The sequence below is a fragment of the Dyella silvae genome (genome assembly GCF_026421305.1).
GTDB lineage: Bacteria > Pseudomonadota > Gammaproteobacteria > Xanthomonadales > Rhodanobacteraceae > Dyella > Dyella silvae.
Genome location: NZ_JAPJBQ010000004.1, coordinates 285,350 through 343,020, shown reverse-complemented (window position 1 = coordinate 343,020; position 57,671 = coordinate 285,350). Strand labels below are relative to the sequence as shown.

The following is a 57,671-nucleotide window of genomic DNA, read 5'->3' as shown; positions in this document are numbered from 1 at the left end:
CCCCTGCCTGGGCGTGTTGCCGTATGGCGTGCCACCGCATGCGGCGGTGTCGCATCTGGATCTTTCGGCCATCCTGGACTGATTTTCACGCGGCATGTGCTTGCATACGCCCATTCATCACGCAGGGAGCCGAGGTCATGCCTTTTCGTAGCCACTACTACCTGTCCATTGACGACCTGAGTCAGGCGAAGGGGCCCGTGCCGGCGCTGAGCTACGACGGCGCCGGGCCGGACGATCTGGCTGCTGCAGTGCAAGAAGCGATGCGTACGCCGACGCTGTTCGAGCGCTGGCGGGCGATGCAGGCGGACCCGGATGACGTCGACCCGTCGCAGGCGGTGATTGATCCGGCGGCAACGGTGAGCGCGCGCGTGGATGATCTGCGCATCGACGTGGATCTCATTACCGACTTGCCCATGAGCATCGTGCGCCACCGCCTGAACTTGCTGATCGGGCCGTGCTGGCAGCTGCGCGACATGCGCAAGGCCTAGCAGAGTCACAGATCATCAGGACTTCCGACCCTTGGCACCCGCGCCGGGGTGTGGTTAGGCTCGGGGTTTGCACTACCGCCCCATAGGGAACCCTGATGCTTCGTCTCCGCACGCTTGTGATTGCCACATCTATCGCGCTCGCCGCCTGCTCGCAGCAGTCGAACGAGCAAGCCCAGCAGCCCGCGCCCGCCAGCACGGCGCCCGCCAAGGCCGGCACCGCCGCCGCACCCGCCGCCGCCGAGGTCAGCGCCGTGAATCCGTTCTTCGAACCCAGCACCCTGCCGTTCCAGGCGCCGCCGTTCGACAAAATCAAGGATGGCGATTACCAGCCGGCCTTCGCGGAAGGCATGAAGCAGCATCTGGCGGAGATCGAAAAGATCGCCGAGAACCCGGAGCCGCCGACCTTCGAGAACACCATCGTTCCGATGGAGAAGTCCGGCCAGTTGCTGAGCCGTGCCATGCACGCGTTTGACGCGGTCAGCGGTGCCAACACCAACGACACCCTGCAGAAGGTGCAGGAAGAAGAAGCGCCGAAGTTCGCCGAGCACCAGGACGCTATCGTGATGAACGATAAGTTGTTCAAGCGCATCGAGACGATCTACAGCCAGCGCGACTCGCTCAAGCTCGATCCGGAATCCAGGCGCCTGGTCGAAGTCACCTACCAGAACTTCGTGCGTGGCGGCGCCAAGCTGTCCGATGCCGACAAGACCAAGCTCAAGGATCTCAACAAAGAAGAGTCGAGCCTGAGCACGCAGTTCACCAACAAGCTGCTCGCCGCCACCAAGGACGGCGCGCTGGTGGTCGACGACAAGGCCAAGCTCGACGGTATGTCCGAAGGCGATGTCGCCGCTGCCGCCGAAGCCGGCAAGGGCCGCAAGCTCGACGGCAAGTGGGTGCTGCCGCTGCAGAACACCACGCAGCAGCCGGCCCTGCAGACCCTCAATGACCGCCCGACCCGCGAGGCGCTGTTCAAGGCATCGTGGAATCGCGCCGAGAAGGGCGATGCCAATGACACCCGCGAACTGATCTCGCGCATCGCCCAGATTCGCGCTGAGCAGGCCAAGCTGCTGGGCTTCTCCAGCTACGCGGCGTGGAAGCTGGAAGACCAGATGGCCAAGACGCCCGAAGCTGCACTGGGCTTCATGGACAAACTCGCTCCGGCCGCCACCGCGCGCGCCGAGCGCGAGGCCAAGGACATCCAGGACGTCATCGACCAGCAGAAGGGTGGCTTCAAGGTCGAGGCCTGGGACTGGAATCACTACGCCGAGCAGGTGCGCAAGGCCAAGTACGATCTCGACGAGTCGCAGATCAAGCCGTACTTCGAGCTGGACAATGTGCTGCAGAACGGCGTGTTTTACGCCGCCAATCAGCTCTACGGTCTGACCTTCAAGGAGCGCAAGGACATTCCGGTGTGGCAGCCGGACGTGCGCGTATTCGAAGTGTTCGACAAGGACGGCAGCTCGCTGGCGCTGTTCTACTGCGACTACTTCAAGCGCGACAACAAGAACGGCGGCGCCTGGATGAGCAACCTGGTTGACCAGTCCAAGCTCATGGGCACCAAGCCGGTGATCTTCAACGTCGCCAACTTCACCAAGCCGGCACCGGGCCAGGCGGCGCTGCTGTCGTTCGACGATGTGATCACCATGTTCCACGAGTTCGGTCACGGCCTGCACGGCATCTTCGCCAACACCCAGTATCCGAGCCTGTCGGGTGCCGCCACGGCGCGCGACTTCGTGGAGTTCCCGTCGCAGTTCAACGAGCACTGGGCCACCGATCCGAAGATCTTCGCCAACTACGCGAAGAACTATCAGACAGGCGAGCCGATGCCGCAGGCGCTGGTCGACAAGATCAAGAAGGCCAAGACCTTCAACAAGGGCTACGACATGACCGAGCTGGTCTCGGCCGCCCTGCTCGACATGAGCTGGCACAGCCTGGGTGCCGATGTGCCCAAGCAGGATCCGGACAAGTTCGAAGCGGACGCGCTGGCCAAGGCCAAGATCAACCTCAGCTATGTGCCGCCGCGCTATCGCTCCAGCTACTTCCAGCACATTTGGGGCAACGGCTACGCCGCCGGTTACTACGCCTACCTGTGGACGGAAATGCTGGCCGACGACGCGTTCCAGGGCTTTGTCGACAAGGGTGGCATGACCCGCGAGAACGGCGATCGTTTCCGCGCGATGATTCTCTCGCAGGGCAACACCGTCGAGCTGAGCAAGCTCTACAAGGACTGGCGCGGCAAGGATCCGAGCATCGAGCCGATGCTGCTCAATCGTGGTCTGAAAGAAGCGCCGCAGAAGAAGTAATACTTCTTTCGCCGCACAAAAAAAGGGCCGGCTATGCCGGCCCTTTTCTTTTGGTCATGCCGGCACAAAGAAAAACGGGCTCCGTATCGCTACGGAGCCCGATAGGTACGGACAAGGTCCGGTCGAATCGCTCAGTAGGCGAATTCGCGGAACACCGGATCGACGCTGCCGTTCCATGGCCCGTTGAACAGTTCGAGCTTGCGTTCGGCGGGCGTCAGGTTGGCGTCGACGATTTCGATCAGCGGTTCCAGGAAGATGCTTTCGTCGGCACCACCGCGGTTGAGGCGTGCGCGGCGCTTGAGGCCATGTGCGGCAATCTTGAGCGCTTCCGCGGAGAGTTCGCGCACGGTGTGCTGGCGGAACGGCAGCTTCAGGGCCTGCTTTGGCACACCATCGCGTAGCGCGTGCCGTTCGGCGCGGCTGAAGTCCTTGACCAGATCCCAGGCGGCACTGAGTGCTTCGTCGTCATACAGCAGGCCGACCCAGAACGCTGGCAGCGCGCACAGGCGATTCCACGGGCCGCCATCGGCGCCGCGCATTTCCAGATATTGCTTCAGGCGCACTTCCGGGAACGCGGTGGTGAGATGGTCGGCCCAGTCCTTCATGGTGGCGCGCACGCCGGGAAGGGCAGGCAGCTCGCCGGCCATGAAGCGCTTGAAGTCCTGTCCGGACAAATCGATGTAGTTGCCGTTCTGGTAGCTGAAGTACATCGGCACGTCGAGCATGTAGTCGACGTAGCGCTCGTAACCGAAACCGTCTTCGAACACGAAGTCGAGCATGCCGGTGCGGTTGGGGTCGGTGTCTTCCCATACATGGGAGCGATACGACAGGTAGCCGTTTGGACGTCCGTCAGTAAACGGCGAGTCGGCGAACAGGGCGGTGGCAATCGGCTGCAGTGCGAGGCTGGTGCGGAACTTGCGCACCATGTCCGCCTCGCTTTCGAAATCCAGGTTCACCTGCACGGTGCAGGTGCGCGTCATCATGTCCAGGCCGAGGTTGCCGACCTTGGGCATGTACTCGCGCATGATTTTGTAGCGGCCCTTGGGCATCCAGGGCATCTCGTCGCGGCGCCACTTCGGCTGAAAGCCCATGCCGAGAAAGCCCATGCCGAGACCCTCGGCAATGGAACGCACTTCGGACAGGTGCGAATTAACCTCAAGACAGGTCTGGTGGATGGTTTCCAGCGGCGCGCCGGAAAGCTCCAGCTGGCCGGCGGGTTCCAGGGTGATGGAGGCCTTGTCGCGTGACAGCGCGACCGGGGCGTCACCTTCGCGGGCGACCTCCCAGCCGTAGCGCGAAGCCAGTGTTTCCAGCAGGACACGGATGCCGCGCTCGCCCTCGAAGGTAGGCGGACGCAGGGTGTCGGTGAGGAAGCCGAACTTTTCATGCTCGGTGCCGATGCGCCAGGCATCGCGCGGTTTTTCCCCCGCAGCCAGGTAATCAGTCAGTTGCTGGCGGCTACCAATCGGCGTGCTCTTGACGGCACTGGGTATGGACACAGGGGACTCCTTGCAAAGGGTGCCTCCACTCTGGGGGCGACGCATCCTAATTCAAAGTGCCGATTATCCGAACTTTTGAATTTGGGCGCCCCCAAGAGTTCCACAGGGGCGCCGCCTTGCTCTGTTTACCTGCAGCGGCGTGTTGCGTCAGCGAAGACGGATCAGCCGTCCGGCGGGTGCGGCGCAGCGGTGCGAGACATTACCCCTGCGAGGCCGCGGGGAAATCGATGCGCATGCGGACGCCCCGCCCGGAGGAGCCGTCGAGGATGCTGAGCTGTGCACCGTGCACGCGCGCCACTTCATCGACGATGGCCAGGCCAAGACCGCAGCCGTCGGCATGGCTGCCAGCGCCCCGGTAGAAGCGCTCGCGGACCTTGGTGCGTTCCTCCGGCGGAATGCCGCAGCCGCTGTCGTCCACTTCGAGAAAGGCGTGTCCGTCCACCACGCCGCAGCGAACGGTGACGTTGCCGCCGGGCGGCGTGTGGCGAATGGCGTTGTCGATCAGGTTGATCAACAGCTCGTGCAGCAGCCAGTACACGCCACTGACATGGGTCGGCTGCGTATCCGCTCCCAGGTCGATGCCCCGTGCGAGGGCGCGGTCCAGCAGGCCATCGATCACTTCACCGACCAGGTGAGCCAGCTCCACGGTAGTGAAATGACTGGCACGGTGGGCTGAGGGTTCGGCGCGGGCCAGCGTGAGCAGCTGATTGGCGGTGTGCGCCAGCCGGTCCACGCCGCCTTGCAGCAGGCTGATGCGTTCCTGCAGCGGCGTGCCGACGGTTTCGCGGGTGAGCACTTCCAGTTGGGCCTTGAGGCCGGTCAATGGCGTGCGCAACTGGTGCGCGGCGTTGGCCATGAAGTGTTGCTGCGAAAGCACGGAATCGCGCACGCGTCCAAGCACGGTGTTGAGCGACGCGACCACCGGTCGCACTTCGGCCGGGACCTGCTCGATGGGTAGCGGCGACAGGGAAAGCGGTGGGCGCCCCGCGATCTGCTTGCTCAAACGTTGCAGTGGGCGCAGCGCAATGCGTATGCCGATCAGGGCGATAAGCAGCACCGCTGCCATCTGCACCGTGTCATTGATCAGAAAGGCCACGTCGAGGCGATGCACCGCACGGTCACGGCGCAAGGGGTTTTCCGCCACGCTCACAATGAGCGGTGTGCCGGACTCGCTGGTGCGGTAGCTGGCCAACCGGAAGGGCTGGTTGCGGAACTGGATATTGGTGTAGCTGAAACCATCCGAAGAACGATTTTCGGGCGCCAGAGGCAGCTCAGGCGTACCCGCGATGGTCTGGCCGTCCGGCGTGCTGACGCGATAGAAGAAACGCTCGTCGGCCATGGCGCGCAGCGGCAATGGCGGGTACTGCGGCAGCCCCACCTGCGGCTGCCCATTCGAGCCGGGGCGGATGCGCGCGACGATCGCCAGCGCCGAACGCGACAACGAATGGTCGAACGCGCTGTGGATCGGGCTGACGATGACATGGTGATCCACCGCGACACCGGCCACCAGCAACAGCAGCAGCGGCACGAGCAGGTAGCCAAGCAACCGCCCGTGAACGCTCGACGTGCGTTTGCGCTCAGGCATCTTCGAGGCGGTAGCCAAGGCCGCGGATGCCGCGCACCGTGGCTGAGCCGCCCAGCTTGCTGCGCAGGCGCGAGACGTGCACCTCAATGGCATTGCCCGAGATGTCTTCGCTCCAGCCGGTGATGGCCTGGGTCAGGCGTTCCTTGCTCACCACGCGACCGCTGTGATGGGCCAGGCACTCGAGAATGGACCATTCGCGGCGGGTGAGCTCCAGCACCTCACCCTCAGCATTGAGCGCACGGCGTCCGGCCAGGTCGATGCGCAGTCCGCCGATGATGATCTCGTTGGCTGCCGCCGCGGTGGCGCGGCGGATCAGCGCACGGCAGCGTGCGGCAAGCTCGGGCAGCGCGAAGGGTTTGACCAGGTAGTCATCCGCGCCGAGGTCCAGCGCATTGATGCGATCGTCCAGCCCGTCGCGGGCGGTCACGATCAGCAACGGCAGTGCGCTGCCGCTGCGGCGCAGGCGGCGCACCAGCGAGAGTCCGTCTTCGCCGGGCAGGCCAAGGTCGACAATGGCGAGATCGTAGTGCGTGTCCGACAGGCGGGCCGACACCGACTCGGCGTCGGCGACTGCATCGACCACATAGCCAGACCCGACCAGGCCACGGCTGATGGCATCGGACACCAGGGAATCGTCTTCGACGAGCAGGATACGCATAAGGCAGGACACTAGAACGGTCCCGACATGCTAGCAGGCTGTTCTGTAGTCAACCTAACGAGTCGTTTACTTACGCCGGGTTACCAAAATGTCACTTGACGGCTGGCGTTGCTCGTTAACTGGGTATCTCAGACAAAAAAAGCGCCCGTAAAGGGCGCTTTTTGAAATGACGGCACTGTGCGCGGTCAGTAACGCGGCACCGAGGTATCGATCTCACTGGCCCATGCGTCCATGCCACCCTCGACGTTGTAGACCTTGGTGAAGCCGTGCGCGGCAAAGCGCTCGGCCACGCCGCGGCTGGACACGCCGTGGTGACAGATGAAGGCGATCGGCGTGTCCTTGGGCAGGTTGGCCAGCGTTTCGTAGCCTTCCTCTTCCAGCACACGGGCCTGCGGCAGCGGCGCGGCCTGGGCGCGGCCTTGGGCCGGACGGACATCCACCAGGGTGAGGTCGCCGGCAGCCAGACGGGCCTTCAGCTCCTGCACGGTGAGCGAGCCGATCTCCTGCGCACCCGGGAACTTCAGGCTCAGGCCTTCGCCCTGCACGGTGGAAACCCAGTCGATCACGATGCCCTTGGCGCGCTGGGCGCTGCCCGGGTCGAAATGCACTTCGATGCCGTTGGAGGTGACCACGATGTCGTGGTCGCTGCCCGGCGCCAGCTGGAAGCCGGCGCTGTGGTCCGGGCCGATTTCCAGGTGCAGGGCCAGGCCCTGGGCGTTCGCGGTGCCCTGGCGGATGGCTTCGGCCGCCTTGTCGGTGATGGTGATCTCAGGCGGGGTGCGATCCGGCGCGCTCGCGCCGAACAGCTGATGCAGCTCACCGCTGGCGTACATCTGGCGAATGATGTCGGCGCCGCCCACCAGCTCGCCCTGTACGTAGAGCTGCGGAATGGTCGGCCAGTCGCCGTAAGCCTTGATGCCCTCGCGGATTTCCGGATCTTCCAGCACGTTTACCGTGTGGTATTCCGGCAGCAGCTCATTGAGCGTGTTGGTGGCGGCGGCGGAGAAGCCGCACATGGGCTGCTGACGCGTGCCCTTCATGAACAGCACCACGCGGTGGTTCTGCAGCAGGGATTCGATACGTTCGCGGGTGGCGCTGTCGAGGGACATGGGGCGGGAGACTCCGGCAAAGAAGGCAAATTGTAGCCCTTTGCATATGCCGCCGCTTTGAGGGGAAACAAGGGGGGAGGGCGAGGAGTGAGTTAAGAGGAGTGAGAAGTGAGAGTGCGGAGCCTTGCTTCTCTCTCACTTCTCACTCCTCTTAACTCGCTCCTGCTCTCAGGCCCGCTCTCAAGCTGCCGGGCGCAGTTCCGTCAGGTCCAGCTTGGCACGGGTCAGCGGTGCCAGCGCCAGCGCGGCGGCAGGCGAGGGCAGCACCAGTTCGCGGCTGGCGCGGCCCAGCGGGGCGTATTGCTCGCTCCAGTGGATCAGTTCCATCGCGCCGGTGTGGTCTTCCACCAGTACGGTGCAGTGTTCCACCCAGTCGCCGTCGTTGAGGTACAGCACGCCATCCATATCGCGCACGTGGCCGAAATGGATGTGGCCGCAGATATGGCCGTCGAAGCCACGCTCGCGCGCATCGCTGGCCACGCGTTCCTCATAGGCGCGGATATAGGCCAGCGCCTTGCCGATGTGCGACTTCACGATGATCGACAACGGCAGGTAGGGCAGTTCAAGGCGGCGGCGCATCGCGTGGACCCGGCGGTTGGTCCAGCAAATAAAGCGATGCATCACTTCCCCCAGGTGCACCATCCATGTGCGCCCAATCTGCTCCGGATCAAATTCGTCGCCGTGGCTAACGCGATAGCGGCGCCCATCGGCGCCCTCGTGCACCGCATCCAATTCGATTTTCACACCGCCAAAGATCTGGCCGGCGAGGCCGCGCACCGGGGCGTCGTGATTGCCGGGGATATAGGTCACTTCAACGCCGCGCCGGGCGAGGTCGAGCACTTCGGCAATCACCGCACCGTGATCGGCGTGCCACCACGTGCGGCGCGCGAGTGCTTCCATGTCGATGATGTCACCGACCAGGTACAGCTTTTCGCAACGCAGTTTGCGCAGGAAGTCGAGCAGGTAGCTGGCCTTGCAGTCGGGCGTGCCCAGATGCACGTCAGAGATGAAGGCGCTGCGGCAGTGGAAGGTCGCCATGGCAGTCTCTCCCGGTGGTTACCGGGATGCCAGAATGCCCATCTCACGTCACCGCAGGATGGCGGGAAGGTTGCAAAGTGGTTTCCGCGCCGCCGTAAATCGCCGCTTTTGCGGGAGGGCTGTCAGCCCGGCAGCATCGCCATCGCCGTCGGCACCGCCGCCTCCGCCCACAGCGTGTACTGCGCGGCCGACGGATGCAGGCCGTCATCGGCAAGCAACTGAGGGTGCTGACGCGAGATGCCGGTGATATCCACGAAGCGCCCGCCGCTGTGTTCGGTCTGCTCGCGGGCGATGGTGTTATAGACGTCCAGTTCGTCGCCAATGCGGTGCACGTCGCGGCCGCTGCCATGCGCGAACGGGGTAACCCCCCAGTCGGGAATCGACAGCACCAGCACGCGTTCCGCCCGCCCGCCCGCGAGTGCGATGGCGCGATCGAGCATCCGGCGGAACTCGCCGCGATAGTCATCGGCGCTGCGCCCACGGTACTGGTTGTTCACGCCAATGAGCAGGCTTACCAAATCGTACGGCGGCGTAAACGTAGCGGTGTCCATCGCGGCAGACAGCTCATCGGTCGTCCAGCCGGTGGTGGCGACGATCACGGGATCGTCGAGCACCTTCCCCTCGCCACGCAGCCGTGCCGTCAATTGCACCGGCCAGCGTCCGATCTCGGGCACGGCCTCGCCGATCGTGTACGAATCACCCAGAGCGAGATAGCGCATGAAGGGTACTCAGGCGACGGCGGCGGTGCGCGGCTTCTGTTTGGCCGCCATGCCCGCCAGCACGCGCTCGATGCGCTCGAATACCTCGCGCAACTGTTCCGGCGGCGGTAGCAGCGTCAGGCGCAGATGACGGCTATGCGGCACGTTGAAACTGCTGCCCGGCACCACAAGCACGGATTCCTCTTCCAGCAGGCGTAACGCGAAGGCGTTGTCGTCGAAATCGGCGAGGCGGTCAGCGCGTACACGTGGGAAGGCATACAACGCACCGGTCGGTGACACGATGTCGAGGAACTGACTGGCCGCCACGCCTTCCAGTACGGCCCGACGCGCCTCGTGCAGGCGGCCGCCCGACGTCGTCAGCGCGTTGATGGTGGGGGCGCTTTGCAAGGCGGGACGCACCGCCCATTGCGCGGTGACGTTCGCGCACAGGCGCAGCGCCGCCAGCAACTGCAGGGCGTCGCGGTAATCGGTGGTGCGCGACGGATCGCCGGACAGGCTCATCCAGCCCACGCGGTAGCCGCAGGCGCGATGCACCTTGCTCAGGCCGCCGAAACTTACACAGGGCACGTCACCGGCCACCGCGGCAAGCGGCTGGAAGGTGGTGCCGTCGTAGAGAATCTCGTCATAGATTTCGTCGCTGAGCAGCAGCAGGCGGTGCTTCGCGGCGATGGCCACGATGCGCTCCAGCAACTCGCGCGGATACACCGCGCCGGTCGGGTTGTTCGGGTTGATCAGCACCAGTGCGCGCGTGCGCGGCGTTACCAGCGATTCGATTTCGTCAGGGTCGGGCAGGTGGCCGTTTTCCGCCAGACAGCGGTAGTAGCGGGGCTTGCCGTCATTGAGGATGGTGGCCGCGCTCCATAGCGGGTAATCGGGGCTGGGCAGCAGCACTTCGTCGCCGGGCTGCAGGAGGGCGCGCAGGCTCAGGTCAATCAGTTCGCTGACGCCGTTGCCGACAAAGATGCGCTCCACTTCCACGCCCCGCGCGCCGCGATGGCACTGCTGGGCGGCGATCGCCTCCCGTGCCTCTTCCAGGCCCTGCTCGTGCCCATAGGCCTCGCTGTCGTGCAGATGCTGCGCAATGGCTTCGCGCAAATGGGCGGGGGTTTCGAAACCGTAGCGGCCGGGATTGCCGATATTGAGCTTGATGATAGGGAGGCCGGCAGCCTCCAGCTCGCGCGATCGCCGGGTCAGTGCACCACGGATTTCATAGCGCACATCCGCCAGGTGCGCACTGGGTTTGATCGAGGCCAACGCGGACGTCCTTCGTTCTTGGAGTTGTTGCGACGCAAGAAAATTGCCGTTTTCGGGATCCTACCGCGGATGGCGCGAGAGTGGGAGGCAAAAACGGCCTCGTATCGGGCTTTTCGAAGGCAAGGCATAATCGGCGCCCATGACCGATGCCCAGATCATTGAGCGACTGCACCGTATTGGCTGGCGCGGCGACGCGTTGCCGGCAGACGGCAGGCAGTTGGCCCGCGTCGTAGCGCAGCATCGCGCAGGCTATGAACTGCACGATGGCGAGCACCTGTTTGGCGCCCAGCCGGCTGGCCATTTCCTCAAGCGCAGCCTGGACCCGGCCGAACGGCCGGCGGTGGGCGATTTCGTGGAGATCGAGCCCGGCAAGCCGCCGCACATCGTCAAGGTACAGCCGCGCCGCACGGTGCTTTCGCGGGCCGCGGCGGGCGAGCGCTACGAACGGCAGATCATTGCCACCAATATTGACTACGTGCTGGTGCTGACCGGGCTGGATGGCGACTTCAATCCCGCCCGCATCGAGCGTTACCTCTCGCTGACCGAAGGCTCCGGGGCCCAGCCCGTGGTGCTGCTCAGCAAGCTCGATACTCGCGACGACGCCCAGGAATTGCTGGGAGCCCTGCGCGCCCGACTGCCCGAAGGCACCCCGATCCATGCCCTGAACGGCAAGGATGCGGCCAGTATGGCCATGCTCCTGCCTTACCTGCAGCCCGGCGATAGCGCGGTGCTGGTGGGCTCGTCGGGCGCCGGCAAGTCCACCCTCACCAACACCCTGCTGGGTACCGAAAAGATGGCCACCGGTGCCGTGCGTGGCCACGACAGCCGCGGCCGCCACACCACGACCCATCGCGCCCTGCTGCAGCTGCCCAGCGGCGGTTGCCTGATCGATACCCCCGGTATGCGCGAGCTCAAGCTCACCGGTGAAGAGAATCTCGACCTGTTCGCCGATATCGATGCCCTGGCCGAGCAGTGCCGCTTTGCCGACTGCGGACACGGCAGCGAGCCCGGCTGCGCTGTGCAGGCCGCTTTGGACAGTGGCGACCTTTCGGCCGAACGCTGGCGCAACTATCTGAAATTGCGCGACGAGCGCGAAGAGCAGGCGACCACGCTGGAAGCCAAGCTGCGACGCCAGCGCGGCGGGCGGCCGGCGACCCGGCCGCACGGCAATCGGCACTCGCGCGACCGGGAATAGCGGAGGGTCCGGGGCTGCTGTGAGGTGGTTACAAGAAGAGTCTGTTCACGGTTCCCCGTAGCCTCACTGGCCAGCTCACCCTCATCCCCGCGAATGCGGGGATGAGGGTCAGGGATTCAAAATTGGCGTCTTAACGAGGCGACCCAGAAGCTTTGGACCGTCTTCAACGCGCTACTATCGGGGCGTCCTGTTTTGGGGTGTTGGCATGCAGCGGCTTTCGTCGCCTTCTACGTTCTTCTACAAGCGGGTGTTTCCCGTTTTCTGGTTTGGGTTCATCGGTATCTCTCTGATCATCGGGGTGACCGCTGTCCGTTCTGCGGGGCGGCCTGAAGCATGGCCCGCGCTGTTCGCGCCATTGCTCATGGCGGTGATTGGGTTCGTGCTATTCAAGTACCTGCTCTCGGATCTGGTCGATGAGGTCTGGCTGGATGGCGAGCAGCTGGTGGTGAAGAACCGGGGCGAACAGTCGCGTCTGTCGCTTGGCGACGTGATGAACGTCAATGCCTCCACCATGACCAACCCGCCGCGCATCACGCTGATGTTGCGCAACGAATCATCGCGTTTCGGCAAGAACCTGAATTTCATTCCGGCAGGTCCACGCACTTTCCTCGGTGCCTTCAAGCCCAATCCGATCGCTACCGATCTGATTCAGCGCATCGACAGCTTGCGCCGGAGATCGGCATGAGCACGCACGGCACCAGCGTTTCCCCTGAGCTCCAGCGTTACGCAGACCTCGATCAGCGATTGCTCGCTGCCGTCAAAGGCATACGCATTCTCTCCACCGTGGGCTGGCCCGCCTCGCTGGAAGACCGCATGATCGAGGCCTATGCCAAGGGGCAGTACACCTTACCCAAGGTGGAATACCCCAAACCCGATTTTTCCGCCGAACGTGCGGAGCTCGCGGCTATCGAGCGCGAAGCCGGCTACGACGATCCGCTGGGCGAGTACTTGTGCCGCACGGCCGAATCGTGGCGTATCGCTGCGGAGATGCTCGAGGCCGTGGGCACCGAGGGCGTCACCGCGCCGTCCATCGTGCTGTACGGCCGTCCGGGCGATGTGATCCCCGGCAGCGACCGCAGCAATATCGATGCTGCGCATTACTTCGTCGAGTTATCCGACGAGCTCGGTTCGGATTTGTTGTACGACGACGTCAACGTGGCTATTTCCGCCGATGAGCTGCGAGCCGATCTGAGTAAAACGCTCGATGCCTTCTTCGGCGAGCCGATCATTTCGGTGGAAGTGGACCCCGAGCTGACTGCCAAGGCAGCCGCCGGCGCGACACGCATCCGTCTGCGCGGCGGCACGCGCTTCAGCGATTACGACCGCCATCAGTTGCTGGCGCACGAGGCGCTGGTGCATTCGCTCACGGCGCTCAACGGCCGCGCACAACCCTTGCTTGCCTCACTGGGGCGTACCTCGCCGCGCGTGACCGCCACCCAGGAAGGCCTGGCCGTGTTTGCGGAGCTCATATCGGGCGCCATCGATATTTCCCGCCTCAAGCGCATCAGCCTGCGCATTCTGGCCATCGACATGGCGCTCAATGGCGCGGACTTCGTCGAGGTCTACCAGTTCTTCAGCAACTGCGGGCAGAGCCCTGCCGACAGCTTCCACTCGGCCCAGCGCGTGTTCCGCGGCGTGCCATTGACCGGTGGCGCGGCGTTCGCCAAGGACAATGTGTATCTGTCCGGCCTGCTCACGGTGCATACCTTCTTTCGCTGGGCCCTGCGCCAGCGGCGCATGGATATGTTGCGGCATTTGTTCGCGGGAAAGCTGGCATTGCATGATGTCATCAGCCTGCAACCGTATTTCGAGTCGGGCGCCATTGCGCCGCCACGCTGGTTGCCGCCCTGGATGCAACACGTACACGGTCTGGCTGGCAAGCTCGCGTTTTCGTTGTTCGTCAACCGCATCCATATGGGCAAAGTGCAGGCGGAAGCGCTGTCGCTGAGCCTGTAGCTTTCAAATTGTGGGAGCGCACCCTGTGCGCGACTGCGCCGTGCCGAGTGACTGAGGCAGGTTAGTCGCGCACAGGGTGCGCTCCCACAACGTAATTGTGATTGCATACCAGTTGTTTGAATCGTCGGCCCACCATGCTGCACCGCACGGTCTGGAGTGAGGTGTCGCCGGTGATACCATTGCCCGATACCGCTGTTGCGGCCCCGACTTCCCCCCTCACATTCGATTTCGCCATCCCATGTCCCTTCCCGAAGAACTGCGCCTCGCCGCTCTCGAGTACCACCGTCTTCCGCGCCCCGGCAAAATCAAGGTCGCCGCGACCAAGCCGATGGTCACCCAGCGGGATCTGGCGCTGGCCTATTCGCCCGGCGTGGCTTACGCCTGCGAGGCCATCGTCGAAGACCCCAATGCCGCCAGTGAAATGACTGCGCGCGGCAACCTCGTCGCGGTCATCACCAATGGCACCGCCGTCTTGGGCCTTGGCGACATCGGCCCGCTGGCCGGCAAGCCGGTGATGGAAGGCAAGGGCGTGCTGTTTCAGAAGTTCGCCGGCATCGATGTGTTCGACATCGAGATCAACGAGCGCGACCCCGACAAACTGGTCGACATCATCGCCTCGCTGGAGCCGACCTTCGGCGGCATCAACCTCGAAGACATCAAGGCACCGGAGTGCTTCATCGTCGAGCGCAAGCTGCGCGAGCGCATGAAGATTCCCGTGTTCCACGACGATCAGCATGGCACCGCCATCATCGTCGGTGCTGCCGTGATCAACGCGCTGGAAGTGGTGGGCAAGAAGATCGGGGACGTGAAGATCGCCACCACTGGCGTGGGCGCGGCCGGCATCGCCTGCCTGGATATGCTGGTGGCGCTGGGCGTCAAACCCGAGCACATCCTTGCCTATGACCGCGAAGGCGTGCTGTACACCGGCCGCGATCATATGGATCCGGACAAGCAGCGTTATGCACGCAACACCGACAAGCGCACGTTGGCGGAAATCGTCGATGGCGCCGACGTATTCCTGGGCCTTTCCGCTGGCGGCATTCTCAAGCCCGAGATGGTCGCCACCATGGCCGATAAGCCGGTCATCCTCGCGCTGGCCAACCCGAATCCTGAGATTTCCCCGGCTGACGCGAAGAAGGTGCGTCCGGATTGCATCATCGCCACCGGCCGTTCGGACTACCCGAACCAGGTCAACAACGCGCTGTGCTTCCCGTACATCTTCCGCGGCGCGCTGGATGTGGGCGCTACCGGCATCAACGAAGCCATGAAGCTGGCCTGCGTGCGCGCCATCGCTGAGATCGCGCGGATGGAAGCGGGCGACCTCGCCGGCGCCTATGGCGGTGACGTACCGACCTTTGGTCCGGACTACCTCATTCCGCGTCCGTTCGATCCGCGCCTGTTGGTCATGCTGGCGCCTGCCGTGGCGCAGGCCGCGATGGATTCCGGCGTTGCCGCGCGTCCCATCGTCGACATGGATGCCTACAAGGAGAAGCTCGGCCAGTTCATCTACCGCACGGGCCTGCTGATGAAGCCGGTGTACGAGCGCGCGCGTTCGGACGTCAAGCGCGTGGTGTACGCCGAAGGCGAGGAAGAAACCGTATTGCGCGCCGTGCAGACGGTGATCGACGACCGTTTGGCTTTCCCGATCCTTATCGGCCGCCCCGACGTGATCGAAACGCGCATCGAGCGCCTCGGTCTGCGCATGCGCCAAGGCGTCGATTTCGAACTCACCAACATCAATGACGACCCGCGCTTCAACGACTACTGGCAGCAGTATCACGCGCTCACCGAGCGCCGTGGCGTAACGCCGGCCGCCGCCAAGAATCTGATGCGCTCGCGCCCCACGCTGATCGCCTCGCTGATGGTCGAACGTGGCGAAGCCGACGCGATGATTTGCGGCCTGGTGGGTCGTTTCCACAAGAAGCTCGGCTACATGCGTAGCGTGTTCGGTCTTGATCCGGGCGTGTCGTGCACCTCGGCGATGACCGGCGTGATCAACGACCTGGGCGCATGGTTCTTCCTCGATACGCACGTTCAGTGCGACCCGACGGCCGAGCAGATCGCCGAAGCGACGCTGCAGGCGTCCTATCGCCTCAAGCTGTTCGGCATCGAGCCGAAGATCGCGCTGCTGTCGCACTCCAACTTTGGCAGCCACGACAACCCGAGCGCGGCGAAGATGCGCAAGGTGCGCGAGATCCTGATGCAGCGCGCTCCCAAGCTCGACATGGATGGCGAAATGCAGGCAGACACCGCGTGGGATGAAGCGCTGCGTCTGCGCATGTTCCCGAACACCACGCTGTCGGGCCGCGCCAACCTGTTCGTGATGCCGAACCTTGATGCCGCGAACATCACGTACAACATCGTGCGCGTGATGACTGATGGCGTGGCGATTGGTCCGATTCTCATGGGTATCAACAAGCCGGCGCACATCCTGACTCCGGCGGCGACGCCGCGTCGTGTGGTGAACATGACGGCGATTGCCGCGGTGGATGCGCAGATTCGTCAGGCGCATGGTGAGCGGCGCAGCTGAGGTTTTTGAGCTGTGAGGTGTTTGAGAACGGGGCCGTCGGGGCCCCGTTTTCTTTTGATTGCGATGCGTGCACGCGGCGCAAGCACAGCGCCTCGGCTCTTGGCTCCCTCTCCCCTCCGGGGAGAGGGTTGGGGTGAGGGGTGGGTGCTCGCGGTGAGGTCGCTACTCGTCGTCCCCGCGTAGGCGGGGACCCAGTGACTTTGTTCTGGTGTGATGACTCCGCGACCTGGCTCGCCTGCGGCGGGCTTCCGCTGTCCTGCCGGACAGCGGGTCACTTCTCTTTGCGTGGCCAAAGAGAAGTAACCAAGAGAAAGGCCACCCCGATGGCGCGCCTTTCGGGCTGATAGCCCGGAAGGTTCGCGGGCGGGTTACGGGGTTTTTCGACAGGACATCCCTGTCCTGTCGAAAAACTGGCCGGCATCCATGCCGGCCACCCTTCGGGCTATTCCTCCACCCGCCCGCCGCGCCATAGGGGCCCGGAGGTCAAGAGCGAAAGCCAGAGCCGGAGCCAGAGCGGCGCGCGGCGCGCGCCAGAAGCAAAGGGCAAAACCAAAGCCACCATCCGAAGCCAAAGCCACGAGGCAAGCGAGCACGTTGAACGTTGACCGGCTTCGCCCAGTGCGATGTGCAGCGAAGCTGCACGAGCCTGATGCTTTTGATCTGAGGGGCCCCTGTGCGGCGGTGAGGGTTGGACGATCAGGCCCGCAGGGGGATCGGCATGGATGCCGATCCCTTTTCGTCAGGGCAGGAGGCCCTGTCGAAAAGCTCGGCCGACCCTCACGGACTTGCCGGGCTATCAGCCCGGCAAGCGCCAAGCGGGGTGCTCTTTCTTTTGGTTACTTTTCTTGACTCCGGGCATCCTGCCCTCCGCCCTTCGGGCCGGCTTCGCCGTTCGCACGCGCTCCTGCGCGTGCGTGAGCAAGCAAAGAAAAGTGACCCGGCGATCGGCAGATCGTCGGAAGCCCGCCGCAGGCGAGCACGTGACGGCACCGCGACAACCGAGCGATAGCGCTACTGGATCCCGGCCTGCGCCGGGATGACGGTGAGGGGAACTAACTGTGTCGCAAGCACCCGCCCCTCACCCCAGCCCTCTCCCCGGAGGGGAGAGGGAGCTAAGAGCGTGCTCCGTCAGTCGAATGCCCCATTCGCCCAATCAACACCCTCCACTCCATTCGCCCCCGTACTGCCTCGATCCAATTGGCGAAAAACCCCGCCGGAGCTAAACTCGGGCGGTTCCCCGCCTCTCACGCAGAGGCGATTCACCTACAGCCGCGCCAACCCCATGGCGCCGCGGAGAGAAGCTCCCCATGGATCAGCTCGACGACATCCTCCAGCAGGACCTCGACCCCACCGAAACCCAGGAATGGGTCGAATCCCTTGATGCCGTAATCAACCACGACGGCACCGAGCGCGCGCACTTCCTGCTGGAGAAGATGGTCGATTCGACGCGTCGTGCGGGCGGCTATCTGCCGTTCAACCCGACCACCGAGTACGTCAACACCATCGCGCCGGGCAACGAAGCGAAGATGACCGGTGACGCCGCGATGGAATGGCGTATCCGTACGCTGATCCGCTGGAATGCGATGGCCATGGTGGTGCGCGCCAACCGCAAGCCGGGCGAGCTGGGCGGCCATATCGCCAGTTTCGCGTCGTCGGCCACGCTGTATGACGTGGGCTTCAATCATTTCTGGCGCGCGCCGAGCGCCGATCATCCGGGCGACCTGGTGTTCCATCAGGGCCACTCCAGCCCGGGTATCTATGCGCGTTCCTTCCTTGAAGGCCGCATCAGCGAAGAACAGCTCGACCTGTTCCGCATGGAAGTCGCCGGCCACGGCCGTGGCCTGTCGTCGTATCCGCATCCCTGGCTGATGCCGGACTACTGGCAGGTGCCGACGGTGTCGATGGGTCTGGGCCCGATCCAGGCCATCTATCAGGCGCAGTTCTGGAAGTACCTGGAACACCGCGGCCTGATGCCGAAGACCGACCGCAAGATCTGGTGCTTCATGGGCGACGGCGAAACCGACGAGCCCGAATCGCTCGGCGCCATCTCGCTGGCCGGCCGTGAAGGCCTGGACAACCTGGTGTTCGTGATCAACGCCAACTTGCAGCGCCTGGACGGTCCGGTGCGCGGCAACGGCAAGATCATCCAGGAACTGGAAGGCGTGTTCCGCGGCGCCGGCTGGAATGCCATCAAGGTCGTCTGGGGCAGCTACTGGGATCCGCTCCTCGCCCGCGACACCAAGGGCGTGCTGCGCAAGCTGATGATGGAAACCGTCGATGGCGAGTACCAGGCGTGCAAGGCCTTCGGCGGCGCGTACACGCGCGAGCATTTCTTCGGCAAGTACCCGGAGACGCGCGAGATGGTGGCCAATCTGTCCGACGACGACATCTGGCGCCTGAACCGCGGCGGTCATGACCCGCATAAGGTCTATGCGGCCTATCACCAGGCCGTGAACACCAAGGGCATGCCCACGGTGATCCTCGCCAAGACGGTGAAGGGCTACGGCATGGGCGCGGCCGGTGAGTCGCAGAATCCCACGCACCAGCAGAAGAAGCTGGATGCCGACGCCGTGCGCCACTTCCGCGACCGTTTCAACATCCCGGTGGCGGACGACAAGCTGGCCGACGTGCCGTATTTCCACCCAGGCAAGAACTCGCCGGAAGTGGAATACATGTTGGAGCGTCGCCGTGCGCTGGGCGGCTTCCTGCCGCAGCGCCGCCGTCACGCCGACGCCAAGCTCAAGGCGCCGGAACTGCCGGCGTTCGAGCAGATCACCAAGGGCACGGGTGAGCGCGAAATTTCGACCACCATGGCGCTGGTGCGCGGCATGAACCTGCTGCTGCGCGACAAGCAGATCGGCGAGCGCGTGGTGCCGATCGTGGCCGACGAAGCACGTACGTTCGGCATGGAAGGCATGTTCCGTCAGATCGGCATCTACGCGCCGTTCGGCCAGAAGTACCGTCCGCAGGACGCCGACCAGCTGCTGTACTACCGCGAAGACCAGAAGGGTCAGGTGCTGCAGGAAGGCATTTCCGAAGCCGGCGGTATGGCCGCCTGGATGGCGGCGGCCACCAGCTACAGCATCAGCAACCAGGCGATGCTGCCGTTCTTCATCTATTACTCGATGTTCGGCTTCCAGCGCATCGGCGATCTGGCCTGGGCGGCCGGCGACATGCGCGCGCGCGGCTTCCTCATCGGCGGTACCGCGGGTCGCACCACGCTCAACGGCGAAGGCCTGCAGCATGAAGATGGCAGTTCGCATCTGATGGCTGGCGCGATTCCGAACGTGAAGTCGTATGACCCGACGTTCTCCTACGAAGTCGCGGTGATCATGCAGGACGGCACCCGCCGCATGCTGCAGGATCAGGAAGATGTGTACTACTACATCACCGTGATGAACGAGAACTACAGCCACCCCGATCTGCCCAGCTCTAATGGGGGCGTCAGCGTCGAGGAAGGCATCATCAAGGGCATGTACCTGTTCAAGGACGCCGGCAAGCCGAAGAAGGGCGAGCCGCGCGTGCAGCTCCTGGGTTCGGGCACCATCCTGCGCGAAGTCATCGCCGCCGCCGAGCTGCTGGAGAAGGATTTCGGCGTCACCGCCGACATCTGGTCCTGCCCGAGTTTCGTCGAGCTGCGTCGTGATGGTTTCGACGCTGAACGCTGGAATCGCCTGCATCCGGAATCGGAGCAGCGCGTGCCGTACGTGACCGGCTTGCTGCAGGGCCGTCAGGGTCCGGCCGTGGCTGCCACCGACTACGTGCGTGAATACGCCGACCAGATCCGCGCCTTCATGCCGGACGGTATGCGCTACACCGTGTTGGGCACCGACGGTTTCGGCCGTTCGGACACGCGCGAGCACCTGCGTGGCTTCTTCGAGGTTGACCGTTACTGGATCGCCCACGCCGCACTGGCAGCGCTGGCGAAGGACGGCAAGGTCAATGCCAAGGACGTGGCGCGCGCCATCAAGACCTACAAGCTCGATCCGGACAAGCCGAATCCGCAGACGGTGTAATGCCGGGCGTTTCCACCAGTCCAAACGAAAAACCCGCCATCTGGCGGGTTTTTCTTTGAGTGATGCCGATGAGGATCAATCGTCATCCCGTCCACGCAGCAGATGTCGCAACAGGAAAAAAGCACCCACGGTGCCGGCAATGATCGCGGTGGTGGCCACCGGGTGCCGCGACACCTGACGGCGCAGCCGGCGGTACTGGTAGTTCGCCTCGTCGGCGAAGTCCTCCGCAGCGTGGCCGAGACGGCGAGCATAGGCATTGCGCGTGTGTCCGAACCGACGGCTGGCTTCGCGGCCGCGCTCGATCAGGCCGTCGGCCCGGTCGGCCGCCTCGCTGGCATAGTGGCGCACGCGGTCGCCCACCCGTTCGCGGACGCCGTTGATGCCGTTCTCAATGTCATAAGACCTGCTCATGGCGTCCTCCTACCCGTATTTAATCTGCAAGGTGCCAGCGCTGGCGTGAGTGATGCGTAAATACCCGCTCGCACCGTTCATGGAGACGTGGCCGATAGCGGTCCGCGTCCGCTCGAGGAAAGTATGCGAGCCAGCGCAAAGCGGAACGGCGGCGCTGCCTGGCTGGCCTGCAACAGCGCGCTACGCGCCAGCCGCGCAGGTAGCCGATCGTTGGTGTACAGCTTCACGATGGCCAGTGTGGCCAGATACAACGGGCGCGTGGCCAGGCGGTGCGCGCGCTGATAGCGCTGCAACAGGCTGGCCGAGGCGATGTCCCGGCCCGCCGCGTGGGCTCGGCGTATTTCGCCGGCCAGCGACGCTACGCTGATCAGGCCCAGATTGAAGCCATGCGCGGTCACCGGGTGCATGCCCACGGCGGCGTCGCCGATCAGCGCGAACTGTGGCGCCACGAAGCGATGCGCATAGACGGCCACCAGCGGATAGGTATGCCGCGTGCTGGTTAGTCGCATCTGCCCAAAACGGCCATCGAAGCGGCGTCGCATGTCTTCGTTGAATGCCGCATCGTCGAGGGCCATCACGGCCCTCATCTCCTGGCCCGGCAAGGTGAGCACGACGGACGCTTCCCCGTTGTGCAGGGGCAGCAGTGCCAGCGTCTGACCGTGGTCGAACCATTCCAGCGCCTCGTGGCCATGCGGTAGCTCCAGCGCCATGCGGCAGACCAGCATGGTTTTGCCGAAGTCGTGCATGTCGGCGGCAATGCCGACGTCACGCCGCAGTTGCGAGAAGCGGCTGTCGGCAGCGACGACCAGTCGCGCCGTAACGGTGGTGCCGTTCGACAGTTGCAATTGAGACGAACTGCCGCCGGGCGTGATGCCCGTGACTGAGGTGTTGGTTACCAGGGTGATATGCGGCTCGTGCTCGATGCAGGCATAGGCCGCGCGCCGGATACGGTCATTGGGTACGAGGAAGCCCAGTTCGCCATCGCCCGTACTGCTGGGCACCACGCTGAGTCCGCGCATGGAGCTGCCATTGAGTACGTGCGCACTGCACAGCGGCGATACATCGGCTGGCCCCAGCCGGTCCCACAGCCCGAGCTCGCGCAGGGTGCGCACGGAGCGTTGCGTGAGGGCGATCTCGCGTCCGTCGAATGCCGGCTCGGCAAGTGCTTCCAACGGTTGCCGTTCGATCAGGAGAATGCTCAGGCCGGTGTCTGCCAGTGCCTTGGCGAAGCACAGGCCCGCAGGGCCTGCGCCAACGATGGCGATATCCACGTTCATAGCGCGCATGCATCAGGGGAGTTGACGCATGCTATCCGGCGCTACTTGTCCGCGTTTGACGCGCATCAAAGAACTGCGACGTTGACGGTCGCTTCATTGGCGAACTGCGGAGAACTCCTCGCGAACGGGTGCACGGGTGAGGCGCCAGGCGATCCAGCCGAACACGAGGGCCAACAAAACTGGCCTGACGATGGCTTCGATCTGCTGGAACGCCATCATGCGCTGCATCCATTCCATGAAAGCAGGCGGCAACTGAGGCGGAAAGTCTTCCCGCATGGCTTGTTGCAAGGCGGGCTGCATCGTGAGCGCACTGGCCACGCCGAAACTCTGCAGGGCGATATCCAGCAGCATCAATCCGATGAAACTGCGGCGAGCCCATGGCTTGCGCCACAGCAGACCCAACGCGCTGACCAGATGCAGGAACGCGAGCGCGGCGGCAACCAGCATCAATTCTGCTGCATGCGCGTAGATCCACGGCCATGGCTCTGGCAATTGCGCCATCGCTTGCGCCATGTGCCGGTAAGAGGCGCCCACGGGCGTGGTGCCATGCGCCATGGCCTGCAGCCCGGCCGCCGATACCATCGAGAACAGAAGAAAGAAGAGCGTGCCGATGGCTCCCAAGCCGATGAAGGCCCAGCTCAACGCGGTCACGAACATCGAGCGAGCGCATGACGTCGGCATGTTTTCCCCTGAGGTTGCTCAGCCTGCATCGGCTGGCAGGCGCACTATAGCTGGAGCGCGTCAGGGCGCGTGCAGTCGTTGGCGTCGGCGCAAGGTGGGGAACATGCCCATCCACAGCGCCACCACCAGCAGGGTACCGATGCCGCCGATCAGCGTTGCGTTCACCACGCCCACCCAGGCCGCCAGCAGGCCGGACTCGAACTCGCCCAGTTGATTGGAGGTGTTGATGAAGATCGCGTTGACCGCACTCACGCGGCCGCGCATATCGTCCGGTGTATCCAGCTGCACCAGCGCGCCGCGGATCACCATGCTCACCATGTCGAACGCACCCAGCGCGAACAGCGCCACCAACGACAGCCATAACGTGGTTGAGACGGCGAACACCAGTGTGCCCACGCCGAAACCAGCAACCGACGCGAACATGATCATGCCCACGCGCCGCTCCATGCTGTGCCGGGTCAGCCACAGCGACATCAGCAGTGCGCCGACCGCTGGCGCGGCGCGCAGCAGGCCCAGGCCCCACGGTCCGGTATGCAGAATGTCCTTGGCGAAGATCGGCAACAGTGCCGTCGCGCCCCCCAACAGCACGGCAAACAGATCGAGCGAAATGACGCCGAGCACGTCGGGGCGCTGCCGGATGAAGTGCACGCCGGCAAACAAGGTTTTCAGCGTGGCGGGCTCGCGGCGCGGCTGGGCCTGTTCGTAACGCAGGTGACCCATCAGTATCGCGGCGATCAGATAAAGCAGCGCGCACACCACGTACACCGTGCCGGGCCCGGCGACATAGAGCAGGCCGCCTACAGCAGGCCCCATGATCATGGCGGCCTGACCTGCCGACGCGCTGGCTGCCATGGCACGAGGCAAAACCTGCGTTGGGACCAGCGCGGGCAACATGGATTGCAGCGCCGGAAACTCAAAAGCCTTGGCGATGCTGATGACGAACACCAGCACAAGAATGATCGACTCGTGCGCCAGGTGCATAAGGCTGATGGCGGCGAGCGCGGCAATCGCCAACATGTCCACGATCTGCCCCAGCATCACGATGCGGCGGCGCTCGAACTGATCGGCCACATGACCCGCGGGAAGCGCCAGCATGACCGAAGGGAAGAACTGCACGAGGCCAATCAGGCCAAGATCCAGCGCTCGCCCGGTCATCGCATAGATCTGCCAACCGACCGCGACCGACAACATCTGGAAACCGAAGCCCGAGCAAATGCGGGCGAACCAGAACTGCACAAAGGCGGGATGGGAGCGCAGCGAATCCACGGAAGCTTGCGCAGGAGGGGAGGGCATGGGGGCTTCCTTGCGGGGATCCGGCCATTATCGGTAGCCGGTGTCCTGAGGCAAAGAGATCCTCATGGGCAGCGGAACCTGAGATCCCGCTGCCCGCGGTCATCATGCCTGCTGCACCTGTCCGATGGGTGAGGGTGCTGGCCGTGCAGCGCGAGAGTCCGCATCAAGCCCAAACAGCGGACGCAGCCAGCGCGTGCGGCGAATCACATACTCATGCAGTACCGTGCAGCCACCCACCGTGCCCAGCAGCACCAGCGAGGGTTCCAGCACAGGGCCGAGCTTGAGCGGAAGCAACCAGTAGGCCACGGCGAGCAACACGCTCTGATGCAGGATGTACCAGGGAAACACCGCTTCGCGTGCATACGGCAGCCAGCGGAACGGGCGATTGAGGTATTGATGTCCCCAGCCCAGCACGGCGGCGATGGCACTCCACGCATAGAAGAAGTGCAAAGCGCGCATGCACAGCCGTTCAACGGCAAGGGTGGACGCTGACCACTGGCTGACATCGACGAATGCATCCAGCTGACCAAGCAGCACATAGGCGGCGAAACAGACCACGGCCATACCCAGCGAACGATGCCGCAGGCGTGCCAGCTCAGACCACAGGCCGGGATGCGTGCCGATGGCATAGCCATACAGGAACATCGTGGCGTAGCCCGCATGGGCATACCAGTCGCCGATCACGGCATGATTCTGCGGAAAGCGGGCCGCGAACAGCAGGTTGTAGGCGATCAACGGCAGGGCGGGCAGCACCAGCAGCGGCCAGCCGTGCAGGCGGTGGACAGCGGCGAAGGCACGCTGGCCCCACGACGACTCCAGCGCTGGCAGGGCCGCGATCAACAGCATCGTGTAGATCCAGACGTACACCAGGTACCACAGGTGATTCCAGGTGAACCCGAACTGCCAGCCATCGAACGCGCCGGCGGGCCAGGGACCACCCGTCCAGTAGCGCAGCAGAAAGTGCCCAAAGCCTGGCGGCACCAGCCCGTTGTCCACGCCTTGCACGTAAGGCTGAATGGGAATGACCACCGCCATGCCGAACAGCAGCGGCAGCAGCAGCCGCGTGGTGCGCTTCCAGGCCAGCGTGGGAAGGGTCAGGCGTCCCCGCAGGAAGTGCACCGCCATGCCGGAGATCAGGAACAGCAAGTCCATCCGCCAGAAGCTGGAGGCGAGCATGGGGTACTCCAGCCAGCTGGCGAGGTAGCTGCTCTTGAGGTGGAACTTCCAGTCGTCGGCGGGTCCTACGTAGAGCATGCCCAGGTGGAAAACGATCAGCAGGCCAAAGGCCAGGACGCGCAGGGCATCGATGTCGTGTCGGCGGTTCATGAACGAAACTCCTTGGTCGGGATGCCTGCATGCTCCGCCTGGTAGAGGCTTCCGTCCCCCGCTAAGTGATTGATCGACCGAAAGTAGGGACGAGTGGTAGGTGGAAAGGGACGAAATATGCGGAGGTGCCCGCCGCCCCACGTAGAATCCGGGGCATGACGACGACGCCGGCCTTCGACTACACCCGTTTCCAGCGCTGGCGCCGGCCGTTCGAGATCGGCTTCTGGGTCGTCGTGCTCATGGCCAACACCGTGTTCAACGGCATGGTCGCCTGGTTCGACCTGGTGTATCGCAGCCATCGGGTCGGCAGCATCGAGCCGTGGATCTGGGAGGCGACCAGCAGCGTCGTCATCCTCGCGCTCGTGCCGTGCGTGGTGTGGGCGACCCGTCGCTGGCCCATCCGCTTCGACACCTGGACTCATAGCCTCAAGGTGCACCTCGCCCTGAGTGTGCCGTTCTGCCTGATCCATGTCGGCCTGATGATCGTTCTGCGCACCCTTGCGTATGACGTCATGGGCGAGCACTACCACTTCGGCAACGACTGGCTGCAGGAACTGGGCTACGAGTATCTGAAGGACATTCGCACCTATTTTCTGTTCGTGGTGATGATCACCGGCTACAGCTTTGTGATGCGCCGCCTGCAAGGCGAAGCGGCCCTGCTGGCCGAGCCCGACGAAGGCCCGCCGGTGGAGCCGGTCGAGCGGCCGGAGCGCTTTCTGGTGCGCAAGCTTGGCAAGGAATTTTTGGTGGCCGCACGCGAGATCGAGTGGCTGCAGGCCTCCGGCAACTACGTGAACCTGCATGTACGCGGACGCGACTACCCGCTGCGCGCCACCATGGCCGGTATCGAAGAGCGGCTGGACCCTGCGCGTTTCCTGCGGGTACACCGCAGCTATCTGGTGAACCTCGACTACCTCGTGGAGATCGAGCCGCTGGATACCGGCGACGCTCGCCTGACCATGCGCGACGGGGCCACCCTGCCGTGCAGTCGCCGCTTCCGCGTCCAGTTGCGCGAGCGCTTCGGCGACGCGCCCGTTGGCGCCTGACCTCCCACAGGAATAAAGACGGGCCAAGGTTGCGCCGCCCCTCGGCCTCGTTCCACTCTAAGCGTCTTCCCGTCACAGGATCCCGTCCATGAACCAGCGCCTCCGTCTCGCCACCACCCTTGGCACCCTGCTTTTGCTGGCGGGATGCTCCCAGTCGGGCGACCAGGCGCAGACGCCGCAGCAGGCCCAGGCGCCGGCCGATGCTTCCGCGGACAAGCTCAACACCTATCGCCAGCTTCTGCGCATCGGTAACGATGAGATGGCGGTGGCGATGGGCAAGGAAATCGTCAGCCGCTATCCCAACAGCGATGCCGCCAAGGAAGTACAGCAAAGCCTGCCGGCGATCGAGAAGCGCTATACCGAGAACAGCGAGAAGAACCGCCTCGCCGGCTTGTGGCTGTATCAGGTGTCGCCGATGGAGGGCGGGACGCAATCGACCGCCACCATCTACACCAGCCAGCCGTCAGGCGATGCACGCGTGCGTCTGGTGTTGCGGCGCCATACCGAATGGGGGCAGAACGCTTTCCTGTTCAACGGTGGTCCGCATGGGTTCGTGTGCAAGGGTGTCTGTTCCATCAAGGCCACCTTCGACGGCAAGCCGGGCACGATCAGCGCCTTCGCACCGACCACCGGCGAGCCGGCGCTGCTGTTCAAGGATGACAAGGGCTTCATCGCGCAGCTGGAAAAGGCCAAGAAGATCACCATGGATGTGACGCTTCAGGATGGTGAGAAAAAGCAAACGCTGGTGTTCGAAACCGGTGGCTTCGACGCGTCGAAATGGCAGCCTGTCACCAAGCAGACCAAGAAGAAGTAACCGCGTCCACGCATACCAAGGTTCATGCGTTGGTATGAACAGCACTTACGGAGATTCAGTTCATGGCAGTCAAACACCTTTTCGCCACGGTTGCGGTAGCCCTCGCACTTTCGGGCTGCGCCCGCGTCGGCAAGGACTACACCGCACGCATGGACGCCCGCCAGCAGGCTTACGCCGCCGCTGCGGGCCAGCCGGTTAACAGCTTCCATTACTTCAGCCTGTGGTCGTGGGAGCCGCTAAGTGAGCGACAGCTGGCGATTTACACGCGCTCCAACGAAGCATGGTTACTGGATCTGGATGGCCGCTGTCCCAATCTGGAGTACACCAACCATATTGGTCTGACCTCGAGTGCCAGCGAAGTCATGGTCAAGTTTGACCGCGTGCTGACCGGCCCGAAGGATGCGCCGTGCTTTATCAAGCAGATCCGCCCGGTGGATATTGCCAAGTTGAATGAGCCGCAGCAGGGCAAGCCGCGTGAAGTGGAAGAGACGCCGCGGCCGGCGAAGTGATGGGTGTTGCGCGGCATCCGGGCACTCCACTTCTCCCTCTCCCCTCCGGGGAGAGGGCTGGGGTGAGGGGCCAATCTTGCCTCAGCGCTTGAACTGAGCCGTCTCTCTCACAACAACGCGCCTCGCAGCGCACAACCGAAGTAAGCCGCGCGCCGCGACAAAGGCCGTCCTCAGTTGAGGAACAACCTCTCCGCCAGCTTCGCCAGCGGCTTCTCCATCGCGTTCTGCAAGCGCATGGGCAGCTCCAGCGGCTTGAGCAACATCTTCACAGTCATTTCCGCCGGAATATTGCGCTTAAGCAAATCCTGCGCGCGCCCGGTGATGCGCTTGAACTCCGCCTGATTGTCCTTGTGCTGCGGATAGCACTGGTTGAACACGTGGCGCAAAGCGATGTCGCTGTCTTCGCTGCGGATTTCATTCACCCGACGCAGGATGGCGCGAAACACTTTGTAGCGGCTGAAGCCTTCGCGTTCGCGGTACAGGCGGAAGTGCTGGTAGAAGTTTTTGTAGTGACGAACCTCATCGCTCTTGATGTGGCCCGTCAGCTGCTTGAGCACCGGCTCGTCGGTGATGTCGTTGAGTGCCCGGTAAAGGCAGGCCGTGCCCGTTTCCACCACGCAGCGCGCGGCCAGCTCCAGGCCGCGGCTTGTTTCGAGCTGCTCGGAGGTGCACACCGCGCCGTACTCGGCCCAGAACGAAGCGAAGCCGCGGTCCCAGTCGAATTCCGGCCATACCGTCTTCACGTAAGCGGCCAGCGCGCGGCCGTGTTGCAGCTCTTCATGCTCCCAGTGCTGGCTCAGCCACGTCTGCAAGGTCTCGTCGCCAGCAAAGTGGTCGACGAGGTTGTGGGTGTACAGATCCGAGCCGCTCTCCACGAACGATGCGCTGCAAAGCAGAAAGAACAGATCTTCGTTTTGGCGTACGCGCTGTATTTCGATTCGGCTGAAATCCAGGCTTTCCAGGGTCCAGGGCAACGATTGGGCGTAGCTCACGCGGGCATTCCTGTGCGGGCCGAGAGCTGGGCCGCCGCGAGATGCGGCGCCAGTCTGGCATGACGGTCATATGACAACAGAATACGACGTGACGACGCTAACGGATTAACGAGCGCCGACCCAGGAGTTAGCGGAGCGTGAAAGCGGCTTAGCGCACCACCGTGACGGGCACGTGGGCGCGTTGCAGCACCTCGCTGGATACCGAGCCAAGCAGCCAGCGCGCCAGCGCCCCGCGTTCGGTATGGCCGATCACGATATGGTCGATGCCGTGGCTGCGAACCTGATCCAGCAGGGCGTCGCCGGGGCACCCGTGCACGACTTCGGCATCGATCAGCGACTGTCCCTCCGGCACCAGCTGCTTCATTTCTTCCAGCAGCTGCGTGCAACGCCTGGGGCCGGGATCGGCCATCATCAATGCGCAGGTATCGGCGCTGCCTTCCGTCATTTGCACGACCGACACCACGCGGACCCGACCGCCGCAGGCGCGGGCCAGATCCACGGCCAGACGCACCGCGCGCTGCGATGTGGCAGAGCCGTCATAACCAACCAGCAAGTGCTTGAGCATGCGCTTTCTCCCCCCGGCTTAAAGCAGGCTGACGGCTATGGTCGATGGATCAGTGGCACCATCGCCTGACATGCATGAGCTCCGCCCGTCAGCTTTCACGGATCTTTTCGCCAGCGTACGCGCCGCGCGTAGCAGCCGCCAGCGGTGGATGCGTACGGCCGTTGTGCTTGCCCGTCACGGCGCAAAACCCCGGAACTTCATTCCCGCTTTCGGGCAATACCAGTTTGCGCGGGGCCCTGTTACCGGGGCATCAAGCGGTGCGATTCCACGCGGCGTTCACAAACAGTAGTGAGGATGAACGGTACGGGCGGGTGTCTGGGGGGTGTTCAGGGTGGCTGCCGACAATGGCAGTTGTCGTCCGATGTTCTCATTCAAGCAAGGAGACAACGATGATCAAGCGTACGTTTGCTATGGCGGCCCTGATGTTCGCCTGCGCTGGCGCCATGTCGGCGTGGCCCTCGGCAAAAGCCCAGGCGGCCGAGGCCGAAGTGAAATGCGATCTGTCGTTCAGCGTGTCGGGTTGGTCGGTGATCTACAAGCACGCGTCGGGCAGCGGCACCGTGGTGTGCAGTAATGGACAGCGCGCCAAAGTGAAGATCGAGCTGAATGGCGGCGGCATCACGGCCGGTAAATATCGCATCGATAATGGCAAGGGTGACATCACCCATGTGCGTAGCATCGACGATGTGTTCGGTAGTTACGCGCAGGCCGGCGCAGAGGCCGGTGTAGGCAAATCGGGTGAGGCGCAGGTATTGACCAAGGGCACCACCTCGCTGGCGCTGCATGGCAGTGGCGAGGGCATCAACCTGGGTGTCTCGGTGGGTGCATTCACGATCACCAAGGAGTAGTGGCTTCGGGCCACGTGTCGCGAAGGGCGCCGCATGGCGCCCTTCGTTTTAGAACGCGTACACTCTGGAGGTTTTCCACGCCCGGAGTCTCGTCATGCGCCGTCTCTCGCTTTTGCTGGTGCTTACCCTTTTGTTGGGTTTGATCGTCCCCGTGTACGCCGACGAACCTGCTGCGTTGCCGCAAGTGGGGCAGGCGGCGCCTGACTTCCATCTGCAGGATCAGAACGGCAAGTGGCACACACCCGCCGATCATCAGGGCCATTGGGTGGTGCTGTATTTCTACCCGAAGGATTTCACGCCGGGTTGCACCACCGAGGTGTGCACCTTCCGCGATGACATCGCCAAGTTGCGCAAGGCCGGTGCCGACGTGCTGGGCGTGAGCCTGGACGACGTGAAGTCCCACGCGGATTTCGCCGCCAAGTACCACGTACCGTTCCCGCTGCTGTCCGATGCCGACAGCAAGACCGCGCAGGCGTATGGCGTGCTGACCTCCAAGGCGGGCTTCAAGTACGCGCGCCGCACCACGTTCCTGATCGACCCGCAGGGCAAGGTTGCCAAGGTCTATCAGGATGTGGATCCGGAGAAAAACTCCGCCCAGGTGCTGGCTGATCTGGCCACGCTGAAGGCCGCGTCCTGATGCCGCTCACGTTGAAAAGCGATGCCGCCCGTTTCAACGGCTTCGCGTTATGGCGCATCGTGGTATGGCTGATCCTGCTGCTGGCGGCTTATGGCTGCCTGCAGTACCTGCTGCACGCTGAGCAGATATGGGGCGTGCTGGGTAAGTTGCCGGCGGAGAACACCGGCGATATCACCCAGCTCCACAAAATGCTGGCGTGGGACGTGGGCTACTTTGTTATCGCCTTTGCGCTGATCGTGATCTGCGCCGGGGTGATTCTCCGTCAGGCGTGGGCGCGTCCGGCACTACAGGCGGCCGCGATTCTGCTGGCGCTGGGTTGGGGGCTGGCGGGTGGTTTGATGTTGCTGTCCCAGTGGCGCGAATTCAGTCAGGGCGTCGAACTGACCAACGCCCAGGCGCCGCTGGACGAGGCGTCCACCATGGCGCTCGCACACGTTCGCCGTAGTTTCCTTATCGCCCTGGCGACGAAGGCAGTCACCGTGCCGGTGCTGCTGTGGCTGGCATGGTGTCTGGGTCGGCCGCAGGTGCGGGCGGGCTTCCGCAAGCTTCGCTGAGGCCCCTGCCGAAAGAGCGGTTCAGGCGCGGTTGCCGCGTGACAGGTTATCGCTGCAACCCCGTCCGTTACGGTTTTCCCATGCGCCTGCGCCGCTTCTCGTTGGTCCTCTTGCTCTCGCTCGGCAGCGTCGCGCTGCACGCCCAGGATTTGGCCACCACCTGCCACGCCACCAGCAGCTATGACCTCACGCTGGCGCCAGATCATTTGCTGTTCGACCGCCCGCAGCCCATGCCGCACCGCGTCGAACTGCGCGACGGCAACCTGCGCACCGATGGCGCCAACGTGCAGCTGCGGGCGGAGGATCAGGACCGTCTGGCCTTGTTTGAGCGCGACCTCCGGGCGCTTGAGCCCCGCGCAAAGGCCGTCGCCACGCGCGGGGTGGATCTCCTGGCCTCGGCCATGCACGACGAAGGCACCCGCCTGTCGCTCGATTCGGATACGCGCGCTGAGCTGGACCGCCGCGTGGCAGCCCGCGCGGCCGAGTTCAAGCAACGTATTGTCGCCAGCCACAGTACCCACGACTGGCAGGGCAACCTGGCCGACCAATACGCCAACCAGCTGGCGTCCGACCTGATGCCACTGCTCGCCAACGATCTCGGGCAGCAGGCCCTGAATGCCGCCATGACCGGCGACCTGCAGGCTGCCGCCAACCTGCGCGATACCGCCGCCGATCTGACCACCCAGCTGAGGCCGCGTCTGGAGCAGCGTATGCAGGCACTGGCCCCGCAGATCCAGGCGTTGTGCCCCGCGGTTCAGCAGTTGGCGGAGTTGCAGCAGGGCATCCGTGGCGCCGATGGGCAACCGCTGAATCTGCTGCAGGTGGGTCAGTAGAACGGAGGCTGAGTAAAACGCTGACGTCCGGTGGCGATTAACCTTCCGCTAAGTGGGGAAGGAAGAGGATGGCCCTCGTAAACCATAAGGTGTAGGAGGCGACCTGGTGTCGCACGCTCGAGTACCGCGTTACAACGATCTGATCCGCCAGGGCATCGATGACCGGGACCTCTACCGGCGTGCCTTGGCTCAGGTGCGCGAACCCGGCCTGCAGGCCCTGCTGGCAGAGAACCTGCAAACCCTCGACATGCTGATCGGCGATCTGCAGGCCCAGGTGCAAGCCAGCGGGCGTACCCCGGCACGGCACGGCACGCTGTCGGGCGCCCTTCGTAGTGCGCTGGCCGAGATGACAGCTGGCCTCGCCAACAATCGTGACGCCGCCTGGGTCCATAGCCTGGCCCGTAACGAGTGCGCCTTGCTGCACAGCTTCGAGCGGCAGATGGCGAACGCCCCCGCTGACTCGGCGCGCGTGCTCAGCGTGCAGCTCTCCCGCCTGCACGGCATTCATAGGGACATGCACTGCCTGGCCGGTACCACGCACGGCTAATATCTGCTGCTTTCAGGGAGGAATACGCGTGTCGGCGACGCCGGGGGACGTGCTGGATTTCTGGTTCGATAACGCCGTCGAGGCGCTGTGGTTCGAGCGTAACGACGCACTCGATGCGCAGATCCGCGAGCGTTTCGGTGAGACGCTGGCCGCTGCCGCGCGCGGCGAGCGCGATGACTGGACGGCAACGCCGGAGGGCTGGCTGGCGCTGTTGATCGTGCTCGACCAGTTCAGCCGAAATATCTATCGCAACGATGCGCGGGCGTGGCAGGCCGATGCCAGGGCACAGGCCATCGCGCTGGCCGGCATCGCGCGCGGCGACGATCAACGCTTGTCGCCGCTGCAACGCCTGTTCGCCTATATGCCGTTGGAGCATGCCGAGCATCTGGCGTTGCAACAGCATTGTGTACACCTGTTTGAAAGACTGGTGGCGTCGTTGCCACACGCCGAGCGGCCGCCGTTCGAGGACTTCCTTGGTTACGCCCGCCGCCACCACGATGTAATACAGCGGTTCGGGCGGTTTCCCCACCGCAACGCTGTGCTCGGACGCGAGAACACCGCTGCCGAGCAGGCCTACCTCGCCAGTCCCGGCGCAGGTTTCTGAGCGTCACCCCACACCAGAGAAGGAGTTCGTCATGCGTCGTTATCTCGCCATCGCACTGCTGTCGCTAAGCCTGGCCGCGCACGCCGCCAGCACCTACCGTGTTGGCAGCGAAGTGCTCACCGTGGGCGACAGTGCCGCGCGTGCCATGCAGTTGATGGGCACGCCGGATTTCAAGGAGCCCGTGGAAAGCGACCTTGGCGGTTACAAGGGCGAACGCTGGCAGTACGCGAAGGACAATGGGCACATCGTCATCATCACTATCCTTGACGGCAAGGTGGCCGAGATCGAGGACCGCTCGCGCTAAGCATCGCGAGAACGACCTACGCGCCGATGCGGCTTACGCATCTGCCGTCGCATAAGCCTCCGTCGTTAAGGTGGTACCGCCGTGCGTCTTGCGCGGCGGTAACCACAAGGAGGTGTCCATGCGTCGCATGCTCGGAGGCGTCTGCCTGCTGCTCGCTCTTGCAGCGCACGCAGGCGGTGGCACGTTGCGGGTAGGCAGTCAGGTGCTGGTGGTCGGCGACAGCGCCACACGCGTAGTGGAGTTGCTGGGCAAGCCAAGCCACCGGGCTCACGCCAAATCCGCCGCGGGCGCAGCTTCAAAGAAGGGCGGCAAATCCCATCGCCCGTCTTCGCCATCGGATGCTGGCGAGCAATGGCAATACCGCCACGGCGACAGAGTCATCACCATCGTGGTGGCCGACGGCAAAGTCAGTGCCATCCGCGACGGCGGAAGATAGCGGCGACCCTGCGGCTCATGCGATAACGTTCGCGTCCCTGGGGAGGCTGCATCCATGTCCGAAGTGCCACAAGCGGCGGAGAGTCACCCGCCGAGCCTGCTGCGTCCCCGTCAGGCGGGCGTGCATGGCAAGGTCACCAATATCGAGCTGTTCTTCGATCTGGTGTTTGTCTATGCGGTGACTCAGCTCTCCCACACGTTGCTGGGGGATCTCAGCGTGCTTGGCGCCTTGCATGTGCTGTTGCTGTTCCTTGCCGTGTGGTGGGTGTGGATCTTCACCGGATGGATCACCAACTGGCTGGATCCGGAACGGCTGGCGGTGCGTCTGTTGATGCTGGTGCTGATGCTGGCGGGTCTGCTGCTCTCCACGTCCTTGCCCCAGGCTTTTGATGGACACGCGCTGCTGTTCGCAGGCGCCTACACCTTTATGCAGGTGGGACGATCGCTGTTCATGGTCTGGGCGCTGCGCCATTCGCCCTTGGCAGCGCGCCGCAACTTTTATCGCATCACCAGCTGGCTGGCGGCCTCCGGCGTGCTGTGGCTGACCGGCGCTCTGTTGGATGGTCAGGCACGTTTCGCCCTATGGGTAGTGGCCATGACTATCGAGTACCTGGGGCCGGCTGCGTTCTTTTACGTGCCGGGGCTCGGGCGCTCGACGACCAGCGAGTGGGACGTGGAGGGCGGCCACTTTGCCGAACGCTGCAGCTTGTTCGTGATCATTGCACTGGGCGAATCGGTGGTGGTGACCGGCAGCAGTTTTGCCGCGAGCGCACGTACGGCGGAAGCCTGGTTCGCCTTCATGACAGCGTTTATCGGATGCGTGGCGATGTGGTGGATTTACTTCGATCTCGCCGCCGAGCGTGGCAGCCGCGCCATGCGGCAATCCAGTGATCCGGGACGGGAAGCGCGATTAGGTTATACGTACCTGCATCTGCCGATCGTGGCGGGCATCGTGGTGAGTGCAGTCGGTGACGAATTGAGCCTCAGCCACCCACACGCGACCGTCGATGTGGCTCAGATGGCGGTGCTGATCGGCGGCCCTGCGCTTTACCTCCTGGGCAACGCGTTCTTCAAGCAGGCCATCAATCACACCCGCTTTCCGTTATCGCATCTGGGTGGACTGCTGTTGCTCGCGGCGTTGCTGTTGCCGGCGCTGTCGATGTCCGTGTTGTGGCTGGCTGCATGCACGACGGCAGTGCTGGTGATATCGGCCGCGTGGGAGGCGGCGGCGCTGCGTCGCTTGCACCGGGATGTGTACAGCTCCGCGAGTGAGTAATGGCCGGCCCTCTGCAGGAGCGCACAAGTGCGCTCCTACAAAAGGGCGTGATGCAGCTCGGCGAGCATGTCTTGCGCACTCCATGCGCGCCGTGCCTGTTCCGCCTCATGAACCAGCGTCACGAGTCGCGCATTCACTGGTGCCGCTACGTGATGCTGCGCGGCTATCCGCACCACCTCGCCGTTGATCGCATCCACCTCCGTGGGGCGGCCGCGTTGCAGGTCCTCCCACATGGACGATCGCGCCACCGGGTCAATCGCGAGCAGTCGCGAGGCGAGACGGCGGAACCATGCATCTCGCATCTCCAGCACGCGCGGCAACCACTGTGGCGGCAGCGGGGTGAGCTTGGCTGGATGGATGTTCGCGGCGGCAAACACGTCAAGCGCTTCGCGTTGCGCCAACGCCAGGCAGCGACGCCAGTCGCGCTGTGACAGCTCGTCCTTCAGCGGCAGGTCGGACAAGGCATTCAGCGCGTTGTTGAGGTTGAGCAACAACTTGGCCGCCAGGACGGAAGCCATGTCGTTGCGGGCGATCATCGGCAATCCTGCGGCGGCAAAGATCGGATGAAACGCGGCGAGCGAGGCGTGATTTTCCACCATCAGCTCGCCGCCCGAACCCTGATGGAAATCGCCCGGCACGCGTTGCAGCACGTTGAACGGCACCATGCCGGTCAGCACCGGATGGCCCGGCAGCGCAGCACGAAGTATCTCGGCGTTGTGCAGTCCGTTCTGGAAACTGATGACGGGAACGCCGGGTGCCACCACGTTCGCCAGTTCGCTCGCCACGGTTTCGGTGGCGGAGGATTTCACGGTGACCAGCACCAGGTGTGCCTTGGCGGCGGCGAAGGGATTGATCTGCAGTTCCACCTCTTTGGCGGCCACGTGTTCGTGGCCGCCTTGCAGGTCACTCCAGTCGAGACCGTGCAGGCGCCACGCATCCATCACACGGCGACGGCCTATGCAGGTGATGCGGGCATGCTCGTGCAGGCGGGCGGCCAGATAGCCGCCGACGCTGCCCGCGCCATAGATGGCGATGCGTGGCAACGCGTGCACACTCATGCGATGGCTGCCGCCGCTGCACGACCGGCGACGCGGCCCGAGAACATGCACCCGCCCAGGAAGCTGCCTTCCAGTGCGCGATAGCCGTGCAATCCGCCGCCACCGAAACCCGCAGCTTCTCCCGCTGCGTAGAGTCCCGGCAACGGCTGGCCATCCTGTCCAAGCACCCGTCCATCGAGATCGGTTTCGAGGCCGCCCAGCGTTTTGCGCGTGAGAATGTTCAACCGCACGGCGATCAATGGGCCGTTGGCCGGGTCCAGCAAGCGGTGTGGCTTGGCGACGCGCACCAGTTTGTCGCCGCGATATCGCCGGGCGTTATGGATGGCCATCACCTGACTATCCTTCGCAAACGGGTTGTCGAACTGCAGATCGCGCGCCTCGATCTCGCGACGGATCTGCGCCACGTCGAGCAGCTGATTGCCGGCCAGCGCATTCATGCCGTCGACCAGGGCTTCCAGCGTGTCGCGCACGATGAAGTCGCGACCATGTTGCTTGAACGCTTCCACCGGCGCCGGCGCGCCCTTGCCGATGGCGCGTTTGGCCACTTGCCGCCAACTCTTGCCGGTGAGGTCGGGATTCTGCTCCGACCCGGAAAGCGCAAACTCGCGGCGGATGATTTGCTGATCGAGCACGAACCAGCTGTAGTCATGGCCGGTGCCGCGCAGATGCTCGAGCGTGCCCAGCGTGTCGAAGCCCGGCCACAACGGACCGGGTAATCGCTTGCCGGTGGCGTCGAACCAGAGCGATGACGGGCCGGGCAGAATGCGGATGGCGTGCTTGGGCCAGATCGGATGCCAGTTCTCGATGCCCTCCACGTAATGCCACATGCGGTCGCGGTTGATCAGGCTCGCACCCGCAGCCTCGCTGATGCCCAGCATGCGGCCATCCACGTGCGCGGGAACACCGCAAAGCATGTGCGCCGGTGGTGGCCCCAACCGCTCCGGCCAGTTGCGCCGAACGAGGGCGTGATTGCCGCCGATGCCACCGGAGGCCACGATCACTACCTGCGAGCGGTGCTCGAAACCATGCAGCACGTCGCGCGAGCTGGGTTTGCCACGCTCCATGCCATCGGGCGCGAGCACGCTGCCGCGCACACCGACCACGGCGCCTGCTTCCACGATCAGCTCATCCACGCGATGGCGGAATCCGAACTGCAGCGTTCCTTTGGCCTCTGCTGCGCGGGCGCGCCGAACGAAGGGTTCGATCACGCCCGGCCCGGTGCCCCAGGTGACGTGAAAGCGCGGTACGGAATTGCCATGCCCAATGGCGCCGTGCCCACCACGCTCGGCCCAGCCGACCACGGGAAACCAGCGCATGCCCATGGCATGCAGCCAGTGGCGCTTCTCGCCCGCCGCAAAGTCGACATACGCCTCGGCCCAGCGTCGCGGCCAGCGATCCTCCACCCGGTCGAATGCTGCCGTGCCCATCCAGTCAGCCAGCGCCAGCGCATGCGAGTCGCGCACACCCATGCGCCGCTGTTCCGGCGAGTCGACGAAAAACAGTCCCCCAAACGACCAGAACGCCTGTCCCCCCAGGCTCTGCTCCGGCTCCTGATCCATCACCAGCACCCGCTTGCCGGCATCGGCCAACTCCGTGGCGGCGGTTAGTCCGGCCAGGCCGGCGCCCACCACGATCGCATCCCACCCCTGCTGCATCCCACGACTCCCCTCATGGTGATACCTGCCGGCGAACTTAGCGTGCCTGCGCATGGCTGCCTATGCGCACTGCGTCATGAAAGGTCCATGACCGATGGCACGGCATGACACCTGGCCCATGTCCGGCGGCGTGCTGCGGCGCATCGTCCGCCCGAAGCGGTGCGGTCTTCGCACGCCGCGGCATAGGGAGGTGTAGACAATGCGCACCCTGATTCTGGCCAGCCTGTTTGCCACGGGGGTTGTCGTGGGCGGCGCCGCGAAGGCGCATGACCTTCAGGTCCATGGTGATCATTGCGGCTACACCACCGACTACGACGTCCAGGTCACGCCCGATGGCATCGGCTTTCATCGCGACAGCGGCAAGGCGAGCGACGTCTTCATGCACGACGGGCATCTGCGTGTGGATGGCCGCGATGTCACCGTGTCTGCCGATGACGCCGCGCGACTGCGTGACTACGAGCGGCAGGTGCGTGCGTTGTTGCCCGAGGTGGCTGCGGTGACCCGCGAAGGCATCAACATCGGCTATGCCGCGATACGCACCGTCATGCTGACGTTCGTCGACAACGAGAGCGATCGCAGAGACATGATCGATCGGCTGGATCGCTATCGCGAGCAGGCCCTGGCACGCGTCGATGGCAGTCTCGGCAAAGGCGAGTGGAAGCCGCACGAACTGGACGATGTGATGGAGCAGGGCGTGCAATCCACCGCGTCTGATCTGGCCGGCAAGGTCGCCGGCTCGGCGGTGACGGCGGCGCTGAGTGGCGATCAGCGCAAGGTGGCCGCGCTGCAGGCACGCGCGGAATCGCTGGATACATCGATCGATCACGAGGTGAACGCACGCAGCCACGAGCTGGATAAACGCGTCGACGCCTTGTGCCCGCGGCTGGGTTCGTTGGATCTGCTCCAACAGCAATTCAAATTCCGCCTGCCGGATGGCTCGCCGCTGCGGCTGCTTTCGCGAAACAACCCTGATAACAAGAAGCTGGTTACAGCCACGAATAGCGCACGCGCCGATGGAGGCGACCCCGTGCGTTGATTCCAAGGTCGGCTCCCCAGTACGACCCCTGGTACTACCCCTCGTGCCGCACCTGCTTGCCAGGCGCGGCATTTTTATGCGCCGCAAGCACAACGGAACCTTGATTGATGGGCTGCTAGGCTTTCCGGCGTTTGTCACTGATGAGCCACTGACCCATGCAAGAACTTCTGTCGCGTCTGCACCTTTCCCAGGGTGTTATCACCAGTCTCGTCAACATCGGCATCGCCATCGCGATATTGCTGATCGGCCTGTGGCTGGCGGCGCGCGTGGCTAACTTTGCGCGGCGTGCGATGCGGCGCGCGAATGTCGATGAAACACTCAGCGGCTTCCTGCGCAACGTCATCAATGGCGTGCTGGTGGCGATGTTGATCGTGATGGCGCTGCAACAGGCAGGCGTGCCGTCGGCGCCGCTGGTGGCGGCGCTGGGCGCGGGCGGCCTGGCCATTGGTCTGGCGCTGCAGGGCTCGCTCAGCAACCTTGCCTGGGGTGTGCTGCTCATTGTGTTCCGGCCCTTCCGCGTGGGTGACTTCATCACCGCGGGCGGTGTCGACGGCACCGTGGAAAGCGTGAGCCTGATGTATACGCTGCTGGTCATGGCCGACAACCGCGAGGCCGTGGTGCCGAACGCCAAGATCGGCTCGGACGCCATCATCAATTTCAATCGCCGCGGCACCCGCCGTATCGAGCTGCGGGTCAACATCGACTACAAGGCCGACATGGGCCGGGCCATGGAGGTGATCCGCGAGCTCTACGCCGCTGACGCACGCATCCTGCGCGACCCCGAGCCGGGAGTCTGGACCGAAGGCCTTGGCGAGAGCGCCGTGGTGCTGGTGCTGCGCGCCCATGTCCGCAGCAGCGACGTCTGGGGCACCCAGACGGATCTGGTGCGAGGGGTCAAGGAGCGCTTTGGCGCGGAGGGCATCAGCATCCCGCTCACCCGGCGCCAGCTGACGACGGTCGAGGGCCATCTTCCCGATCAGGCCGCCTGACATGTCAGTCCTTGCATACGTATGCGAATGGTGGCTTCAAACGATCCAAAACCGTCCAGAAACGGGTGTCGTTCGTTATCATTGGGCCCTTATGCGGCCGTCATCCCCGCCGGCACGCCATCGCCATCCGTAGGAGAAACCATGGCCGACCTCAAAGAAGCACGCGTTCCCGATATCGGCAGCGAAAATGTGCCGGTGATCGAAGTGCTGGTGAAACCAGGCGACAAGGTGGCCAAGGAGCAAGGCCTGGTCACGCTGGAGTCGGACAAGGCGACCATGGAAGTGCCGGCCCCGTTCGCGGGTACGGTGAAGGAAATCAAGCTCAAAGTGGGCGATGAAGTGTCCGAAGGCGCCCTGATCGCCATCATCGAGGCCGACGGCGACGCCGCAGCACCCGCACCCAAGCAGGCCGCGCCGGCCAAGGCTGAGGCGCCCGCCAAGGCAGCGCCGGCCCCTGCACCCGCTCCCGCACCTGCCGCAGCACCTGCTGCCAGCGGCGGCGTGCGCGAAGTGCTGGTGCCGGATATCGGGAGCAGCGACGTGCCGGTCATCGAAATCCTTGTGAAGGTGGGCGACACCATCACCAAGGATCAGAGCCTGATCACGCTCGAATCGGACAAGGCCACGATGGAAGTGCCGGCCCCGTTCGCGGGCGTGGTGAAAGAGATCAAGGTCAAGGTGGGCGACGAGCTATCCGAAGGCAGCCTGATCGCCCTGGTGGAAGCGGTCGGTGGCGCACCCGCCGCAGCACCTGCGCCGGCCAAGGTGGAAGCGCCGAAGGTGGAAGAGAAGCCCGAGCCGATTGCGGCCCGTGGCGTGCTTCCGGGTAATGCGCCGGAAGGCGATGTCCCGCCGACCGCGCGTCCGCCGTTCGATTCCAAGATCGTCATGCCGGGCGATGCGCCGTATGCCAGCCCGGCCATTCGCGCCTTTGCGCGCGAGCTGGGTGTGGATATTCGTCAAGTGAAGGGCAGTGGCCGTGGTGGCCGCATTCAGCGCGAAGACGTCACCGGCTATGTGAAGCACGCGCTTGCTTCGGGCGCACGCCCGACCGGCGCTGCGGTGGCTGCGGGTGGCGGTCTCAACCTGCTGCCGTGGCCGAAGGTCGACTTCAGCAAGTTCGGCGAGATCGAAGAGAAGCCGCTGTCGCGCATCCAGAAAATCTCGGGCGCGAACCTGGCGCGCAACTGGGCGATGATCCCGCACGTCACCCAGCACGAAGACGCCGACATCACCGAGCTGGAAGCTTTCCGCAAGAAGCTTGGCGAAGAGAACAAGGATCTCAAGGTCACCCCGCTGGTGTTCCAGATCAAGGCAGTGGTTGCGGCGCTGAAGAAGTTCCCGCAGTTCAACGCCTCGCTCGATGAAACCGGCGAGAAGCTGATCCTCAAGAAGTACTTCCACATCGGCATCGCGGTGGACACGCCCGATGGCCTGGTGGTGCCGGTGATCCGCGATTGCGACAAGAAGGGCCTGCTGGACCTCGCGGTCGAACTCGGCGAGATCTCCAAGAAGGCGCGCGACAAGAAGCTCGGCCCCAACGAAATGTCAGGTGGCTGTTTCTCCATCTCCTCGCTCGGCGGTATCGGCGGCACGGCGTTCACGCCGATCGTCAACGCACCGGAAGTGGCCATCCTCGGCGTGTCCAAGGCGGCGATGAAGCCGGTGTGGAACGGCAAGGAATTCGCGCCGCGCCTGATGCTGCCGCTGTCGCTCAGCTACGACCACCGCGTGATCGACGGCGCGCTCGCCGCGCGCTTCGCTTCCTTCCTCGCACAGCAGCTGGGCGATATCCGCCGCCTGCTGCTCTGACGCGCTTGCCTTGCTCCCTCTCCCCTCCGGGGAGAGGGCCGGGGTGAGGGGCCAATCTTGCGTCGCCTCTCATGCGCAGCGAAAAGAATTAAAGGATTCCCCATGGCAAGCACCATCGAAATCAAAGTCCCCGACATCGGCGGTCACGACAACGTGCCGGTGATCGAGGTGCTGGTGAAGGTCGGCGACACCGTCGCCAAGGAACAGAGCCTGATCACGCTCGAATCGGACAAGGCGACCATGGAGATTCCCTCCAGCGCCGCCGGCGTGATCAAGGAACTGAAAGTCAAAGTGGGCGACGAAGTGTCCGAAGGTGCGGTGATCGCCGTGCTGGAAGCCGCTGACGGCGCCGCCAAGGCCGAAGCGCCCAAGACTGCAGCTCCGGCACCGGCGCCCGCGCCGGCTGCTGCTCCCGCCGCTGCGGCCGCACCGAAGGCGGCTGGCGCTTCCGGTCGTACCCCCGACATCGAATGCAAGCTGGTCGTGCTCGGCTCCGGCCCCGGCGGCTACACCGCGGCGTTCCGCGCCGCCGACCTCGGCGTCGACACCGTGCTGGTCGAGCGCTATGCCAGCCTGGGTGGCGTCTGCCTCAACGTGGGCTGCATTCCGTCGAAGGCACTGCTGCACGCCGCAGCGGTGATCGACGAGGCCGAGGCGATGGCTGCGCATGGCGTCAGCTTCGGCGCGCCGAAGATCGATCTCGACAAGCTGCGCGACTTCAAGACCAAGGTGGTCGGCAAGCTCACCGGCGGTCTGTCCGGCATGGCGAAGCAGCGCAAGGTGCGTACGGTTCAGGGCGTGGGTACGTTCATTTCGCCGAATGAAATGGAAGTCCAGACGGCCGACGGTACCAAGCTGCTCCGTTTCGAGAACGCCATCATCGCCGCGGGTTCGCAGTCGGTGAAGCTGCCTGCGTTCCCGTGGGACGACGAGCGCATCATGGATTCCACCGGCGCGCTCGAGCTGAAGGAAGTGCCGAAGAAGTTGTTGGTTGTGGGCGGCGGCATCATCGGTCTGGAAATGGCCACGGTGTACTCTGCGCTCGGCAGTGAAGTGACCGTGGTCGAGTTCATGGACCAGATCATCCCCGGTACCGATGCCGATCTGATCAAGCCGCTGGCGCAGCGACTGGCTAAAAAGCTCAAGGGCGTGCACCTCAAGACCAAGGTGGTGGAGGCCAAGGCCACCAAGAAGGGCATCGAGGTCAGCTACGAAGGCGAGAGCATTCCCGAAACCACCGTGTTCGACCGCGTGCTGGTCGCCGTGGGCCGCTCGCCCAACGGCAACAAGATCGGCGCGGACAAGGCCGGCGTGGCGGTGACCGATCGCGGCTTCATCAACGTCGACACGCAGATGCGCACCAATGTGAAGCACATCTACGCCATCGGTGATCTGGTGGGTCAGCCGATGCTGGCGCACAAGGCCACGCATGAGGCGCGCGTGGCGGCGGAAGTGGTCGCAGGCATGAAGAGCTATTTCGATGCGCGCGTGATTCCGTCGGTGGCGTTCACCGATCCCGAAGTGGCATGGGTCGGCGTGACCGAGCGTGAAGCGAAGGAAAAGGGCCTGAAGGTCGGCGTGGGCAAGTTCCCGTGGGCGGCCAGTGGTCGCGCCATCGGTATCGATCGCACGGAAGGCTTCACCAAGCTGATCTTCGACGAAGAAACGCATCGCGTCGTCGGCGCCGCCATCATCGGTCCGCACGCGGGTGACCTGATCAGCGAGCTGTGTCTTGCGATCGAGATGGGCGCGGAAGCCGCTGATATCGGCCTCACCATCCATCCGCATCCGACGCTTGGCGAATCGGTGGGCATGGCGGCCGAGGTCTACGAAGGCACCATCACCGATCTGTACATTCCGAAGAAGAAATAAGTCTGCAATGCGTGACAAAAAAAGCCCGGGCATGCCCGGGCTTTTTTTTGCGAGCCGGCAGAGCCGGTGAAGGTCAGTTCGACTCGGTAAACCGAATCGACGGCATCGTACCGCTGGAAGCGGTGCAGCTGCCGAGGTTCAGATTGTTGCTCTCGCCGGTGCTGCCGGAGTTGGCAACGCACGACGGTGCGGTGGTGGAGCCGTTGTTCACCGCTACATTCACGGTGATGGAGGAGCCGCTGTTGAAGTCGGCTTCAGAGCCACCGGCGTTGCCGACGACATTGAACTCCGACACGTTCCACACCTGCGCCAGATAGAGCACGCTGTCCTTGCCGCTGGAGCTGTAGGCCTGGGTGCCATTGGTGAACACCACCGTGTCGTTGCCGCCGGCCGTGACGGTGCCCGTCAGCTTGACGTTGCCGAGCTGGGTCGCCGGTACATCGGGGGCTGTGGCGGCAGCGCTGTTCTTGTAGCAGTCGCCTGAGCCATCGCTACCCCAGCCGCTCGGGCAGCGGTGGCCGCCGTAGCCGATCAGCCAGTACTGCATGAACACGGCGGCCTGGCCCTGCACGCTGTAGTCAGGTGCATACACGAACTGCTGCCACACCGTGCAGCCCGAATGGCCATTGCAAGCCGATGTCGTGCTGTTGAAGCTGGAGTTGATCTGCAGCGAGTACTCGTTCGGGCCGAGGATGCCGCCATTGCCGTACGCCGGCACGCCAACGCCGGTCTCCGACGTCACACCCGTGACGACAGGGAAGGTACCGATGGTTTCGGTGATGAGATGCGAGCTTTGCAGGGTGTAGTCATTGCCATTGCCGGCCGTTTGAGCGGCACCGAACCTGGACCAGCGCGGCACGGGAGCAACGCGGGGCGTGGCCTCTTTGCACGCCACTTGCTTCCACACAATGCTCGGATAGGCAGCCGTGAAGCAGCCTTCTGAAGGCGTGGCCGTATGCGAAATGTCCTCACGCCAGTGGTCGCGCGCCTGCGCTTCCATCGGGCTGACGATTTCATTCGTGAACTGCGCCGATGTATCGGCTGGCTGTGCAGCGGATAGGGCGGGAAAACAGGCGGCACTGACAAGGCTGGCTAGCAACGCAAACTTCAACTTCGCTCGCATTGAAATTCTCCCTCGTATGCAATGAAACACCGGTTTCGACTCTGGACCATCCACGAGTCGCTGACTTGCAACAACAACTCCCCACTACGCCGCAACTTCCACAGTCGCAGCGAATCCCGTGTTTGTTTGTCTACAGCTCCCCTGGAGCGCGCAGCTTACGGCGATGACAGAGTGTATTTATGCGCACTCGATCACGATCAGCGCGTGAACGTGATCGGGTTTGTCATCGTGAAAATATGTTATCCGTCGAAACTTTCTACGCCATGAACGACCTGTGGTGCAGTCGTGCCTGTTGCGGGCAAGTGGCTGGCGTTGCTTTTGGAACGTGCAAATCGCCGCGATAAACAGATTTCGCTGGCGTGGCGCCGCACGTGGCGGCGCCGCAGAAAACTGCGTCTTCGCGTCAGTTGGTCGATGTAGCTAGGGCCGCCTGCATAGGGATGGCTGCATGCTTTAAATGGTCGATGGTCTCGCTGGAGGTGCCGATCATCTGCTGCAGCACGCCGAGAAATTCCATGGGGTCGACGTCCTTGCCGAGGCTGATGCGTGTACGCAGCTCGACCATGCGCGGCGCGTTGATTGCCACCAGGCTGTCGTGCGCCATCCAGCTGGACATCTCGCGCTGATTGGCATAAGCGGCGGCATATTTACGAAGCTTTTCTGCATCGATCCAGGTGGCCGATTGGTTGGCCACCGCCACGTCCCAGGCCTGGCTGGAAAGCGTGGGCCAGTCGAGGCTCAGCCTGAACTGGGTGTTGGTGGCCCGGATATGTTTGTTGATGTCGCTGTCCGGCAAGCCCTTGCGCACGTCTGCAGCAATGGCTTCATGCAGTGCTTTCATCGACGCGAGCCGCTGCGCATTGTTCTCCTGTGCTTCAAGTACGTCCTTCAGCGTGTCGCGCAGCTCCGCATCGATCTGTGCGCTGGCATATTCCGCTGCATGGTGGTGGTGGATGCGCTCGATCCACTGCTCCAGGCCAAGCGCGGTAAGAATACTGAGCACAATCATCAGATAATGCTTGGCGAACTCGCGAAGTGAATGCTTCTCAAGCTTGGGTACTTCGAAATGCATGATGACTCCTGTACGGCGAGAGCGAAGGCGGCGTAGCGTATCCGAAGCGAGTGGCGGCGAGTTACTCGTGGTAGCCCAGCCGTTCCATCATGGGGCGCAGGATGGGTAGTACGGGCTCGAAGTGTTCGCGATAGGCGTGCCAGCGATTGACCGCTTTGGCGTGAATGCCTTCTGTCACCTGGGTATAGCTCGGCGTGCTGATGTAACCCTTGGCGCGTGCGTGCTCGGCAAAGCGCGCCATCGGCGAGGCGTCTTCCAGATCGAGGAACTGGCCCAGCCGCGCTACGTGATCGTCAAAGCGGCTCACGACCGATTCGTAGCGCCACTCCAGCACACGGGGTGCAAACACTTCGACATGCCGGTACCACTGCTCAAACGACTGCACATAACCTTCTGCCAGTCGCTTCAGCGATGAGCACAGCACCATGAAGGCCGGTGAGCGGAACGGCTGCATGAAGCAGCTCAGCAGCACGTCGCACGGATGGCGCAGGCACAAAATGATGCGTGCCTCAGGATAAAGCCGGACAATCATCGGCAGGCACAGCATGTTGAGCGGATTCTTGTCGACGAGCCGATGGTGGCTAAGGTCCGGCACCACGCGTCGGACCATGTCGTCGTAGATGTCGCGGAGCTGATTCACCTGAGGTTGCGTCAGGGTGGCGAGATCGGCGGGATACGTTTGCCCGGCAAGCTGCATGCGCTTCATCAGTTCATAGATGAACGCGCGCTCGTCCATGGAGCGGAAATCGGGGTGTGCATCGAGCATCTGCTCGAGCAGCGTTGTGCCTGAGCGCGGGAATCCGACGACAAACACCGGGCTCTCATGGGTACGGGGCGCCTTCAGCGCCGTCCAGCGGTCGTATTGGGTGCGGTTGACGTTGTGCGCCAGCATCTCGAGCGGTTGGCTGCCTTCAGTCAACAGATCGGGCACGAAGTCTTTGGCGAATTCAAGTTGCCACGCATGCGCCTTATCCAGGGCGTGCCATGCATGCTCAAGGCGTCCTTGTTTCGTTCGCGCTGCGGCAAGTCCAAAGGCGGCGTTCGCCAGCACATGGGTGTCGCCACCTCGGCCAATGAGCTGCTCATAGAGGTTAGCTGCTTGCTCTGCATCGCCGAGACGCGCGGCAAGACTTGCATGCACCTGCAAACCTGAGACGCGCAGATCCTGCTGATCGGCTGGCAAGGTATCGAGCATCGCCAGCGGCAGCTTCGAGAGTTCGGCTTCGGCTGACTCGAGCTGGTTGCCGCGCTCGTACATGGAGGCACGTAACGCAACGAAGCGCGATTCCATCGATGGCCGCGAAGGCCCCTCGGGCATGACGGCTTGCGCCAGCGTATGAAAGGCGGTGGCCTGATAGCCGAGACTCGACAGCATGGTGGCGAGAATCAGCGCCTGATCGGCCTGTTGCGGCGGCCAGTCGGCGGCGCCTTCAAGCATGACTTCTGCGCCACGGGTATCCGAACAAAAGTGGCAGGCGTGCGCGGCCTGCAGGCGCGCCTCGAGAAAGTCTGGCGCGAGCTCTACCGCCTGAAGCAGGGTTTCGCGCGCAAGCAACCAACGTTGCTGCTGGGTGTAGAGCAAACCAAGGTTGTAAAGCGTTTCAGCGTTACCGGCCGCGAGCGTGCTCGCTGTGCGCAGCGCGTGCTCGGCCGTTTCCAGATCATTGGTCTGGCGGGCGACGATGCCGAGATTGTTCCAGTATTCGGGAACGCCCGGCTGGCGCTCAGTGAGCTTGCGAAAGCTCGCAACCGCGGCTTCAGGGCGGCCTACGGACTGTTGCGCAAGTCCAAGCAATAGCAGCGCGGTATCGTCGGTATCACTCGAGTCGACGATCGATTCGCCGAGGGCCAACACGCGGATCAGGTCGCCCTGGTTGAACGCAGCGACCATGCTTGCGACGAGTTCGGCGGAAGAGTGGGTAACGTGTCCGGTCATTCCACGATGGTAACAGCGGCAAGGCTGCAACGTTTCCGTTGCAGCCTTGCCGTGCGGTGGATCAGAACTTCACGGTGATACGACCCCAGAAGTAGCGGCCCATCGTGTCATACGTTGCCGTATCCACGTTGTAGTTGACCGCGTTCTGATAGGACAGCGGCGGCACTCGGCCGGTCAGGTTGTCGATGCCGAGATCGAAGCGGGTGTGATACTTGGCAAGTTCGTATCCGGCCTGGATGGCGTGATACGTGATGCCACCCATCGGTGCGCTCGCCCCGGTGTCGATGTACGCGCCAAGATTGGTCAGACGGTGAATGTACCGGCTCTGCCACTGGGCGCTCCACGGACCGCGATTCCAGTTCAGCGTGAGCGTGCCGCGCCAGCGGCTGATGTTGCCGAACTGCTGGCTGTAGGTGCCCGCGTAGTTGATCGTCTCCGCACCCGGCTGACCCGGGGAGGCGTCATTCTTGTACGTGCCGATGTACGTGGTGTTCAGCGCCGCCTTGAAGTTACCAGGATCCACGCCGCCGACATCGAAGTGCGGAATTGCGTAGTTCAGCGTGAAGTCGACGCCACTGGTGCTCAGGTTGCCGAGGTTGACGAACGGCGTGTTGATGAAGTTGATGCCGCCGGCGACCGCGCTGGCACTGTTGTAGCGATTGATGAAGGAGCAGTACGGGCTGCCACCATTGACATAGCACTCATTCAGCACGGTCTGTGCCTGAATGATGGTGAGCATGTCCTTCAGGTTGATACGCCACAAATCGACCGTCGTCGATGCACCCTGGAGCCAGCTCGGGGAATAGACGAGGCCAAAGTCAAACGACTTGCCCTTTTCGGGCCTCAGGGACGCGCCCGCGGGCACCGCGCCGGAAACATAGGCGGCGGGCTGGTTACTCAGGATGTTCTTGTAGTTGGTGTTGGGCGGCATGAACTGACACGCCGCCGCATGAGCCGCCAACTCGGCTGCGCTCAAGTCATAGCAGGGGTCAGTAACGGTGGGGTTGGTAATGGTGCGACCGTCATACAGCTCATCGAGGTTCGGCGCGCGGAACACCTGCGATACCGTGCCACGTACCAGCAGGTCGGCAATGGGGCGGTATTCGATGGCGAACTTGCCGTTGGTGGTGGTGCCCGACGAGCTGTAGTTCGACGTACGGATACCCAGGTCGACATTGAGCGCGTAGGCCCAGGGCTGCTCGGAGAGGACCGGAATCAGCGTTTCGGCATACAGCTCCTTGACGGTGATGCTGCCGCTCGCCGGCGAGCCGCAAGCCTCTTGCAGCACGGTACAGGTGCCCGTCACAGGATCCAGGATGGCATCGCTGGTGACGTTGTAGTTCATCGACTCCTTGCGATACAGCACACCCGTGGACAGCTGGATGGCGCCCGCCGGCAGATCCCAGATTTCACCCGAAGCGTTGGCCTGGGCCTGCTTCATGGTGTTGGTCTTGGTGTACATCGGTGCATCCACGCCCTTGCGAAGCTGCGCGGTAACCGCCGGGTCTGCCTGGTTGAAGATGTTGGCGCCGCTGTTGATGGCGGCCTGGAACGCCGGGACGTTCACTTCGTTGTAGTCGGTCTGGACGCGGTGCGAGTGGCCGTAATCGATGCTCGCGTCCCAGATCCACGTGCTCTGGCCGAAGTTGCCGCGCAGGCCGGTGTTGATCTGCTCGTTGGTGGTGGTGAACGTGTGCAGACGCGTGCCGAGACCGGTCAGGCGCGTGCCCATGAAGTTGCCACCCGAGTTCGGATTGGAGAACGTGACGCCGAACGGGTTGATCGGGTTGTTGGCCGCCACGGACCAGCCGTCGGTGACGTTGGTCGGCGCCGGGGCATCCTGGCCGGACGAGTTGGTGTGGTTGTAGAACGCGTCAGCGAAGAACGTCACATAGTCGTTGAACTTGTAGTTGCCAAGCACAAAGACGTTGGTGCGTTCCTGCTGCGTCTGGATGTAGTTGTAGGCGTTGTAGTTGTATCGGTCATTCGAGTTGAAGCAACGGTAGTCACTGGTGGAGCTGCCGTTTCCGCTGGCCAGGGTGACAAGGGCCGTCGGCGGGTTGCCTGATGCTGCGCAACCCGGAGCCACTGAGGGCGGCACCTGCATCTTGCCGGTGGGAATGGTCGACGAGCCCGAAACCTGCAGGCCGGAACTGTAAAGAGACAGCTGGTGCGAGGAGAAGCCGCGCCGCGTGGCGACCACCGGATCCTGCTTGTTGTAGTCGATACCGCCAACGATGCTGCCCTGGTCGCCGCTGGCGCCCACGGTGAATTGCGCGCCGTGGCGCTGACCGTCGCCGTGGCTGGAGATGCCGTCGTTGACGCTGACTTCGGCGCCCTTGTAGTCCTTGCGCAGGATGAAGTTGACCACGCCGCCGACGGCGTCGGAGCCGTAGACGGTGGAGGCGCCGTTGGCCAGCACGTCCACGCGTTCGACCATGTTCTGCGGGATCATGTTGAGGTCGGGGTTGGCCAGGCGCTGGCCATCGACGAGCACCAGGGTGCGTTCGGTGCCGAGGCCGCGCAGCGAAACACGAGCTGCGCCGTCGCCGCCTTCCAGCGTCGGGCTGGCGACACCGCCGCCGTTACTGTTGTTCTGGGTATTGGTGGCGTTGCCCGAGATGCTGGGCAATGCCTGCAGCACGTTACCGAGCGTCGGGCTGCCGTTGTTGGTGATCGCAGAGCGATCCAGCGTCACCACCGGGCTGGCGGTTTCAGCATCGACGCGGCGGATCAGCGAGCCGGTGACCGATACGGCGGTCAGCGTCTTGGCATTGGACTTCTGGGGTTGCTCGGTCGTCTTGCTCTGGTTCTGCGTGTTCGAGGCATCCTTGCTGCTGGCGTCCTGGGCCTGGGCCATGGCGGCGGTCGAAGCAATACCGACAGACAAGGCAAGGCGTACCGCTATGGACAGGCGATTGTAATTGGACTGCATGTTCTCTCCCCGATTCGTAGGCAAACAGGTACCCGCTATAGGCGCTTAAACGTCTATAGGTGTGGTGCTACTTGTGGGCTCCCCGAAAGCCACTCTTTCAGGAAATCGCGGGCGAGTAAAGGCCCCTTTAACAAATTGGATCGATAAAGGACCCCTGCCAAAAGGTCAGGGGTAAGAAATTGCGCTGAACAGGTCGGCCTGGGCGATAAAACTGTCGAGGTCGACGAAACCCGCCAGGCCCACGCCCACCAGCCGGTACCGGGATGTCGTGGGGCGCTCCACGCGATCGCGCAGCGCGCAGGCAATCTCCGCCAACTCAGCGGCGGAGCCGGGACGTGAAGGCGGCGTGAAGCTTCGGGTCAGCGTTTGGAAGTCCGAAGTCTTCAGCTTCAGCACCACCGTGCGCGCCACCCGGCCGTGCTCGCCCTCGGCTTCGCGTTGGTGAGCCGCCCAGGCTTTTTCTGCGAGGCGATGGATGTGAGGCGCAAGTTCTTGCAGGGTCAGGTCGTGCTCAAAGGTGTCCTCGGCCGATACCTGCAGGGTGGGGCGGTCTGGCTGCACGGGGTGATCGTCGACGCCCAGCGACAGCTCGTGCAGGCGGCGGCCCCAGCGGCCGAAATGCTGCTCCAGCTCCTGCAGGGCATGGCCACGGAGGTCGCCGACGGTAGCGATGTTCAGCTCGGTGAGCCTTGCTTCCATCACCTTGCCTACCCCGGGCAGGCGGCCCACTGGCAGCGGTGACAGAAAGGCTTCGACCTGATGCGGGCGGATGACGAAGAGGCCATCCGGTTTGCGCCAGTCCGAGGCGATCTTGGCGAGGAACTTGTTGGGAGCGACACCGGCTGACGCGGTGAGCTGCGTCTCCTCGCGGATGGCGGCTCGGATGGCTTCGGCGGTGGCGGTGGCCGAAGGGAGTCCCGTGTGCGTCGCGGTGACATCGAGATATGCCTCATCCAGCGACAGCGGTTCGATCAGGTCGGTGTGGCGCGCGAAGATCTCGCGCACCTGTCGCGATACCGCTTTGTAACGGGAAAAATCCGGCGGCACAAAGATTGCCTGCGGGCATAGCCGCTCCGCACGCACGGCTGGCATGGCAGAACGCACGCCGAACGTTCGCGCCTCGTAGCTGGCCGCGCAGACCACCGAGCGGGCACCACGCCACGCCACCACGACGGGCTTGCCGCGCAAAGAGGGATCGTCGCGTTGCTCCACCGATGCGTAGAACGCATCCATGTCGACGTGGATGATCTTTCGGGGTGGCAGTGGCACAACGGAGCACGGGCGGAGAGGAACGCACAGTCAAGCACGAAACGGTCTCGTTGGCGCGTGGCTGGGATGACTTTCGTGCACGGGGTGCGCTCCCACACATCACTCATTTCCCGTGGGAGCGCACCCTGTGCGCGACGACCCGGTTACCTCACTTCCAGGATGCGTGGAGACTCTCGTCCACCAGCGCATTCTCGAACGCCACAAAGCTGTCCAGATCGAGCGTATCGAGGCGGAAACGCGCCGCGGCCGTAAAGAACGCCATCAGCGACAATATGCGCTGCGGATTGCGCGCCCACGGCGGCACATAGACGGCGCGGGAGATCAGTCCGCTTTGCAGGAACGGCGACAGGGTGATCACGTCGGTGGTGGTTACGCGTCCGGCAAACAACAGCGGCAGCATTTCCGCTTGTCCGGCCTGCAACACCTTGCGGATGAAGATGTAGACGATCATCACGCCTTGCAGATAGGCGGCGTCCTTGGTGAAACACACGCGGCCGCGCACATCGCCGCCGCGGAAGATGCGCGAAGCGCTGCGGTAACTCTCCACGGGCGTCTGCCCGGCCTCGAGAAAGCCACGGAACACTTCGATAAAGTCGGCGCCATCCAACGCGCGCTTCACCATGATTACGCGAAGCGCAACGCGGCGCAGGCGCGCGAGATCGATCGAACCGGTGATGATCTCGGAGAAGGTGGCCAGGCCTTCCTGCGCACGGGTGGTGCGGGGCGAACCCAGTCCCAGCGATTTCAGATAAGGCTGATGTTTGCCATTGAGCAGCGTGGCGGTGTGCACGAAGGCTTCGTGCTCGGTCAACTGCGCCAGATCCAGTTCGGAGAACATCGCGGTGGAGCGCAGGTTGATGCTCTTGCTGCCGGCGGTGGCCTTGGATGGCAGCGCCGGGTTGAGTACCACCTCGACCTTGTCTCTGTCGAAGAAGCCGCCCAGCCGTTCGCGCAGGCGCTCGGCAAACACGTCGGCGGGGATATCTGCCGGCACCGGCGGAATCGCCTCGCGGCCGATGAGGTCGTCAGAAATGGATATGACATCCTGCGCGGCATCCACTGCACTGGCGCTCTGGCTGGAGTGCACGGAGTCCGGACGTCCATACAGTGCGGTCGAGCAACGGGTGAATTCATCCGTGCCCACATGCATCAACATCTGTGCGGCGGTGAGATAGCTCCAGGCGGTCTTGAACAGCCAGTCGCCGATGGGGTGGCCGCGGTCGAGCCGGGCCATGATGCTCCGCAGGGCCGTGATCTCACCGCTGAGATCGGGCTGGCGGCGCGGCGGGTCGGGCAGCTGCGGATTGCCGCGCTCGAACTCCGCGATGAACTTGGTTTCCAGCTCCACCGGCCAGTCGATGGTCTTCAAGACTTTGATCTTCTTGCTGACCTGGACCAGTTCGCGGTCCAGCTCCAGCAAGGGCCCCAGGGTCTTGTCGTCCTCGGGCCTGACAGCACTAGCGACGGTACTCATGACGACTCCTTCAAAAGGGCGCCGGTCCGGTGCGCGGCCGGCATGCAGCGACGGGAGAGAGGGCAACTTTGCGCCCGCCATCCGGCGAGCGCTAGCGAAGAACTACTGAGTCCGCGCCGAAAAATGCAGCCGCATCCGAATGTTGCAGTGGCATGTCGATGTGGAAGCCGGACTCGCGCTATCGTCGGACCTTCGTACCTGTCGCGAAGGATGCCGTTCCGCACCATGACTGCTGAAACTTCCCCCGCGTATCTGCGCCGCCTGGGCATATGGGACGCCGCAGCCATCGTCATCGGTGGCGTGATTGGCGGAGGCATTTTCCGCACCGCTTCCACCGTGGCCGAGCGCACCTCGTCCGGTGCGCAGCTGCTCACGCTGTGGGCCATCGGCGGCCTGCTCACGTTGACGGGGGTGCTCTGTTATGCGGAGCTGGGCGCGCGGCGGCCGCACGCGGGCGGTGTCTACATCTACCTGCGTGAGGCGTTCGGGCAGCTGCCAGCGTTTCTGTTCGGCTGGACCATGGCACTGATCAACTACCCCGGCAGCGTGGCGGCGGTGGCCACCACCTTCGCCGATTACTTCTGCGCAGCCACCGGCTTGCCGTTGATGTGGGTGAAACCGGTGGCGGCGGGCGCCATCACCTTCATCGTCGGCGTGAACTTCTTCGGCATCAAAGCCGGCGCGCGCATGCAGAACCTGTTTACCGTGCTCAAGTTGTCGGCGATCACCTTGCTGGTCGTGGTGGGCCTGGTGCTGGCACGCGGGCATTTCGGCGCCGTGATGGCAGCGGACGTCACGCATCCGCTTCCGCCGGGGGCATTCCTTGGCGCGCTGCTGCCGGTGCTGTTTACCTATGGCGGCTTCCACTATCTCAACGACCTGGCGGGCGAGGTACGCGATCCGCAGAAGACGCTGCCGCGCGCGCTCGGCCTGGGCTTAGGGGGCGTGGTGGTGTGCTACGTGCTGGTGAACTTCGCCTACCTCGCCGGTCTTGGCCATGCGGGGCTGGCGGCCAGTCAGGCGCCGGCTGCGGACCTGATGCGCAAACTGTTCGGGGAGCGTGGCGCCACCATCATTGCGGTGGGCATTGCCTGCTCTACCTTCGGCTACTGCAGCATCGCCATTGCGGGTGGCGCGCGCGTGCTGCAGACCATGGGAGCGGATGGCATGTTTTTCCGCGCCGTGGGCCGTATCGATGCACGCTCACATGCACCGCAGGTGGCACTGGCAGTGCTCGGTGCGTGGGCCATCGTGCTGACGGTGTCGGGCAGCTTCGGCCAGCTGCTCGATTACACCACCGTGGGCGAGTGGTTGTCGCACGCATTCGGCATCGCCACGCTGTTCTGGTACCGCCGCCGCTTCCGTGATGAGCCATCGCCCTATCGCGTACCGTTTTATCCGGTGTTGCCGTTGTTGTTCGTGTGCACGGTGTTCGGCGTCATCATCGCCACCACTATTCACTCACCGGGCGACGCAGGCATGAGCCTGTTGCTGATACTGGCGGGTGTACCCGTCTACTACGCCTGGCGCGCACGTCAACGGAGCACGGCATGATCTTGCGCCCGGGGACAGGCTCTTGCAGCAAGGCAACCTTCAGTCGCTGCAGGCATACTGCCGCCAATTCCACGTGTTGAACTACCGATGAAACGGATCGTTCCCCTGGCCCTGTGCTGCCTGCTCGCCCTCACGGCTTGCCATAAGGCCAGCGACACCGATCGGGCCGATCTCAGTCGAGCGGCACCGGCTCCGACTCCTGCAAGCCATAGCAACCCGGCTACGCCCACCACGCAAACCGCACTCGACAACGTGCAGCGCGACGGTGCGCCGGTCACGGTGTCGGGCATGTCGCTGCAGCGCTATGTATTCCAGCCGTCGCCGCAGCCGCAGGTAGTGGTGTCGCTGAGCCAGGGCGAGTGGAACTGGTCGAAAGAAAGCGCATTGCATGTGGACATGCAGAACGCCATGCCGTGGGCCGTGACGCTGACGGTCGACATCGATGGCGCCAAGGAAGGGCAGCATTTGCATGCCACCGTCGGCGTGCCGCCCGGGCCGCCGCAAACGCTGGTGATTCCGTTGCATGCCACGTCACCGCGCGATATGGGTATGCAGGTGGGGCCGCCGATGCCCTATGTGGCTGGTGGCAAGCGTGTGTACGTGGCGACCACGGTGGAGGGTTCGCTCGATCTGACACACGTGAAAGCGGTGCGCCTCGGCACGCCGGCACCGACGGCGGCGCAGACGCTGCTGTTCGGCAAACTCGATACCTCGCATGGCGATCATGAGCTGCGTGATGCCTACACCGGCATCGTGGATGCCTGGGGGCAGTACACCCGTGGGCAGTGGCCGGGCAAGATCGATTCGGATGATGCGTTGCGCGGCGGCCGGCAAAAGTTCAAACAAAACGCCGTGATGGGCTCGCCGATGGAGCGCAAGGGCTTCGATCGCTATGGCGGCCGCACCGACCTGGCCGCGTTCAAGGGCACTGGCTGGTTCCGCAGCGAACAGCGAGGTGGGCGTTGGCATCTGGTGACCCCTGAGGGGCATGCCTTCTTCTCGCTGGGCGTAAACGTGGTCGATGACGACGGTGGCCGCACGTATATCCAGGGCCGCGAATTCATGTTCAAGGATCTGCCGTCGGACAGTGGCCGCTGGAAGCCGTTCTACGGCACCGATGGCAAGCCGGTGGGCGAGCAGCAGGCCCCGGCCGGCCTCAACTTTCATCATGGCCGTTGGTTCGATTACTACTCGGCCAACCTGTTTCTGGCCGATGGCCGCCGCTGGCGGCAGACCTGGCGCGCGCGCACCGTGGCCCGTCTGGAAAACTGGGGCTTCAATACGCTGGGCAACTGGAGCGATGAATCGCTGACGCAAACACATCACCTGGCCTATACGCGATCGGTCAACATCAGTGGTGTGTTCGGAAACGTGTCGAGCGGCTACGACTATTGGGGCCGCATGCCTGATCCGTTCGATCCGCGCTTTGCGCAGGCCGCCGATGCCGCAGCGGCGCAGGCGGCGAAGGAAGTGCGCGACGACCCGTGGTTGCTCGGGTACTTCGCCGACAACGAGCTCGCGTGGGCGGGCAAGGGGCCGGAGGGGCGCTGGGGGCTGGCGCAAGGCACCTTGCGCGGCGAGGCACGCAGCCCGGCCAAGCAGGCGTTCATCGCTGCGCTGAAGAAGAAATACGGCGATCCGTCGAAACTCGCAGCCGCATGGGGCATCACGCTGGCATCGTGGGACGCGCTCGACGCGACCAACTTCGCGGCCCCTAACCCTGACGAGGCGCATCCCGCCATCGCCGACGACTACAGTGCGTGGCTGCGCCAGTTCGCCGACCAGTATTTCCACACGGTCGCGCAGGCCATTCGCAAGCACGATCCGCATCACCTGTTCCTGGGTGGGCGCTTTGCCGTGCACACGCCGGAGGCCGTCGCCTCATGCGCGCAGTACTGCGACGTCGTGAGTTTCAACGGCTACGCCGACGTGCCGGAGCACGCGTTCGACGCAGCGGCATTTGCCAAGCTCAGCAAGCCGGCCCTGATCACCGAATTCCATTTCGGTTCCGATGATCGCGGTCCGTTCGGCAAAGGCGTGGTGCCGGTGTGGTCCGAGCAGCAGCGCGGCGAAGCCTACGCGCACTACGTCGCGGCGGCCGCCGCCAATCCGGCCATCGTGGGTGTGCACTGGTTCCAGTATGTGGACCAGCCGGTCACGGGCCGTCTGCTCGATGGCGAAAATGCGCATATCGGTCTGGTAGCCATCACCGACCGGCCGTTCACCCACTTCATCGACGCGGTGCGCGAAGCGAATCGCAAGACGGGATATTGAGAGCAGGAGTGAGTGGAGAGGAGCGAGAAACGAGAGAGCGCGTTGCGCATTTCTCTCACTCCTCACTTCTCTTCACTCACTCCTCGCTCTTAGCTCGCCAGGCTCGTCGCCGCGCCAAATGCCACCGCGGTCATCACGGCCACTGCCATGCAGGCACTGGCAAGGCGGATGCGGTGTGCGTCGATGCGCGGAATCAGCCGCCACAGCACGAACACGCCGATGATCATGTTGACCACCAGTGCGCCTCGCAGCAGCGTGCTGGCGAGCAGCGGTGCGAATGGCGGCTTGGTGTGGCCCTCGTGCATCGCTA

Annotated in this window: 49 protein-coding genes (2 of these 49 running past the window's edge); 26 read left to right on the top strand and 23 right to left on the bottom strand. The window is 63.8% G+C overall.

Translation table 11 applies throughout. The features are described 5' to 3' along the window. The 3 genes from bioD to dcp form a co-directional block, all read left to right on the top strand. On the top strand, positions 1–82 hold the end of the coding sequence (bioD, locus tag OQE56_RS12705) for a dethiobiotin synthase (RefSeq protein ID WP_267224793.1). 590 nt of this gene lie to the left of the window's left edge; only the last 82 of its 672 coding nucleotides appear in the window; its start codon lies beyond the left edge, outside the window; it ends in the stop codon at positions 80–82. Between the two features lie 55 nt (positions 83–137). Then, positions 138–488 (top strand): hypothetical protein, encoded by a 351-nt coding sequence (locus OQE56_RS12700; protein ID WP_267224791.1) that lies wholly within the window; start codon positions 138–140, stop codon positions 486–488. Between the two features lie 95 nt (positions 489–583). Beyond that, positions 584–2,791, top strand: a complete 2,208-nt coding sequence (gene dcp / locus OQE56_RS12695) for a peptidyl-dipeptidase Dcp (RefSeq protein WP_267224789.1) — start codon at positions 584–586, stop codon at positions 2,789–2,791. Between the two features lie 131 nt (positions 2,792–2,922). On the opposite strand, the gene OQE56_RS12690 is transcribed toward dcp, so the two are convergent. From OQE56_RS12690 to OQE56_RS12660, 7 genes are all read right to left on the bottom strand, one after another. Beyond that, positions 2,923–4,290, bottom strand: a complete 1,368-nt coding sequence (locus tag OQE56_RS12690; RefSeq protein WP_267224787.1) for a glutamate--cysteine ligase — start codon at positions 4,288–4,290, stop codon at positions 2,923–2,925. Between the two features lie 199 nt (positions 4,291–4,489). After that, positions 4,490–5,893 carry a sensor histidine kinase gene (locus tag OQE56_RS12685; protein WP_267224786.1) on the bottom strand — a complete coding sequence of 468 codons (1,404 nt, stop codon included), beginning with the start codon at positions 5,891–5,893 and terminating at the stop codon, positions 4,490–4,492. Then, positions 5,868–6,533 carry a response regulator gene (locus OQE56_RS12680; RefSeq protein ID WP_267224784.1) on the bottom strand — a complete coding sequence of 222 codons (666 nt, stop codon included), beginning with the start codon at positions 6,531–6,533 and terminating at the stop codon, positions 5,868–5,870. Before OQE56_RS12680 ends, OQE56_RS12685 begins: the two co-directional genes overlap by 26 nt. Before the next feature lie 185 nt (positions 6,534–6,718). After that, on the bottom strand, positions 6,719–7,642 hold the full coding sequence (gene grxD, locus OQE56_RS12675; protein ID WP_267224781.1) for a Grx4 family monothiol glutaredoxin: 924 nt from the start codon (positions 7,640–7,642) through the stop codon (positions 6,719–6,721). A 180-nt stretch (positions 7,643–7,822) separates the two neighbouring features. Continuing rightward, positions 7,823–8,680, bottom strand: coding sequence for a UDP-2,3-diacylglucosamine diphosphatase (locus OQE56_RS12670; protein WP_267224779.1), 858 nt, complete (start codon positions 8,678–8,680; stop codon positions 7,823–7,825). A 122-nt stretch (positions 8,681–8,802) separates the two neighbouring features. Next, a complete protein-coding gene (locus OQE56_RS12665) occupies positions 8,803–9,399 on the bottom strand; it encodes an SGNH/GDSL hydrolase family protein (protein WP_267224777.1) in 597 nt (198 codons plus the stop codon). A gap of 9 nt (positions 9,400–9,408) precedes the next feature. Then, the gene (locus tag OQE56_RS12660) at positions 9,409–10,653 is read right to left on the bottom strand and encodes an aminotransferase class I/II-fold pyridoxal phosphate-dependent enzyme (protein ID WP_267224774.1); all 1,245 of its coding nucleotides are present in this window, start codon (positions 10,651–10,653) and stop codon (positions 9,409–9,411) included. A 139-nt stretch (positions 10,654–10,792) separates the two neighbouring features. Between OQE56_RS12660 and rsgA the strand changes: the two genes are divergently transcribed. The 5 genes from rsgA (at position 10,793) to aceE (ending at position 20,350) form a co-directional block, all read left to right on the top strand. After that, positions 10,793–11,848: a ribosome small subunit-dependent GTPase A gene (rsgA, locus tag OQE56_RS12655; RefSeq protein WP_267224772.1), complete on the top strand. Its 1,056-nt coding sequence runs from the start codon at positions 10,793–10,795 to the stop codon at positions 11,846–11,848. A gap of 205 nt (positions 11,849–12,053) precedes the next feature. After that, positions 12,054–12,533, top strand: a complete 480-nt coding sequence (locus tag OQE56_RS12650; protein WP_267224770.1) for a hypothetical protein — start codon at positions 12,054–12,056, stop codon at positions 12,531–12,533. Further along, positions 12,530–13,804 carry a peptidase MATCAP family protein gene (locus OQE56_RS12645; protein ID WP_267224768.1) on the top strand — a complete coding sequence of 425 codons (1,275 nt, stop codon included), beginning with the start codon at positions 12,530–12,532 and terminating at the stop codon, positions 13,802–13,804. The genes OQE56_RS12650 and OQE56_RS12645 overlap by 4 nt, the downstream gene beginning before the upstream one ends. A 238-nt stretch (positions 13,805–14,042) precedes the next feature. Beyond that, a complete protein-coding gene (locus tag OQE56_RS12640; protein WP_267224766.1) occupies positions 14,043–16,334 on the top strand; it encodes an NADP-dependent malic enzyme in 2,292 nt (763 codons plus the stop codon). Between the two features lie 1,307 nt (positions 16,335–17,641). Further along, positions 17,642–20,350 carry a pyruvate dehydrogenase (acetyl-transferring), homodimeric type gene (gene aceE, locus OQE56_RS12635; protein WP_267224764.1) on the top strand — a complete coding sequence of 903 codons (2,709 nt, stop codon included), beginning with the start codon at positions 17,642–17,644 and terminating at the stop codon, positions 20,348–20,350. Positions 20,351–20,425: 75 nt separating this feature from the next. Here the strand turns inward: aceE and OQE56_RS12630 are convergent, their stop codons facing one another. The 5 genes from OQE56_RS12630 to OQE56_RS12610 form a co-directional block, all read right to left on the bottom strand. Then, positions 20,426–20,761 carry a hypothetical protein gene (locus tag OQE56_RS12630; RefSeq protein ID WP_267224762.1) on the bottom strand — a complete coding sequence of 112 codons (336 nt, stop codon included), beginning with the start codon at positions 20,759–20,761 and terminating at the stop codon, positions 20,426–20,428. Positions 20,762–20,838: 77 nt separating this feature from the next. Next, positions 20,839–22,038, bottom strand: coding sequence for a 5-demethoxyubiquinol-8 5-hydroxylase UbiM (gene ubiM, locus OQE56_RS12625; RefSeq protein WP_267224759.1), 1,200 nt, complete (start codon positions 22,036–22,038; stop codon positions 20,839–20,841). A gap of 93 nt (positions 22,039–22,131) precedes the next feature. Further along, a complete protein-coding gene (locus OQE56_RS12620; protein ID WP_267224758.1) occupies positions 22,132–22,719 on the bottom strand; it encodes a hypothetical protein in 588 nt (195 codons plus the stop codon). A 60-nt stretch (positions 22,720–22,779) separates the two neighbouring features. After that, positions 22,780–24,012: an MFS transporter gene (locus tag OQE56_RS12615; protein WP_267224756.1), complete on the bottom strand. Its 1,233-nt coding sequence runs from the start codon at positions 24,010–24,012 to the stop codon at positions 22,780–22,782. Positions 24,013–24,114: 102 nt separating this feature from the next. Beyond that, entirely contained in the window at positions 24,115–25,338 is a 1,224-nt protein-coding gene (locus OQE56_RS12610; RefSeq protein WP_267224754.1) for an acyltransferase family protein, read from the bottom strand. A 155-nt stretch (positions 25,339–25,493) separates the two neighbouring features. Between OQE56_RS12610 and OQE56_RS12605 the strand changes: the two genes are divergently transcribed. From OQE56_RS12605 to OQE56_RS12595, 3 genes are all read left to right on the top strand, one after another. After that, positions 25,494–26,384, top strand: coding sequence for a LytTR family DNA-binding domain-containing protein (locus OQE56_RS12605; RefSeq protein WP_267224752.1), 891 nt, complete (start codon positions 25,494–25,496; stop codon positions 26,382–26,384). Between the two features lie 88 nt (positions 26,385–26,472). Next, complete coding sequence (locus tag OQE56_RS12600) at positions 26,473–27,198, top strand: tol-pal system YbgF family protein (protein ID WP_267224750.1); 726 nt, start codon at positions 26,473–26,475, stop codon at positions 27,196–27,198. Between the two features lie 62 nt (positions 27,199–27,260). Continuing rightward, positions 27,261–27,707, top strand: a complete 447-nt coding sequence (locus OQE56_RS12595) for a DUF6491 family protein (protein ID WP_267224748.1) — start codon at positions 27,261–27,263, stop codon at positions 27,705–27,707. 170 nt (positions 27,708–27,877) lie between these two features. On the opposite strand, the gene OQE56_RS12590 is transcribed toward OQE56_RS12595, so the two are convergent. Further along, positions 27,878–28,699, bottom strand: a complete 822-nt coding sequence (locus tag OQE56_RS12590; protein WP_267224746.1) for a ferritin-like domain-containing protein — start codon at positions 28,697–28,699, stop codon at positions 27,878–27,880. Between the two features lie 148 nt (positions 28,700–28,847). Beyond that, entirely contained in the window at positions 28,848–29,264 is a 417-nt protein-coding gene (locus OQE56_RS12585; protein ID WP_267224744.1) for a universal stress protein, read from the bottom strand. A 389-nt stretch (positions 29,265–29,653) separates the two neighbouring features. On the opposite strand from OQE56_RS12585, the gene OQE56_RS12580 reads away from it, so the two are divergent. The 9 genes from OQE56_RS12580 (at position 29,654) to OQE56_RS12540 (ending at position 35,302) form a co-directional block, all read left to right on the top strand. Further along, positions 29,654–30,112: a hypothetical protein gene (locus OQE56_RS12580; RefSeq protein ID WP_267224741.1), complete on the top strand. Its 459-nt coding sequence runs from the start codon at positions 29,654–29,656 to the stop codon at positions 30,110–30,112. A gap of 94 nt (positions 30,113–30,206) precedes the next feature. Further along, positions 30,207–30,749 carry a peroxiredoxin gene (locus OQE56_RS12575; protein WP_267224740.1) on the top strand — a complete coding sequence of 181 codons (543 nt, stop codon included), beginning with the start codon at positions 30,207–30,209 and terminating at the stop codon, positions 30,747–30,749. Further along, complete coding sequence (locus OQE56_RS12570) at positions 30,749–31,303, top strand: hypothetical protein (protein WP_267224739.1); 555 nt, start codon at positions 30,749–30,751, stop codon at positions 31,301–31,303. The genes OQE56_RS12575 and OQE56_RS12570 overlap by 1 nt, the downstream gene beginning before the upstream one ends. Positions 31,304–31,383: 80 nt before the next feature. Further along, positions 31,384–32,136, top strand: a complete 753-nt coding sequence (locus tag OQE56_RS12565) for a DUF2884 family protein (RefSeq protein WP_267224738.1) — start codon at positions 31,384–31,386, stop codon at positions 32,134–32,136. Positions 32,137–32,242: 106 nt separating this feature from the next. Next, on the top strand, positions 32,243–32,683 hold the full coding sequence (locus OQE56_RS12560; protein WP_267224737.1) for a PA2169 family four-helix-bundle protein: 441 nt from the start codon (positions 32,243–32,245) through the stop codon (positions 32,681–32,683). Positions 32,684–32,711: 28 nt separating this feature from the next. Then, a complete protein-coding gene (locus OQE56_RS12555; RefSeq protein WP_267224735.1) occupies positions 32,712–33,287 on the top strand; it encodes a DUF924 family protein in 576 nt (191 codons plus the stop codon). A 31-nt stretch (positions 33,288–33,318) separates the two neighbouring features. Continuing rightward, on the top strand, positions 33,319–33,591 hold the full coding sequence (locus OQE56_RS12550; protein ID WP_267224733.1) for a DUF2845 domain-containing protein: 273 nt from the start codon (positions 33,319–33,321) through the stop codon (positions 33,589–33,591). Between the two features lie 118 nt (positions 33,592–33,709). Beyond that, positions 33,710–34,027: a DUF2845 domain-containing protein gene (locus OQE56_RS12545; protein WP_267224731.1), complete on the top strand. Its 318-nt coding sequence runs from the start codon at positions 33,710–33,712 to the stop codon at positions 34,025–34,027. A gap of 54 nt (positions 34,028–34,081) precedes the next feature. After that, positions 34,082–35,302: a low temperature requirement protein A gene (locus OQE56_RS12540; protein ID WP_267224729.1), complete on the top strand. Its 1,221-nt coding sequence runs from the start codon at positions 34,082–34,084 to the stop codon at positions 35,300–35,302. 35 nt (positions 35,303–35,337) lie between these two features. Here the strand turns inward: OQE56_RS12540 and OQE56_RS12535 are convergent, their stop codons facing one another. Both OQE56_RS12535 and OQE56_RS12530 read right to left on the bottom strand, forming a co-directional pair. Next, on the bottom strand, positions 35,338–36,360 hold the full coding sequence (locus OQE56_RS12535) for a 2-dehydropantoate 2-reductase (RefSeq protein WP_267224726.1): 1,023 nt from the start codon (positions 36,358–36,360) through the stop codon (positions 35,338–35,340). Continuing rightward, entirely contained in the window at positions 36,357–38,015 is a 1,659-nt protein-coding gene (locus tag OQE56_RS12530; RefSeq protein WP_267224725.1) for an FAD-binding dehydrogenase, read from the bottom strand. Before OQE56_RS12530 ends, OQE56_RS12535 begins: the two co-directional genes overlap by 4 nt. 199 nt (positions 38,016–38,214) lie before the next feature. Here OQE56_RS12530 and OQE56_RS12525 point away from each other — a divergent pair, with 199 nt between their 5' ends. From OQE56_RS12525 to lpdA, 4 genes are all read left to right on the top strand, one after another. Beyond that, positions 38,215–39,051, top strand: coding sequence for a DUF2884 family protein (locus tag OQE56_RS12525; protein ID WP_267224723.1), 837 nt, complete (start codon positions 38,215–38,217; stop codon positions 39,049–39,051). A 155-nt stretch (positions 39,052–39,206) separates the two neighbouring features. Then, on the top strand, positions 39,207–40,040 hold the full coding sequence (locus OQE56_RS12520; RefSeq protein WP_267224721.1) for a mechanosensitive ion channel family protein: 834 nt from the start codon (positions 39,207–39,209) through the stop codon (positions 40,038–40,040). Positions 40,041–40,181: 141 nt separating this feature from the next. Further along, a complete protein-coding gene (aceF, locus tag OQE56_RS12515; RefSeq protein WP_267224719.1) occupies positions 40,182–41,852 on the top strand; it encodes a dihydrolipoyllysine-residue acetyltransferase in 1,671 nt (556 codons plus the stop codon). Between the two features lie 102 nt (positions 41,853–41,954). Then, positions 41,955–43,724: a dihydrolipoyl dehydrogenase gene (lpdA, locus tag OQE56_RS12510; RefSeq protein WP_267224717.1), complete on the top strand. Its 1,770-nt coding sequence runs from the start codon at positions 41,955–41,957 to the stop codon at positions 43,722–43,724. 73 nt (positions 43,725–43,797) lie between these two features. Here the strand turns inward: lpdA and OQE56_RS12505 are convergent, their stop codons facing one another. The 6 genes from OQE56_RS12505 to OQE56_RS12480 form a co-directional block, all read right to left on the bottom strand. Continuing rightward, positions 43,798–44,847, bottom strand: a complete 1,050-nt coding sequence (locus tag OQE56_RS12505) for a hypothetical protein (protein ID WP_267224715.1) — start codon at positions 44,845–44,847, stop codon at positions 43,798–43,800. Positions 44,848–45,250: 403 nt separating this feature from the next. Then, a complete protein-coding gene (locus OQE56_RS12500) occupies positions 45,251–45,919 on the bottom strand; it encodes a hypothetical protein (protein WP_267224714.1) in 669 nt (222 codons plus the stop codon). Positions 45,920–45,980: 61 nt separating this feature from the next. Beyond that, positions 45,981–47,855, bottom strand: coding sequence for a tetratricopeptide repeat-containing sulfotransferase family protein (locus tag OQE56_RS12495; RefSeq protein ID WP_267224712.1), 1,875 nt, complete (start codon positions 47,853–47,855; stop codon positions 45,981–45,983). 61 nt (positions 47,856–47,916) lie between these two features. Beyond that, positions 47,917–50,790, bottom strand: coding sequence for a TonB-dependent receptor domain-containing protein (locus tag OQE56_RS12490; protein ID WP_267224710.1), 2,874 nt, complete (start codon positions 50,788–50,790; stop codon positions 47,917–47,919). A gap of 165 nt (positions 50,791–50,955) precedes the next feature. Then, positions 50,956–52,059: a DNA polymerase IV gene (dinB, locus tag OQE56_RS12485; RefSeq protein WP_267224708.1), complete on the bottom strand. Its 1,104-nt coding sequence runs from the start codon at positions 52,057–52,059 to the stop codon at positions 50,956–50,958. A 148-nt stretch (positions 52,060–52,207) separates the two neighbouring features. Beyond that, entirely contained in the window at positions 52,208–53,533 is a 1,326-nt protein-coding gene (locus tag OQE56_RS12480) for a peptidase MATCAP family protein (protein WP_267224706.1), read from the bottom strand. Between the two features lie 225 nt (positions 53,534–53,758). On the opposite strand from OQE56_RS12480, the gene OQE56_RS12475 reads away from it, so the two are divergent. Both OQE56_RS12475 and OQE56_RS12470 read left to right on the top strand, forming a co-directional pair. Further along, the gene (locus OQE56_RS12475; RefSeq protein ID WP_267224704.1) at positions 53,759–55,087 is read left to right on the top strand and encodes an APC family permease; all 1,329 of its coding nucleotides are present in this window, start codon (positions 53,759–53,761) and stop codon (positions 55,085–55,087) included. 87 nt (positions 55,088–55,174) lie between these two features. Continuing rightward, positions 55,175–57,361, top strand: coding sequence for a beta-agarase (locus OQE56_RS12470; RefSeq protein ID WP_267224702.1), 2,187 nt, complete (start codon positions 55,175–55,177; stop codon positions 57,359–57,361). A gap of 89 nt (positions 57,362–57,450) precedes the next feature. On the opposite strand, the gene OQE56_RS12465 is transcribed toward OQE56_RS12470, so the two are convergent. Continuing rightward, positions 57,451–57,671, bottom strand: the 3' portion of a protein-coding gene (locus OQE56_RS12465) for a hypothetical protein (RefSeq protein WP_267224698.1). Its footprint extends 190 nt past the window's final position; 221 of the gene's 411 nt are visible here — the last part of the coding sequence; its start codon lies beyond the right edge, outside the window — the gene reads right to left on this strand; the stop codon is at positions 57,451–57,453.

What these genes read in the sequence shown, in the direction of transcription:
- OQE56_RS12700 (WP_267224791.1), top strand. Translation starts at nt 138, where the DNA reads ATGCCTTTTCGTAGCCACTACTACCTGTCCATTGACGACCTGAGTCAG.
- dcp (WP_267224789.1), top strand. Translation starts at nt 584, where the DNA reads ATGCTTCGTCTCCGCACGCTTGTGATTGCCACATCTATCGCGCTCGCC.
- OQE56_RS12680 (WP_267224784.1), bottom strand. Translation starts at nt 6,533, where the DNA reads ATGCGTATCCTGCTCGTCGAAGACGATTCCCTGGTGTCCGATGCCATC.
- grxD (WP_267224781.1), bottom strand. Translation starts at nt 7,642, where the DNA reads ATGTCCCTCGACAGCGCCACCCGCGAACGTATCGAATCCCTGCTGCAG.
- OQE56_RS12670 (WP_267224779.1), bottom strand. Translation starts at nt 8,680, where the DNA reads ATGGCGACCTTCCACTGCCGCAGCGCCTTCATCTCTGACGTGCATCTG.
- OQE56_RS12665 (WP_267224777.1), bottom strand. Translation starts at nt 9,399, where the DNA reads ATGCGCTATCTCGCTCTGGGTGATTCGTACACGATCGGCGAGGCCGTG.
- rsgA (WP_267224772.1), top strand. Translation starts at nt 10,793, where the DNA reads ATGACCGATGCCCAGATCATTGAGCGACTGCACCGTATTGGCTGGCGC.
- OQE56_RS12650 (WP_267224770.1), top strand. Translation starts at nt 12,054, where the DNA reads ATGCAGCGGCTTTCGTCGCCTTCTACGTTCTTCTACAAGCGGGTGTTT.
- OQE56_RS12645 (WP_267224768.1), top strand. Translation starts at nt 12,530, where the DNA reads ATGAGCACGCACGGCACCAGCGTTTCCCCTGAGCTCCAGCGTTACGCA.
- OQE56_RS12640 (WP_267224766.1), top strand. Translation starts at nt 14,043, where the DNA reads ATGTCCCTTCCCGAAGAACTGCGCCTCGCCGCTCTCGAGTACCACCGT.
- aceE (WP_267224764.1), top strand. Translation starts at nt 17,642, where the DNA reads ATGGATCAGCTCGACGACATCCTCCAGCAGGACCTCGACCCCACCGAA.
- OQE56_RS12630 (WP_267224762.1), bottom strand. Translation starts at nt 20,761, where the DNA reads ATGAGCAGGTCTTATGACATTGAGAACGGCATCAACGGCGTCCGCGAA.
- ubiM (WP_267224759.1), bottom strand. Translation starts at nt 22,038, where the DNA reads ATGAACGTGGATATCGCCATCGTTGGCGCAGGCCCTGCGGGCCTGTGC.
- OQE56_RS12620 (WP_267224758.1), bottom strand. Translation starts at nt 22,719, where the DNA reads ATGCCGACGTCATGCGCTCGCTCGATGTTCGTGACCGCGTTGAGCTGG.
- OQE56_RS12615 (WP_267224756.1), bottom strand. Translation starts at nt 24,012, where the DNA reads ATGCCCTCCCCTCCTGCGCAAGCTTCCGTGGATTCGCTGCGCTCCCAT.
- OQE56_RS12610 (WP_267224754.1), bottom strand. Translation starts at nt 25,338, where the DNA reads ATGAACCGCCGACACGACATCGATGCCCTGCGCGTCCTGGCCTTTGGC.
- OQE56_RS12605 (WP_267224752.1), top strand. Translation starts at nt 25,494, where the DNA reads ATGACGACGACGCCGGCCTTCGACTACACCCGTTTCCAGCGCTGGCGC.
- OQE56_RS12600 (WP_267224750.1), top strand. Translation starts at nt 26,473, where the DNA reads ATGAACCAGCGCCTCCGTCTCGCCACCACCCTTGGCACCCTGCTTTTG.
- OQE56_RS12595 (WP_267224748.1), top strand. Translation starts at nt 27,261, where the DNA reads ATGGCAGTCAAACACCTTTTCGCCACGGTTGCGGTAGCCCTCGCACTT.
- OQE56_RS12585 (WP_267224744.1), bottom strand. Translation starts at nt 29,264, where the DNA reads ATGCTCAAGCACTTGCTGGTTGGTTATGACGGCTCTGCCACATCGCAG.
- OQE56_RS12580 (WP_267224741.1), top strand. Translation starts at nt 29,654, where the DNA reads ATGATCAAGCGTACGTTTGCTATGGCGGCCCTGATGTTCGCCTGCGCT.
- OQE56_RS12575 (WP_267224740.1), top strand. Translation starts at nt 30,207, where the DNA reads ATGCGCCGTCTCTCGCTTTTGCTGGTGCTTACCCTTTTGTTGGGTTTG.
- OQE56_RS12570 (WP_267224739.1), top strand. Translation starts at nt 30,749, where the DNA reads ATGCCGCTCACGTTGAAAAGCGATGCCGCCCGTTTCAACGGCTTCGCG.
- OQE56_RS12565 (WP_267224738.1), top strand. Translation starts at nt 31,384, where the DNA reads ATGCGCCTGCGCCGCTTCTCGTTGGTCCTCTTGCTCTCGCTCGGCAGC.
- OQE56_RS12550 (WP_267224733.1), top strand. Translation starts at nt 33,319, where the DNA reads ATGCGTCGTTATCTCGCCATCGCACTGCTGTCGCTAAGCCTGGCCGCG.
- OQE56_RS12545 (WP_267224731.1), top strand. Translation starts at nt 33,710, where the DNA reads ATGCGTCGCATGCTCGGAGGCGTCTGCCTGCTGCTCGCTCTTGCAGCG.
- OQE56_RS12540 (WP_267224729.1), top strand. Translation starts at nt 34,082, where the DNA reads ATGTCCGAAGTGCCACAAGCGGCGGAGAGTCACCCGCCGAGCCTGCTG.
- OQE56_RS12535 (WP_267224726.1), bottom strand. Translation starts at nt 36,360, where the DNA reads ATGAGTGTGCACGCGTTGCCACGCATCGCCATCTATGGCGCGGGCAGC.
- OQE56_RS12530 (WP_267224725.1), bottom strand. Translation starts at nt 38,015, where the DNA reads ATGCAGCAGGGGTGGGATGCGATCGTGGTGGGCGCCGGCCTGGCCGGA.
- OQE56_RS12525 (WP_267224723.1), top strand. Translation starts at nt 38,215, where the DNA reads ATGCGCACCCTGATTCTGGCCAGCCTGTTTGCCACGGGGGTTGTCGTG.
- OQE56_RS12520 (WP_267224721.1), top strand. Translation starts at nt 39,207, where the DNA reads ATGCAAGAACTTCTGTCGCGTCTGCACCTTTCCCAGGGTGTTATCACC.
- aceF (WP_267224719.1), top strand. Translation starts at nt 40,182, where the DNA reads ATGGCCGACCTCAAAGAAGCACGCGTTCCCGATATCGGCAGCGAAAAT.
- lpdA (WP_267224717.1), top strand. Translation starts at nt 41,955, where the DNA reads ATGGCAAGCACCATCGAAATCAAAGTCCCCGACATCGGCGGTCACGAC.
- OQE56_RS12505 (WP_267224715.1), bottom strand. Translation starts at nt 44,847, where the DNA reads ATGCGAGCGAAGTTGAAGTTTGCGTTGCTAGCCAGCCTTGTCAGTGCC.
- OQE56_RS12500 (WP_267224714.1), bottom strand. Translation starts at nt 45,919, where the DNA reads ATGCATTTCGAAGTACCCAAGCTTGAGAAGCATTCACTTCGCGAGTTC.
- OQE56_RS12495 (WP_267224712.1), bottom strand. Translation starts at nt 47,855, where the DNA reads ATGACCGGACACGTTACCCACTCTTCCGCCGAACTCGTCGCAAGCATG.
- OQE56_RS12490 (WP_267224710.1), bottom strand. Translation starts at nt 50,790, where the DNA reads ATGCAGTCCAATTACAATCGCCTGTCCATAGCGGTACGCCTTGCCTTG.
- OQE56_RS12480 (WP_267224706.1), bottom strand. Translation starts at nt 53,533, where the DNA reads ATGAGTACCGTCGCTAGTGCTGTCAGGCCCGAGGACGACAAGACCCTG.
- OQE56_RS12475 (WP_267224704.1), top strand. Translation starts at nt 53,759, where the DNA reads ATGACTGCTGAAACTTCCCCCGCGTATCTGCGCCGCCTGGGCATATGG.
- OQE56_RS12470 (WP_267224702.1), top strand. Translation starts at nt 55,175, where the DNA reads ATGAAACGGATCGTTCCCCTGGCCCTGTGCTGCCTGCTCGCCCTCACG.